The following is a 46665-nucleotide window of genomic DNA, read 5'->3' as shown; positions in this document are numbered from 1 at the left end:
CAATTCCTCCGGTGATAGAATGAAGCCCAGGGCAGTTGTAATAGGCTCCGGAATCGGCGGCCTTCTGACGGCCTCGTTCCTGGCCAAAAACGGCTACCAAGTTACCGTCATTGAAAAAGCCCCCTATACCGGCGGTCGCTTCACAAATTTAAACTACAAAGGTTTTGGTCTCTCCACTGGAGCGTTCCACATGCTCCCCCACGGCGAGGACGGGCCTTTAGCGCACCTCCTCGGGCTCCTCAACGCGAATGTCCAAATCGTCAATTCGAATCCAAAGGGTATGATTTTCTACGAAGACAAAACCTTCCACTACCGCGATGGCTGGAAGTACCTGAGCTTCACCGAGAAGGCAAGGGCTACAAAGCTCCTGCTCGACATCAAGAGGAACAAACTGCCGAAGGGAGAAGAGGCCGAGATGAGCGGGGGAGAATGGATAAGGGAAAGAATAGGCGACAACGAGTTCGTTGACCTCTTCATCAGGAGCTTCCTCGGCTGGGCCGACAGCGTGCTGGACGTTCCCGCTGGTGAGCTGGCGAGGGAGATTAAGGCTGCCTTGAGGTGGGGTGGACCTGGACTAATCAGGGGTGGCTGTAAAGCTTTGACCGGTGAACTCGCGAGGATAGTGGAGGCAAACGGCGGAAAAATCCTCACTAGGAGGAGGGTCGTTGAAGTTAACCCCGAGGCGAAGAGGGTCATCACGGCAGACGGTGAGGAGTTCGCCTACGACGTTCTCATCTCCAACATCGGAATAAAGGAAACCGTCGAGCTGATCGGCCGGGAGAGCTTCGACCGCGATTACCTCAAGCAGGTCGATTCTCTAAAGCCAAGCGAAGGAATCAAATACAACGTTGCCCTGAAGGGGAAGCCGAGGGTAGGCAACACAGTCGTCTTCACCCTCGACACCGAGAGGATAAACGGCTACAACGAGCCCTCCTCACTGAGCCCGGAGCTGGCTAAAGAGGGCTACACCCTGATAATGCTCCACCACGCCTTGCAGGGCAGGAACGTCAAGGCCGAGCAGAGGAAGGGCATCGAAGACATTTACAGAATCTTCCCGAACCTCGATAGCGAGGGAGAAATCCTGCTGGTACAGACCTACCTCGATGGGAATCCCGTTAACAGGGTCGCCAGCGGCCAGACCGTTGAGGACTTCCAGATAAGCGATGTTTACGTCGTTGGCGATGCATACAAGCCGCCGGGGGGAATCGAGGTTGAGGGCATAGCCCTGGGGGTCATGAAAACCCTTGAGAGGCTTGGACTGGGGAGTTTCTCCGAGTGGTACCCCTGAGCCTTCTTTACTTTTGTAAACTTCCGTGGGGGTCTCCCGAACCTTTTTCTGATGAACAGGCAAGGCATCTAACGAACGTTTTTATGCCCTTGCACCAAAACCTGCATCCGGAGGTGAGCGCATGAAGCGGGTTGTGATAGCACTGGGCGGAAACGCCATACTGCAGCGAGACCAGAAGGGAACCTACGAGGAGCAGATGGCGAACGTCATGAAGACCGCAAAACAGATAGTTGATATAATCCTTGAGGGGGATTATGAGGTAGTTATCACCCATGGAAACGGTCCCCAAGTCGGCGCGCTACTTCTTCATATGGACGCCGGCCATCAGACTTACGGAATCCCTGCCCAGCCGATGGACGTTGCTGGGGCGATGACCCAGGGTCAGATAGGGTACATGATAGGGCAGACTCTAATAAACGAGCTCAGGGAAAGGGGTGTCAGCAGACCGGTGGCTACGATAGTGACGCAGACGCTCGTGGATAAGAATGACCCGGCCTTCCAGAACCCAAGCAAACCCGTCGGCCCCTTCTACGACGAGGAGACCGCTAAAAAGCTCGCAGAGGAGAAGGGTTGGACCGTCATAGAGGACTCAGGCAGGGGGTGGAGGCGTGTCGTTCCGAGCCCCGATCCAAAGGGTCACGTTGAGGCCCCCATAATCCAGGAACTAGTAGAGAGGGGCTTCATTGTGATAGCTAGCGGCGGGGGAGGAGTTCCGGTTATAGAAGAAAACGGAAGACTCATGGGAGTGGAAGCGGTCATAGACAAAGACCTCGCCGGAGAGAGGCTGGCAGAGGAGGTGAAGGCGGACGTCTTCATGATCCTAACCGACGTGAACGGTGCGGCGGTAAACTTCGGGAAGCCTGATGAAAAATGGCTCGGCAGGACAACTGTCGAAGAACTCAGAAGGTACTATGAAGAGGGGCACTTCAGGAAGGGGAGTATGGGTCCGAAGGTTCTGGCAGCGATAAGGTTCGTCGAGTGGGGTGGTGAAAGGGCAGTTATAGCTTCTCTGGACAATGCAATGGCTGCCCTGGAGGGAAAGAAGGGTACCCAGGTCGTTAAGGGGTAACCTATATGCCCCCGTAGGGGAACCTCCAAAGTTCAACGGCCCCGCGCAAAGGGATATAAACTTCACCGCCCTATTCCCCGCGGTGAGGGAAGTGACGGCAGGTTCAACTATAGACTTAGGGTCCCTGATATGGTGGCTCTTCCTTATATACATGATACTGTTGCCCCTGTGGCCCCAGATGCAGTACAGGAACCTGCAGGCGGCGAGGCTCAAGGTATTGGCCCGGCTCTCAAGAAAACGCAATTCAACCGTAATCACGATGATACACAGACAGGAGAGTATCGGATTCTTCGGTATTCCGTTCTACAAGTTCATAAACATGGAGGACAGCGAAGAAGTTCTCAGAGCGATAAGAATGGCGCCAAAGGATAAGCCTATAGACCTGATAGTACACACTCCCGGAGGGCTGGTCCTGGCGGCAACCCAGATAGCAAAGGCCCTCCACGACCACCCAGCCGAGACGAGGGTCATAGTACCGCACTATGCAATGAGCGGCGGGACCCTGATAGCACTCGCCGCGGACAAGATAATAATGGACCCGCACGCCGTTCTCGGGCCAGTCGACCCCCAGCTCGGCCAGTATCCTGGCCCGAGCATAGTACGGGCCGTCGAGAAGAAGGGGGTGGACAAGGTCGACGACCAAACGCTCATACTGGCGGACGTTGCCGAGAAGGCTATAGGGCAGGTAAGGGGCCTCGTCTACGGCCTGTTGAAGGACAGGTACGGAGAGGACAAGGCCAGAGAGCTGGCCAGAGCACTCACCGAAGGACGCTGGACGCACGACTACCCCATAACATACGAGCACGCCAAGGAGCTTGGCCTCCACGTCGAAAGCGGGGTTCCAGAGGAGGTCTACGCCCTGATGGAGCTCTACAAACAGCCCATGAAACAGAGGGGTACCGTTGAGTTCATGCCATACCCTTCAAAGGGAGAAGGCTCAGAATGAACTTCGCCCCCAATGGAAGTTTTCGCCGTTACTCCTCATATTTTTGAACGGAGTGGATCTTTAGAGCCAAAAAGTTTTTATTTATTCCTGCCTTTCACCTACCAGATGTTTGGAGTAAGCTCACGGGCTGTTCTAAAAATAGGGAAGGGGAAGAGAGATGCAGACGAAAGTAGACCCAGAGGAAATTAAGAGGATCAAGAGGGAGATAGGGGCCCTTGAGAAGGAGAGAAATGAGGTAAGGGCCAAACTGGATGAACTTGAAAAGGAGATTCAAATCTGGATCCAGAAGAGGGACGAGAAGAACAACGAAGTGAAGGCACTCCGCCAGAAGGGCAGGGAATACAAGGCCAAGCGCGATGAAATCAACAAACAGATACAGGAGCTCAAGAAGAACCGCGAGGAGATAAACGCAAAACTAGACCTGCTCTATCAGGAGATACTTGAGTACAGAACCAAAAGAGACGAGTACAACCAGATGAGAAGGCTCAAAATGCCAAGCGCGAAGATTCAGGAGAGGATAGAGAAGCTCGAATGGGAGCTCCAGACCAACCCGAACCTGACGCCCGACCGTGAGAAGCAGATCGTCGATCAGATACAGGTTCTGGCGACCGAACTTGAGATAATCCAGCAGGCAGAACGCTTCCACAACAAGCTCGTCGAGTCCAGAAAGAAGGTCGATCAACTCAAGAAGGCCAGGAGGGCCATAAGCCTCGAGATACAGAAGCTCGCCAACCAGAGCCAGCAGTTCCACGAGCAGATGATAACCGCGTTCAACCAGGCGGACGAGGTTAAGAAAGAGGCGGACGAGTACCACGCGAAGGTTATCGAGCTGAGAGACAAGATCAGGGAGGTCAGAAGGGGACTCCGTGACATCGAGAAGAAGATACGTGAATACGACGAGAAGCACAAAGAGCTCATCGCATACAGAATGGTCGCAAGGATGCACGCTAAGAAGGACGCCAGCTTCGACAAGGCAGTCGCAGCCCTTGAGAAGTTCAAGAAGGGCGAGAAACTCTCACTGGACGAGTTACTGCTCCTCCAGAGATACAACCTTGTCTGAGGTCAGACCATGGAGACCCTCAGACACGAGGGGCCCGGAAGGTTGGGCCTTGTAAAAACCAGGGGAGGTCAGTTTAAAACGCCGGCCCTCGCTGGCGTGGATTTTACCCTATCCCCCTTCAATTCCTTCTTCCATCCAGAGGAGTTCGGCGGTTATGACTTCAACCTCGCTCCCGCGATACCGCTCGGCTTCTACACCTCGACTGAGGTTATTGAGAAGGCCCTCGGAAGGCTACGGAGCGTTGATTACAACGGCTTCAACACCTTCTACCTGCCGGCCCTCAGGAGAACCGAGTACCTGAACGAGTTCTTTAAGATAATCGAGAGCAACGATCTCGACGCCGTCTACCTCGGCAACTCGAAGATCCTGGTGAGGGAGTACCGCCACTTCGTGGGGATTTTGAGGGAGCTCCGCGAGAGGTTTCCCAACGTCATGATAATCGCGGATCTGGAGCCCTTCTTCTATCCCCTGGCGGTTTACCTCGGCGTTGACGCCTTTGACACACGCTCGCTAAAGCTCTACGACTTCGAGGGTAAAGGCTTCACGCCTTTCAGCCCCTTCCTCTGGAGAGACGAGCCAAACTCCCTCAGCCTCGCCAGTGAGACCATGCTCCTCGTGAGGAGGGCCCTGGAGGAAGGAAAGCTCCGCTACCTCGTCGAGAACTTCTTCAACACACAGTATCACGCCGGGATACTCCGCATAGCCGATTTGGAGCACGCCGATTACCTCGAGAAGTACACTCCAATCCAGAGGGAGACGGTTTACTTCATCAGCGACGCCTCGATAAGACGACCCGAAGTCAGGCGCTGGCATTCAAGGGTCGTCGAGCGCTTCGTCCCGCCTAAAAACACCGAGCTGGTCCTCCTCCTTCCCTGCTCGGCCAGGAAGCCATACTCATTCTCCCGTTCACATACGCTCTACAGAAGGGCAGTAAAGGACGCCCTCAGCTCCGGAATAGTCAGAGTCCACGAGCTCATCCTCACCTCTCCCTTTGGCGTGGTTCCCAGGGAGTGGGAGTGGCTGGCCAGATACGACATAGTGGTCACCGGTCACTGGAGCGAGAAGGAGATTAGACCGTCAGCGGAACTCCTCGCTAAGACCCTCGAGAAGTATCCGAAGGACGTTCCAATAATAGCTCACTTAGATGAAGCCTACGTTGAGATAGCGAAGCTTGCAAGCGAGCTTTCTGGAAGGGAAATAATCTTTACCGATGTGAAGAACGGCACCACGGGCAGGGAAAGCCTTAACTCGCTCACAGAAACGCTGAGGGAGTTCGATTTTGAGGGAACCAGGGAGGACAGAACCTACCGCTACTTCGAGGGCATAAGGAAGGTCTTTGACTTCTACTTCGGCGTTGGTGCCGGAGAGGCCGTTCTGCCGGATGGCGGGAAGGTCAAGGGCTCTAAGATACTTCGCCTCCTCGTTGATAATCAGCAGACCGGAACCTTCAGGGACGGCGTGATAAGCGTGACGCCCTTTGGGATGGGAAGGATCTATAACGCAACAAAATCCTACTGGGTGAAGATAGACTTCGACCTTCGCGGGGACCTCTTCGCGGTCGGCGTGAACGAGGCCGACTACAGGATTAGACCCGACGACATAGTCGGCGTTGTCCGCAACGATAAGATCATTGGCGTCGGAAAGGCAGTTCTGGCCGGAGACGAGATGGTCCGCTCGAGGAAGGGTATCGCGGTTAAGGTAAGGAAGAGGGCTTAAAATTTTAAAGCCCCCCTCCAACTTTTCTCATGCCCAAGCATTTCAAAAGAGGGGTCAAACGCGAGCACCATTTCCTGAAGGGCATTGAGAAACCGCTCGAAGAGATAGCCTCAATTCCCGGGGTGAAAAAGATAATCCCTGGAAGGATATACGCGAGCGATTCAAGGGGCTTTGAGATTAAGGTTACGAGAGAAACGCAGACAGGGCTGAAGTTAGTCGCCAAGAGCGATGGCTCGGTTCAGGAGGTTTTTCTGGTTGCTGACAGGTCGGACCGGGAAAGGATCAGACTTGAGATAGCACGCCTCGCCGAGGAGTGGACGAAATGATTTTAAGCGCAACTTATAACTATATCCGATGGTGAAACTCGAATTTAAAACTCAGTTATCACCTTACGACATCATCGCGGTGTTCGTTGCTTTGATATATTCACTCATTACGGTTCAACTTAGCCTCACAAAACTTAACAGTTTCCGCTACTCCAGTCTGGATCTTGGGATCTTCACTCAGTCTTTAGCTGGCTTCTTCCATGGAAAACCCCTCTTCAACACCGTTGAGTGGCAGATCCACGGCGCCCCGAACCACTTCGGCGTTCACTTCCAACCGATCCTGCTCCTTCTCGTCCCGGTTTTCAGGGTATTTCCCTCACCTAAGACCCTCCTAGTCCTTCAGAGCCTCGCCCTCGGCTCGTCGGTTTTCTTGGCCTACATCCTGGCCAAAAAGGTCCTGGACGAGAGACTCGGCGTTGTCCTGACGGTTCTCTACGCCCTCAACTCCTCCCTCATCGGCATCAACCTCTTCGAGTTTCACCCGGTTTCCCTAGCCGTCCCCCTCTTCATTCTTGCGGTGTACCTCCTCATCGACGGAAACATTTTAGCCTTCTACGCAACTTCAGTCCTGCTCCTCCCCACAAAGGAGGACGCGTTCCTCGGCGTCACTTCGCTGGCCCTCTGGTGGGCCCTGAGGGATGGCCTTACCCCCGACAGCCTCAAACGAAACCGGAATTTCCTGATCCACGCCGGCCTTATCATCGTTTACGGCATCATCGTCATCAGGATCGTAATCCCTCACTTCGGCAACGGTTACATATACGGAAGCCTGTACTCACACCCCTCTCTCGGAAGCAAAAAAGCCCTCTACTTCTTCCTGTTCAATCTGACTTTTGGTCTCATGCCCCTTTTCAGGCCGCGAAACGCGCTTCTACTGACCCTGCCATGGCTTGAGAACCTCCTAGCTTCCAGACCCAGCCAGACGGCATTCGGATTCCACTACCCCTACATGCTCGTCCCCCTGTCGTTCATAGCGACCGTTTTCACGCTGAAGGAGCTCAACCTGCGGAAGGCCATTACAGTTCTCTTGATACTCGGCATCATAGCATCATTCTCGACGATGCCCGTAGCGGAGAAACCTCCGAGAATTCACAATCCCATGATACATTATTCGATCCTTGAACCCATCCCAGGCGCTGAATCCGCACGGTCCATCATCCAGATGCTCCTGAGAAGTAACCTCTCCGTTTATACCCAGCCGGACTTCTATCCATCACTTGCCGTTAAGGAGAACGTGTACGTGTATCCAAACGGAGTCAGACCTGATGCGGTACTCGTTGATACTAGAACGTACCAGGGGAGGCTCTACCTGTGGAGGCTGATGAAGACAACCGAGGAGAGGTACAGACTGGTATACTCCCAAAAGGGTGTAAGGCTGTATGTGAGGGAAGGAATAAACCTTTACGTCCATTGAATTCCTCTACAGACCTCCTCTCCCCTCAAAGAACGCTTCCAGCTCCTCGTCGCTTATCCCATCGTCCGTTTCCGTGTAGCCCATCTCCTCCCTCTGGAGCTCTATAAGTCCTGGCGTGAGGAGAATCTTTCCGTCCAGTTTTGGCACGGCGTAGTGGAGTGTTATCTCGCTGAACTCGTCCAGCTTTATCGTTGGATTCTCCTCGTACTCGATCTCATCCAACCTTCTGCCGTCCGCTATGAGCTTCGCCACTATCGAGGCGCCGTCGATGGAGTACTGGGGTTTTCCTATGTGCCTCACAGTAACACCCTTCATCCTGGAAGTTACGAACTCCCTAGTCCGGCCCCTTGGAACGGCATCGCCGAGGATTCCCCCTAGGACTATCACCGTGTCCTCGTCAATGTCCTCCGGCTTCAGCTCCTCCCCGGCCTGGAGGTCCAGAACTATCACCTTCGAGCGGTCAAGGGGAAATCTCGTAACGCTCTCACCGATGACGCTCCCAAGCTTCACGAGTCTCTCCCTCTCGTCCTCACGGACGTTGGTGAAAACGAGCTTACCGTTCCACCACTTGGCTACGTGGCTGTACTCCAGCCATAGCCACTCGCTGATGTCTTCCAGGTGCTCGATCAAGAGGTAGGGCATGCTCTCACCGGGGGAGGTTCTGCAGGTCCCTTAAAAAGGTACCTAGGGGGGAGGCACTAAAGAAGCTCCTTCCCCGTCGTCGTCATTACGAGCTTGCCATGCTTGACGCCCTTGAGACTCAAGAGCCTGTCGGCTATCTCCTTTATTCGTTTCGCCTTGCCCTTGACTATAACGACCTCAAGGCAGTTGTGCCGGTCCATGTGAACGTGGATGCTCGAGACTATCTCGCTCAGGTAGTCGTGCTGCAGATCCAGGAGCTCCTTGACAACGTCGGCCTCGTCGTGGTTGTACACCATCGTGATGGTCCCGGCGACGTCCGCGTCTCCAGTTTCCCACTCATAGCGCACTATGAAATCCCGTATCAGATCCCTTATGGCCTCACTCCTGTTCGTGTAACCCCTCTCCTCGATGATCTTGTTGAACTTCTCAAGCAGGTTGTCCGGGATCGAAACTCCAAATCGGGTAATTCTCATGTTACCACCCATCCAGACTACAAGATCCCCCTAAAGAGTGTTTCGCTATAGGGGGAGCAGACCGAGTATCCAGAGGCCGATCAGTACTAGGAGGACCCCTGCGACAACGGACAGTTCGGCGGAGTGCCTGACCATGGCTCTGGAGAATTTTTTACTCTCCTGGAGGCCTCCCATGGCTAGCAGGATAACAGTCAGGGGAAGGACGAAGATGAGGTTGTAGAGGGCCAGGAGGAGGAACATCATCAGCCGGGAACTATGGGAGATTATGGTCGAGTAGACGATGTAGGGGCCAGCCGAACAGGGGAGCAGCGTCGTCGAGACGGTGAGGCCGAGGATGAGGGCACCGATCACGGTGGTCTCGCTGGAGAACACCCTCCTCCTCAGCTCCTTCTTGTCCCCTATCCTGGAGCGTTCCATGATGCCCGTGCCAATCGTGTACAGACCGAAGAGCACCGCGAAGTAGCCTGCCCACCTCACAGGGACCCTTCCGGCTATCACGGTTAGGCCGAGGCCGAGGGTGTAGTAGGAGACGTAGACCGCCGTTATGAACGCCACACCCACCATGTACAGCTTCCTCCGCTCAAGTCCCTTGACTGAGAGGGCCACTAGGAACATCGTGTAAACCACGAAGGTGCACGGATTTATCGAATCACTCAAGGCCAAGGCCAAGAACTGTGGAATGAAGTACCCGATGCCGAGTGCGTAGAGAACTCCCGAGCTTATGCCGAATGAGAGGAGCAGTATCAGGAGAAGGTATCTGGATTCGGTGCTGTGAACCACCTTCATTGGATCCATGGTTGAGGTTAAACCCAGGGAGGTTTTAGCCTTTTTCAAAGGGGAAAGTTTGAAACCTCAAGTTAGGAACCACGTTATATTTAAATGAAGGACCCGCAAGATTCAGTGGAGGGATTAAAATGCATGAATGGGCCCTTGCCGATGCAATAGTCAGGACCGCCCTCGATTATGCTGAGAGGGAGGGGGCAAGCAGAATCAAGAGAATAGACGTGGTTCTCGGGGAGCTGCAGGACGTTGCCGAGGACATCGTGAAGTTCGCAATGGAGCAACTCCTGGCCGGGACCATTGGAGAAGGCGCGGGGGTGGAGTTCATTGAGGAAGAGGCAGTCTTCAGGTGCAGGAACTGTGGCCACGAATGGAAGCTCAAGGAGGTCAGGGAGAGCTTCGACGACCGCATAAAGGAGGACATTCACTTCATTCCAGAGGTGGTGCACTCTTTCCTCGCCTGCCCGAAGTGCGGAAGCCACGACTTCGAGGTCGTGAAGGGCAGGGGAGTGTACATAAGCGGGATACTGATTGAGAAGGGTGATGGGGCATGACCGGCATAGACCCGCGCGTTTCTGCCATAGAAGCGAGGCTTGAGAACGTCAAGCGTATAATACCGGTCGTAAGCGGAAAGGGCGGCGTCGGCAAGTCACTCGTCTCGACGACCCTCGCCCTGACCCTCGCAGAGAAAGGCTACAGGGTCGGCCTGCTCGACCTCGACTTCCACGGGGCCAGCGACCACGTCATCCTCGGCTTCGAGCCGAAGGAGTTCCCGGAGGAGGACAGAGGGGTAGTTCCTCCGATCGTCCACGGGATAAAGTTCATGAGCATTGTTCACTACACCGAAAACAGACCCACACCGCTCCGCGGGAAGGAAATCAGCGACGCGCTCATCGAGCTCCTGACGATAACAAGATGGGACGAGCTGGACCACCTCGTCATCGATATGCCGCCCGGCTTCGGCGACCAGCTCCTCGACGTTCTGAGGTTTCTCAAGCGTGGTGAGTTCCTCGTCGTTGCAACCCCATCAAAACTCTCCCTGAACGTCGTGGAAAAGCTCATCCAGCTCCTCAAAGAAGAGAAGCACCGCGTTCTCGGTGTCGTTGAGAACATGAAGTTGCACGACGAAGAAGACGTGAAGAAGCTGGCCGGGCGCTACAACGCTGAGTACCTTGCAGGAATCCCGTTCTACCCCGACCTCGACTCGAAGGTCGGAAACGTCGAGGAGCTCATGAAGACCGAGTTCGCCGAGATGGTTAGGAGGCTCGCGGAGAGGGTTTGATTTTTCTATTTTCATTGAGACAAGTAAGACTCATCTAATGGCGCACACTTTTTAACTCCACTAAACCCGGAGTTCCCTCTTGTGGATTTAGGGGGGTATAATCTCAACCAATCAAAAACGCTTTGAACCCTAACATTCTCTGAGAAGTAGGGATGAAAATGGAAGAACTCATAAATAGCTCCCAGAACGCGAAGAGGGTCGTCATCTGCGGCATCGGAAACGACATGAGGGGGGACGATGCGTTCGGCGTCCTCGTTGCCGAGAGGCTGAAGGAACTGGTGAAGAGCTCAAACGTTCTCATTCTCAACTGCGGTGAGGTGCCCGAGAATTACACCGGCAAGATAAGGGAATTTAAGCCGGACTTGGTGGTGTTCGTTGACGCCGTTGACTTTGGTGGCGAAATCGGGGAGTACGTAATAGCTGACCCAGAGGGGACCCTTGGTGAGGCCGTCTCGACACACGGTTTGCCATTAAAATTCATCACCCGGTTCATGAAGACGATGATTAACGCGGATTTCATCCTGATAGGCTCGCAGCCGGCCTCTACCGCCCTCTTCGAGGAGCCAAGCGAGGTAATAAGAGAGCGTGCGGAGGAGCTGGCCGAGTTGCTGGTCGGAATTCTAAAGAACCCTATTGAAGGTTCCGAATCTTCTTCAAGTCCTCCCTCGTGTTCACGTTGAAGAAGCTTTCCCTCCACTCCTCCGGCAGGGACTCCACAGGAACGTAGCAGGGGTCTGCCTCGCGAACCGCCCGGTTCAGGGCATAGTCCCCCATCTTTATCAGTTCATGGAGAATACCTACGAAGCTCCGGGAATAGACCGCGTGGAGGGGCTCCAGGTAACCGTTCTCCCAGCGGGGAACGCAGGCAATTCTTCCACTTTTCCTGAATTCGGAGATAAGAAAATCGACGAAGTCCGGAACCAGCAGGGGCATATCGCCGGCAACGACGAAGGCGTCACCGAGGTGCAGGGCGGTGTAGACGCCGCTCATTGGACCTACGAGCAGGTCGTCCACGATAACGCGATGGCCAAGGGACTCAAATCTCCCCGCGTTATTTGGGGAGACCACCAGAACGACCTCATCGATGGACTCAGCCCGCTTGAGGGCCTCAAGTGTGTGCAGGATAAGCGGCTTCCCGTTGATCCGGAAGAGGAGCTTGTCCTCACCGAAGCGCCTCGCCCTCCCTCCGGCCAAAACTGCGCCAAGCATCAGAGCACCCCCTTTGCAAGTTCGAGCACTGCCCTTATATAACCGCCGTAGTTCGTGGCCTGGCGCGCGGCCGGAAGGACGAAGCGGTCCACCAGCAGGGGGGACAGCAGGCCGATGAGCACCACGGCAAGGACCAGAATCAGCATGACCAGAAGAAAGACCGGCCGCTCACGACGGGCCAGGGGCTCTTCCTTTTCGGTCCCGTGTCCGGCCCCGGTCCTCCCCCTCCAGATGGTTACCATGGCCCTGAAGTACGCCCACGCCGCCACCGCACTGGTGATCACAACCACAGAGGCTATCAGAGGACTCACCTGGAGGAGGGCGTCGAAGATGAGCATCTTGCTGAAGAAGACGTTCAGGGGGGGAACGCCAACCAGTGACAGGGTGGCCACGGCGAATGCAGCCGTCGTGAGAGGCATACTTCTCCCGACACCGGCGAGCTCATCTATATCGGCCGTTCCAGTGGCAAAGATGTAGGAACCGGCGGCGAAGAAGAGGAGGGTCTTCGCTATCGCGTGGTTTATGGTGTGATAGGTTACGGCCACCAGTGCGAGCCGGCTCATAACCCCAAGCGCCATGAAGAGGTAACCCATGTGGAGTATCGTCGAATACGCTATAAGCCGTTTGAGGTTCCGCTGGACGAGCATCATGAAAGCTCCAAGGAAAGAGCTCACGGCCCCAAGTGTGAGGAAGACCAGCGAGAGGTCCCTGTAGTAAGGAGGACCCGCGAAAACCGTAAAGAGATAGCGCGCGAGCACGTATATCCCAACAACCTCCACAAAGCCGCTCAGCAGTGCCGCGACTGGAACGGGCGCCCCCTCGTACGCGTCCGGGAGCCAGTAGTGGCCTGGAAAGACGGCGCTCTTAACGAGAACCATCGCCACGGTGAGGGCGAAGAAAATCCCCACGGCCAGTTTAGGATCCCCAAAGACCGCCACCGTCAGGGGAAAGGATACACCATGGAATTGAGCGCTGATATCGGCCATGTTAAGGGTTCCAAGGGAGGAGTATATGAAACCCAGACCTAGGAAGTAGAGGCTGGTGGCCAGGGCCCCACTTATAGCGTACTTGAAAGCACCCTCAATGGACTGGCCCCGGTAGCGATAGAAGCCGACGAGAGAATACGCGGAGGCCCCTATGACCTCCAGCATCACGAAGAGATTGAACGCGTCACCCGTCATGAATGCCCCTAGGACGCCGGCCTCAAGTCCCAGCATCCCGGTGAAGAAGTACTCGATCCCGTGCTCGCGGGAAAGGTAATCAACCGCGTAGACCGCGACCAGGAAGAACCCTACAGTGGTCGTGAGAACGAGGAGTGCCGAGAACCGGTCAACCTCAAACACTATTCCCACGGGTGCTATCCAGCCACCGAAAGAGTAGACCAGAGGCCGTTCGGAGTGGTACGCCTCAACCGCAAGAAGCGCAGCGGACAGCATCACAAGGCCCGTTGCCGCGAGGACGTAGGCGTTGATAAACCACCTCCTCCTACCCGTCAGGATCGCCGCTATGGGAAGGAAAAAAGCGAACGTCAGTGGAACAACCGGGATCACTCCAAACTGCATGCCTATCACCCCCATCAGTCAAAGATCCTCCTCGCGTAGTCCTCGAAGTATGCGACGACGTTTCTCTTGATCTCCGCCTCGTCGAGGCTGCTCACATCTATCCAATGGACGTAGAGGTACCTGCCGTCGTCGGTTATGTCAACGACTATCGTTCCAGGCGTGTTGGTTATTGAATTGGCGACCAGAACCCTCGCGTAGTCGCTCTTTACATCCAGGGGAATCCTCACTATGCCGGGTTTTGTCCGAAGGGTAAACACCCTTTTGGCAACGTCAATGTGGGTCCTCGTCTCCTCCACCACGAAGTAGCGCAGGAAGAAGGTTATCGCCGACAACCATCTGCGGGGCTGGAATACCTTTCGGTCGTCCTCAACCACCCAGCGCCCCACGAGTAGGGAAACCACAAACGCAACGAGGATTCCTGTGATAACATCGTACTCAGTGGCTGAACCGGTGTAGAAGATGTAGGTGAGAAAGACTAACAGGAACGTGCCCGCGGAGAACCTCATTCTTCCCCCCTCCGGATGTTGGCCACATCCCTAACATCGATGGTGCCGTACAAACGGTAGATTTGAATGGCGTAGGTGGAGAGGAGGATGTTCATCGCCATCCCTATGACGACCGCCGTCAGGACCAGCGCCTGTGGGACGGGATCCACTGCAGTTCTAAGGAACTCATCGAAGGGTATGTGTCCCTCGTACACGGGTGGAAAAACCGGATAAACGAGACGGTAGCCAATTATTATGAAGAGCATGTTTATCGCGTCCCCCATGATGTTGAGCATGATTATCTTCTTCACCATGTTGGACCTCGTAACCACCCCGTAGATCCCCAAGAGCATCATGCCAAAGAGGACCAAGACCGAATAGAACATCAGAAACCCCGCGCTCATCTGAGTTCCCCCCTGAGAACCCTTCTGAATATCCACTCGGAGACACCTAGGATAAGGAAGACGGATAGGAAGCCAAAGCTAACCGCCAGATATTCACCAACATCAAGATCGAAGAGACCCAGCTCCCCCGGCAGGAGGTTTATCTGGAGGAAATGTCCGCCGAGGACAAGAGGCGCATAGACCGTGAGGAGTATTATAGATATCCCGACGGCGTAGGCACCGAGGGTGTGTCTAAGGGTCAGCCCCCTCCTCTCAAGGGTGAACTTGGAGAAGACCGCGAACAGGAGAAGAGAGGCAACGGCCATCGCCGAACCGCCCTGGAATCCCCCGCCAGGGGTGAGATGGCCGTGAAGGGCTATCGAGGCAGAGATACCTACTATCATGAGGAGAACGAGCCGGGTTATCACCTGGACTATGAGATCCATGTGCCTGTGGGGCTCCACCCGCTCCATGTCCCTCACCATATCCTCCTGTCCCCCACTAAGCCTTAGAATCGAGAGGGTCCCCATTATGGCCAAGAAGAACACAAAGGTCTCAAACAGCGTATCAAAGCCGCGGTAGTTCCACACTATGGCGGTAACCACCTCGGGACTATGGGAGGTCATTTCACCCGGGGCAAAGGCATGACTCAGGTAGAACTCCCCCAGGGGGCGCAGTGGGTTCTTTGAGAGGCCCATGACGTCATTCTCGACCACCGCGTAGGACAACACGAGGAAAGCGAGCAGGAAGGAGAGTGCAACTGCGGTGTCCCTCTTCAACGTCATTCTCCCACCTCGAAACGTTCGGTTTTGCTTATGGCAAGGATCACGAGGGCGGTGTATGCCCCGACCGCTATGGCCAGGTAGGCCAGCACTATATCCGGGGCGGCGAGGATGTAGAAACCAAGGGCAAAGAAGGTTGATTGAACTGAAGACAGGGCGAGGGCCTTCAGCAGGTCATGTTCCTTCATCGCAAGGTAGCTGAAGACGAAGCCGAACGAGACCACCATGGCAAGGATCAACAGGTGCAGCTCTATCATCTCCTCACCCTCCTGAAAACAAACCTAACCTCCTCCTCACCCGGGAGATTCTCGTGCTCACGAACGAGCTCCTCAACGTCCTTCCTTACCGGAAGGTCCTCCGACAGGTGATCGACGATGAACCTTGGCGGTCTTCCAATCCTACCGAAGTAAACAGCCGAAACGAGAGAATGTGAGCCCGTTGGGGCGGTGAGGAGTATTAAAACCCCCGTGGTCAATGCTATGCCGGTAAGGAAGTACCGCAGGGCACCCAACCATGGACTCACGAGGGCAACCAGCCCGGCCCCAAAGATCGGGAGAACCGCACCGCCGATGGTTCCAACCGTTGCCGCATGGGCCCTCAAGTAGAAATCGTCAAAGCGGAGCATGCCTATTGAGGCTATGACGTCGTAGACCGCGCCGATGAAGATCATCACCATGCCCGCAATGAAGACAGCCTCACCTATCATACCTCCACCTCCCCGTACAGAACGTATTTTGTGTAGTAGACGTCCAGCATGTAAGCCCAGAGGGTGAGGATTATCGCACCGCTCGCCAGAAGAATGGACCGGAAGTAGATGCCCAGGATTACCATGAACGCCGCCATATCAAAGGAGAGGCAGTCCACGGCCATGATGATGTCCGCGGTTGTGGGACCTTTAATGGCCCGGATACCGTAAAGGACAAAGGCGAAGGTGTAGAGAACGGCCACAAAGTACAGGCTCGTGTAAAACACCGACTGGACGTTCATCTCACATCACCACCCCAAAGAGGACTATCAGGAGGGCAAACACCACCGCAAAGATCGCCATAAGGGCGTTCATGTCGTAAGTTCTTCCCGCGGTCCTCCAGCTCATCCGGGATATCAGCCGCAGAAGCGGCATGAACATCGCCTCGTCTAGGTGCCTCACGGGATAATCAAAGACGTCGTCGTAGTCCTTGACCAGTGGCAACTCGTGTCGCGGGATGAACCTTAAGAAGGGAAGAATACGGGTTATGTAGACCCTTTTTCCCCATTCAAGCAGAAGATCCTTAGTAAAGGTCAGCATTTCTCCCATGTTGTAGAATATCAGGAGAAGCTCGGAGACCATGTCCGTTGGCATCCTCCCAACCCTCAACCCAAGGTAGGCGGTTCCGATCAGTATGATGATGGCGACCAGGGAGGTCGAAACCCCCGCCGTGAAGAGGGTCGCAAGGGATGGGAACGAGAAACCAGTAACCTCGCTGAGGGCGGGCACTATGAAGGGCTTCACGAGGAGGGGAAGAACCGCCAAGAGTACGGTGAACATGGCCATGGTGCCCACAACTCCCCTGAGCAGGAGTGGAACGCTTTCGGCACCGATCTCTCGTTTGCAAAGCTCCCTGTTGAGCCTCTCCACCTGAACCACAGATGCGAAGGGAAAGAGTCCGAGGAAGATCACCGTGGAGAGCATCAGGAGAACGAGCGTATCCCCCGACAGGAGTGCCCCCCGGTACACCAGCAACTTTGAAATAAAAGCAGCCAGTGGGGGTAACCCGGCCATCGAAAAGGCCGAGATCGACATTAAAAAGGCCATCACGTGCCCCCTGAAAAGCTTCCGAAGGGAGCATACGTTCGGCTCCTCTCCGTAGTGTTCTATGGCGCCGAGGCCAAAGAAGATGGAGGATTTGTACACGACCTGGTAGAGGGTGTGAAAGAGGGCACCAGCCAGAAGGACCCTCCCGGCCAGGGAACCGTGAAGGGCCATGGCCGAGCCGAGGGCGAAATAGGAGATGCCAACGTCCATAACGCTGTGGTATGCGAACTTCCTCTTGAGCCTTATCTCCCTAAAGGAGTAGAGGGTAGAGAATACCGAGATCGTACCGAGGAGGGCAACAATGTAGCCGAGGGATGTTGAAAGGGGCAGGACAAACCAGAATAATCTGATCGCCATGTAAACCCCAACGGCCTCAAGGGATATCATGACTGGAACCACCGGGGAGGGAACCCTTCTGTAGACGTCTGGAACCCACACATGGAAGGGAAAGGCCCCGCTCCTGACAAGCGGGGGTGAGATGAGGAGGATGGAGAGAAAAGGGGTGGAAACCGGGAGGGCACTCAGGTTCGCCCTTATAACCCCGAAGGTAGGGCCCACGGTGGTTACAAGAGAAGCGGCGATCAAAAGCGGCACCACACCGAAGGCCTGGGTCAGGACGAGGTAGTTCCGGGGGATGTTTCCACCCCCCCTCCCAGCTGTTGAGAGGATCAGGGCGTAGGTGAAGAGCGCCAGAAGCTCGTACGAGAGGACCATCTTCTCAAAGCTTTCTGTTGTGAGGAACAGGAGGGCGGACAGGAGCGTTCCGTTATAGGCAACGGCAAAGGTCAGATGTTTGGGCCTCATATCATAATCCATGAGGTACACAGAAGAAAGTAAACCTATCAGTCCAAGGACGAAAGTAAAGAAGGCGGATAGGGGGTCCACGTTAACCCGAGCCTCGAAGATCCCACTGAAGATGCCTCCCCGGATTCCATCAAAGATGCCGTAGATCCCAACGGCCATCGTGAACAGGGACCCCAGGGCAGAGAAAGGCAGGGATACCCTGAAGTCCCTCCTGAAGAGGGGTGACACCGATCCCAGCAGAAAGAGGAGCACCGCGAACTCAACGAGAGCAACGTTCGTAAGATACAGCAACCTCAAACACCCCCGTAAAAGCCTATCATCTTGACCAGTGGATACGCGAGGTAGGCCGAGATCATGGCGAGGACCACCAGGGTTATGAGGGACGCCGTGATCACCGGGTGGGTTCCAGCACTCACCGCCGGAGAACCCCTCCTCCCGAAGATGTTGCTGCCTATCCACCTAGTACCCACCCAGAGGAAGACGACCGAATCCGCAAGGACCAGAAGCACCGGGAGCCAGACCAGGGGGCGCAATCCCACCATACCAGCGGCCGCGAGCAGTTCCGCCTTACTGAATGCTATCCCCATCGGGGGGAGGCCCGCCAGGCCAAGAAGTGCAACGGCCCAGGAGAACCCGCTCACGGGCATACCCTCTTGAAGACCGCTTATCTTCCTGAGGTCAAGGGTTCCGAGCGAGTAGGTAAAGCTCCCGGCGGTGAGGAATCCCAACCCCTTGACAAACGCGTGAGCTGTGAGCTGAAACATGGCCGCCTGGAGGCCGATGCGCAGACCGAGGGAGGCAAAGGTGAGACCAACGAACATTATCCCCGCCTCCGCAACGGTTGAATAGGCCAACAGCCTCTTCGCGTCGTTCTGGAGGGGATAGTTCAGCATGGGAATAAGCAATGTAAGGGAAACCATAACCGCCATGAGGTAGAAGATCCAGGCAGGCAGGGGCCCTATAAACTGGAGAACCCTCGCGACCAGATACACCCCCATCTCAACCATAGCCGCGCCGTGGAGGAAGGCACTCGCCGGTGTGGGTGCCTCCATCGCATCGGGAATCCACGAGTACGTGGGAAACTGGGCGCTCTTGGTGTAGCCCGCCGTGAGTAGGGCAATGAAGAGCCAGGGTTTGACGTCGGGGGAAACCCTGGAGAGCGAGAACAGGCTGAGGTCGTGGAGCTGGGTGAAGCCAATGTAGATTGCCGTGTAAAAGCCCACCATGGCCCCCACGTTCGGGATGATAAAGGCTTTGAAGCCGGCCCGCCTTGCCTCCCCGGTGTTGTAGTAGCTCACCACACCCCAGCATGCTAATCCCATCAGCTCGAAGAAGATGAGCAGGCCTAGGAACGTTGAGGAGTAGATGAAGCCAAGCGTCGCCCCCTCGAAGAGCGTCATCCATGCGTAGAAGAGGCCCTTACCTCCCCTCACCGGATGGCCGACGTTCCTCTCGCTCATGTACTCGACGCCGTAGAACATGAATATAAAGCCCGCAACCGCCACAACGCTACCGATTAGAACGCTCATAGGGTCGATTATTATGCCGTACACCTCCCCAAAGCTCCGGGTTTCCAGGTAAATGATATGAACGAGCCCCCCACCGGAGGTGAGGTACGCGTAATCCAGCACCAGCTGACTCACCATTGCCGTGAGGAGGGAACCCAGCATCAGAGTATCCGCCCGTCTCCCGTCGAGTTTAAAGAGAACCAAGCCCGTGAGCAGGGGAATCATAAAGGTCAGAGCTGCGAGTGCACCCACCATCCCTCTCCCTCCATTAGGACAGTCTGAATCAGTTAGAATGCCCTAAAATTCTGGTCCCCACCGTTTTTAAATCTTGCGGAGATTTGCGAAAAAATTTTATAATTTGACCATTAAGCACACTCATTTTTCATTCTCCTTGTTATCAACTGCAAGATATTCAATAGTGCTCAGATACTGGACGTGCTTCATGACCTTCTCGGGGTTCATCATCTCCTCCATGAGCCACCCAAAGTAACCGTCCCTGTCGTAGGCGATTTCGTAGTTAACCACGACGTCCAGGTAGCCGGAGTGGAAGTTCTCGGCCTCTTCCTTCGTGTACAGCTCAAACGAAACATGATAGCCGTATTTTTCCTCGATGGGATCCCTGATGTTCTCAATGAAATCCGCCATTCGGTTCATCTTGACAGGGTCGTAGGCACGTTCAATGATGACCACAACGTCTATCTCGGGGAAGCTGGGGTCCCTGAGGTGCCTGCCGTAGAACACCACCGAAATCAGGTTCTCACCGTAGAACTCCTTCAGCCTCCTGAGAATTTCACCCTTTGCCTCATCAATCTCCACCACATTTTCACCCCCAAAAAGTTTGAAAGGAACGTAAAACATCAATCAAAGCTCGGCCGATAGCGGTACTCCAGATGGAGCTTGCTCTCCGCGTCGAGCTTTCCGGCCGCTTCCAGCAGGGCCCTTCTGTCGCCTTCGGGCAGTTTCTCAAGTGGCAACTTCATGACGTCCCTCGGTGTTATCTCGAACTTCCTCGCGTCATCGGCAAGGCCAAGGAAGTCTTTAATCAGCTTCACTGCCCCGTCACTGAGTTCCCCCTCCTCCTCTATCAGCAGCAGGTCCCCCCCGTAGTGACCGGTTATCCTCGCCGAGTACTCCGGGTAGTCCTCGTACTTGAAGCGATAAAGTTTCCATGGCACCTCAGACACCCGCCGTAACGGGATACTTCTCCCTCAGCGCCTCACCCCACTCCAGGTACTCATCGACCAGACGCCAGAACTCGTTCTCAAGGAAGCGCATGGCAAAGCCAACCCTGGAATCCTTCTCCTTCAGGAAGTAGCCGGTTACCAAGTCGTGGAGCTTCTCCCTCGGTTTCTCATCTTCGAACGCCTTTCCCACGAGGGTCATGAAGTCCTCAAGGACGGCGTCACGGTCGAAGTAGCCGACGACGCGTCTGAGCTCCTCCCGGAGCGTCAGCCAGTATCGTAGCGGGATAGGTCTATCCGGGATTTTGAACTCGATCTCGCTCTCCCTCCTGGCCCTCTCCTCCGGGGGCAGTGCGTACCAGTACTCCCCCTTCATCTTCTTCTCCCTGATACCCAGAAGCTGGGATATCCCGTAGAGTATCTCCTCTGGACTCGGTGGACAGCCGGGGATGTACATGTCTATCGGCACTATCATCTCCGGTCCGCCGCTCCTAAGCCTGTCCCTGCCCCTCTGTGGGGACGTGTTGTAGAGGGCGTAGCTGTTGTAAAAAATCCCCCCGCTTGAGGCGCAGGTTCCTATCGCGACCACTATTCTCGGCTTCGGCGGCATCGCCTCGTAGGTCTTCTTGAGGGAGATCCTCGTCTGTCTCGTGAGCGGGCCGGTTATGAGCAGTGCATCGGCGTGCCTCGGGTTGGGGACGACCTTAACACCAAGTCTCTCAAGGTCGTAGTACGGGCTTATGACGTCGAGGACCTCAATGTCGCAGCCGTTGCACGAACCCGCATCAACGTGGTAGACCCAGACGGACTTCAGCCTCTGCTTCCCCATCACTCCTCACCCCCCTTCTCCTTTGTGGACTCCCCCACCAGAACAAACGCAGGATAGACGTTCCCCTCGGTCTCCCTGAGTGTGACAACAGTTTTGCGCATCTTTTCCTCCTGCGTGAGCTTCATTCTGTCCTCCAGGGAGTAGAGGTCGAAGACGTCCTTTGGCAGGATGTTTTTGACGTATTCTATCTGCCTCTCGGTGAAGTCGAGGTACTCACCGCACTCCTCGCAGTAGGCCAGTTTGTGCTCAACGACCTCGACTAGGTCTTCCTTGCTGTTGCTCGCTATCTCAAAGCGCGTTGTTGGCTCCATCGCCCCGGTCGGGCAGACCTCGATGCAGCGGGCGCAACGGATGCACCGCGCCGCGTTGTAGGTGAGTCTCTTAACCCCGTGCTCCTTGTCCCACTCCATTATGAGAGCATCCGGTGGGCAGGCGTTGACGCAGGCACCGCAACCTACGCACTTCTCGGGGTTTATGTGGGGAATTCCCCTGTACTCCGGGGGCTTTTCAACGTCAACAAACGGGTAGAGGGTGGTGACCGGGGCCTTTCCGCCGAACTTCCCGGACTCCATCCTATCCCATTTCTTCAATTTTTCACTGTATGGAACCGTCTCGGCCATCAGAACACCCCCCTGTTCTCAATGGAGAGTTCGTTGAACTCGGCCTCCGTGAGAATCCTTACCCTACCCGTCTTTACGTCAACGAACTGAACCCTCTCGGTACAGGAGTAGCATGGGTCAATGCTCGCTATGATGAGCGGCGCGTCTGCCACGTGGTAGCCCTTGAGCATCTCGGGTATCGCGGGCAGGTTGTTGTAGGTCGGGGCGCGGACCTTCCAGCGGTAGACCTTGTTCTTCTCGCCCGTCATAACGTAGTGGACGACCTCACCGCGGTGAGCCTCGGTGAAGCCCAGTGCCTCCTCGTACTCCGGTAGTTTCCCTATCGGCGTGAATATATCACCACCAGGCATCCCGTCGATGAGCTGTTCGACGATCCAGATGCTCTCAAAGAGCTCATCCATCCTCACGAGGACCCTCGCCAGAACATCGCCCTCCTTGTAAACCGGAACCTTGAAGTCAACCTCGTTGTAGGCCATGGCGGTCTTCGTGGCCTGGTCGAGCCTCGCGTCGATTCTCCTCCCGCTGGCCCTCGCGGTCGGTCCGAGGACGGAGTAGGCCTTCGCAACCTTGTATGGCAGGATTCCAACGCCTTCAGCACGCTTGATGAAGGTGTTGGTGTTGAGGGCTATATCGAGGAAGGTCTTGGTCTCCTCGCGTATCCTCTTGACCACGTTAAGAACCTCCTCCTTGCGGTAGTCCAGGAGGTCCCTCCTGACACCACCGACGATGTTCATTCCGTACTGCTTCCTGTTTCCGGTGAGTCTCTCAACGAGCCACATGACGGGCTCGCGGATGCGCCAGGCGTGCATGAAACCGGTGTCGTAGCCCACCAAGTGGGCCGCTATGCCGACCCAGAGGAGGTGGTTGTGGATCCTCTCGAGCTCGAGCATAAGCGTCCTAATGTAACGTGCCCTGTCGGGGATTTCCACGTCGGCAAGCCTCTCGACGGCCATGGCGTAGCTGACGGAGTGCTGGTATCCACAGATTCCGCAGATTCTCTCAGCTAGGAAGAGTACCTGATTGTAGGTCAGCCTGCCCTCGCCGGTCTTCTCGATGCCCCTATGGGAGTAGAACCCGCGGTAGTCAACGTCGATTATCTCCTCTCCTTTGACGAAGAGCCTGAAGTGGGCAGGTTCCTCCACGCCAGCGTGAACCGGACCCATGGGCACCAGCGACGTTCCCTCAGGCGTCTCCCGGTATTCCGTCTTCGGTTCGGTGACCGGGGAGTGCTTATAATCCATGTCCTTTCTGAGGGGATAAACTCCCTCGGGCCAGTCCTCCGGTAGGATGAGCCGCCGTGGGTCGGGGTGATCCACGGGTCTGAAGCCGAGGAGGTCCTTTACCTCCCTCTCTATCCAGAGGGCCGCTGGAAGCCTCGCGGCCACACTTGGAAAGCTCGGGTCGTCTGCAGGCATGTAAGCCTTGAGAAACATCCAGTAGTTCCTGTCCATGTTCAGTGGCTCCACCTGCACGCTGAGGAAGGGCATGTAAACGAATTTGCCGTCCAGGGGCCTCTCGTCAGTTCCCACCGCCGTGGAGAGATGGGTTTCCTTGAACTTTGGATGGTTGTGCCACCAGAGCACCGCCTCAGGAAGTACCTCCCTGTCGATGATGAACATGTACTGCCCGTAAGTCATTCTCTTGCATTCCCTTATGTGTTCCTTAAAGGCTTCGTAAAATTCCTCCAATCCTTCCCTTTCCCCCAGGATGGTTTCGAGACTCGCCTTGTTGCAGTGGCCGTTTTCACAGGCCCTGCATTCAAACCCGAAGTGAGCTTCCAAATCATTCGTCCTAACCATTTTCACCACCCCATGAACGCCATTGCGAGTACTACCAGACCTGCAAAGAACATTCTAACGTTCATCTTGACAATGTGATCCACCCGAAGCCTTGCGTTGGTGGCCTCAAGCGCTGCTATGATGGGGTAGAACGCTATTGTCAGAAGGAACTGGAGTGCCAGCACGAGTGCAGCCTTCACCGCGGTGTCTATTGGGCCGAGCCATGGAAGCGTCAGCAGGCTGACAAAGAACCACAGCAGGGCGAAGCGCTTGATGTAGATGGCGTAGTAGAAGACTCCAAGCAGCCTCCCACTGTACTCCCCAAGCGGGCCGCCTATGACCTCCTGCTCGGCTTCCGCGACGTCGAAGGGCACGAAGCCACTCTCGACGTAGAGCGCGTAGGCCAGAATCGCATAGGTCAAAAGCACCGAGGGGGTGGGGTGCAGGTTCCTCACTATCTCCGATATGCTGAGCGAACCCGCATTGTAGGCCAGGACGCCGTAGAGGATCGCTATCAGCGGCTCGACGGTGAGGACGATCTGCATCTCCCTCGACGAACCTATGTGGCTGAAGGCGTTCTGAACGCTAAGGCCGGCCAGGATCAGGAAGACGCTGACCATGACCACCACGTAGAAGAACACCACCAGGTTGAAGCCGAAGTTCACAGGGATAACGTTGCCGTAGGGGAGGAGCAGCGCCGCCGAGATGGATGAGGCGAGTGCAAGGTAGGGAGCCCAGGTGAAGAGGGTGCTGGCAGTTGGCCTTACCGACGGAAGGGCGAAGAGTTTCTGGAGGTCGTACCATGTCTGACTGAGGGGAGGACCCCTCCTGTACTGGAGCCTCGCCCTAACTCTTCTCGCTATACCGTCGAGGTAGGGCGGCAGGAACAGCAGCAGGATGATACCCACAAGGCTGAAGCCAAGTTTGACTGCGTCTATCTCCATCTCTCTCACCTCACAGCACCATCAGTATCCCAACAATGGCCCCCACCACTATAAGGGCCAGCACGACGAAGGTTCCAAGTCGGATCCCTGGAAGGACGTCCCTGACTATCCTGAGGAGCCTTACCAGCGGCTTGAACGTTTCCTCATCGATGTAGAGCAGCTGACCCTCCCTGAGGTCCGAGACGCTCTCGACCCTTGTGTAGGGGGTATCGACTATCTTGACGAAGTAGCTGGCTATCCAGGTGTAAGCCCTAACCGTGTAGTGGATTATCGCAGCTCCAAAGTCGTAACACCAGTCGGTGAAACGATAGAACGACCCTATCTTCTGCTCGTACCAGCGGTAGTAGCCCTCGGCTAGGGTTTTGTACTCGTCCTCATCGATCTTCGTTGAACCACAATCCCAGGGCCTGGCAACTTTGCCGTACTCAGGCCTGAAGGAGAAGTAGAGTCCAACGGCAAGGGCGCCGAGGAGGATAACGAACAGCACCGGCGAGAACAGCACTGAGCCAAAGCCTATCTTGTAGAGGTTCTCCGTTACGCCTGCGGTCGTGCCTCCGTTGGCCACTGAGAGCCCTTTGTTAAGGAAGCCCACAACGAATCCGGGGAACACACCGATGAACAGTGTCAGTCCCGCCAGAATCCATTCGCCTAGTTGCATCACCGCGGGAACTTCTTTGACTTCTTCGTGGCGTTTCATCTCCCCTCCAAACTGGGCGCCGTAGAACTTCATGAACGAGGCAAGGGTCACGGCACTTATGACCACCGCCAGCACGGCACCGAAGGCCAGGACGAAGTTCTCCGACTGATAGCCTGCGACGTAGATGAGCCACTTGCTTATGAATCCGTTGAAGGGCGGGATTCCCGCTATCGCCAGTGAAGAGAACAGGGTTGCGACGGCCGTCACCTTCATCTTCGGACCCAGTCCCCCCAGCTCCTCCAGGTTAACGGTACCTGTTGCGTACTCCACCGCGCCGGCTTCAAGGAAGAGGGATCCCTTGAAGACCGCATGGTTCAGTGCATGGAAGAGACCGGCGAACATGCCCAGGGCGCCTACAGCCGCCAGCGTTCCCCCTCTGGGTATCAGAACCATTCCAATGCCGAGTCCTAGCCAGATGTAACCCATCTGACCGACGCTGTGGTAGGCCAGCAGGCGTTTTGAATTGGTCTCCCTGAGAGCGTAGAGGGTGCCAACTGTTAGGGTTATCGCTCCAAGAACCGCCACGATGTATCCAATGTCAGTGTTCTGCCCTGATATCTGCCAGTCGAACCTTAAAAGACCGTAAACGGCGGTTTTTATCATGATGCCGCTGAGCAGGGCCGAGACGTTGCTGGGTGCTGCCGGGTGTGCATCCGGGAGCCAGAAGTGGAGCGGAACCACTCCGGCCTTGGCTATGAACACGACCAGGGAAAGAGCGTAGAAGACGGCCTTCGTCCCAGGAGATGCCGTCAGCAGGGCGCTATGAATGGCGGAGTAGCTGAGGTTGTGAATGCTTCCAGTCAGGACTGAGGCGAGGCCCAGGAGCAAGAACAGGGGTATCGTGTCCGCGAAGTGCATCGTTATGTAGTACTTCAGACTGGCGTCCAAGTCCTTTCTCTCTTCCTTCCAGAAGATCAGGATGAACGAGCTGAGCGTCATGAGCTCCCAGGAGACGACGAAGTACTCAAGGCTGTCAACCGTCACAACGAGGGCCATTGAGGCTATGAACGTGTTGTAGGCTATCGCGTAAACCCAGCCCTTGCCCTTCTTCTCATGGTGATCCATGTACGCCAGGGAGAACACCGCAGAGCCCAGACTAACTATCCCCACTATGAAGAGGAACACTTCGGATAGGCCGTCCACGTGCACGGGGATACCGAAGATGCTCCCCTTTATCGGGCCCGTTGTGTAGGCCTCGTAGACCTGGCCAAGGAGGAGGAGTGAACCTATTAATGCCATGAAACTTGAGGCCTTTGTGGAGGCTTTGTAGTCTATGACGAACCCCAGGAGCCCCCCAAGGATAAACGCTCCGAGTGCATATTCCAAGAACATCTCACATCACCCCATGAATCCTATCTTCGTGACAACGTCAAAGGTGACCCACGGAGCTACTATGCTGATAAAAATGAGCACCAGCATCGCCACGTCCATGAGCCTTGACGAGTGGATTCCCGTGCTTGGATGAGGTTCTCCGAAGAACATCTCCCTGAACCAGAGGATTATCACTATGAGGAACACCGCGCCGTCGAAGAGGACAACTCCGGGGAACAGCCATGAGGCGACGCCCAGAGCGTGGTGCGTGGCCATCACCGTGAGCACTTTGCTGAAGAACAGTCCCAGTGGAAGAACACCCGCGAGGCCAAAGAAGCTCAGGAACCAGGCAACGCTCGACCACGGGAGGCTGTGCCGGATTCCTTTGATGTCCTCAAAGTCCGTGGTTCCAAGGGAGTAAGCAAAGGCCCCCACGCTCATGAAAGCCAGCGCCTTGACGAAGGCGTGGTTGACGACCTGGTAAACCGCGATCTGGAGACCAACCTGATGGCCCGCGAGGGCGTAAGCCAGGGTTAGGTAGGCGACTCCTGTCTGTGCGATGGTTGAGTAGGCTATGAGCTTCTTACCGTCCCTCTGGAGCGGGTAGTAGACCATCATCAGGAGGATGAGGACAACCGTGAGCGCTCCCAGGAGCCAGAACTCGTTTCTCCCGGGTTCCATGTACTGGATGACCCTGAACAGCATGAAGCTCCCCAGCGGAACTATGGAGGCCGTGTGAATGTACGCCGAGGCTGGGATCGGGCCAGCTGTTGCATCTGGGAGCCAGGAGTAGAAGAAAAACTGCGAGCTCATGGCAAAGGCGGCGAACGTCAGGATGGCAAAAGCCAGGTCTTTGGTGGACTGCGAGAGGGCGCCCATCTTGGCGAGCTCCTGGTTGCCTCCGAGGATGGCGACTGCGACAAGGAGCAGAAAGACCCCCAGGTTGAGTACCAAGAATCCTTTGAGGGCCTTGTTCCTCGCGTCTCCGTAAAAATCCACCAGGTACAGGAGGGAGATCGCCATCAGCTCAAGGAACACGAGGAACTGGACCAGGTTGGTGCCGTAAATGAAGACCATGCTTGATCCCATAAGCAGGCCCAGAAGGGCATAGAACCTTCCCTTTCCGGCCTCAAGCGGGAAACCCCTGTTGGACGGACCCATGTAGTCAACCGCGTAGAGCACCAGAAGGAATCCAGTGAGGATTGAGACGAAGCCTATCAGTACGGATGCAACGTCAACGCTGAAACCGAAGACCTCCCCGAGGTTCCCCCCAGCGATGTAGACGTAGTGATAGACCTTGTTAAGGCCCCCCTGAGAGAACAGATAGAGACCGTAGCCGTTCAGGAGAAGGGAAATGCCGGTTATCACTACAGCCGCGGAGTCGGCAACCCTACCCTCCGTTCTATAGAGGAGCAGCATGAGGAAGGGCAGCAACGCCGATGCAAGGAATATTTCGCCGTTCAAGCTTCATCACCCCTTGTTTTCAACCATTGGTTTTCGATGCAAAAAAATAAATGTCAGAGGATGAGGTAGGCTTCCTCGCCCTCCCCCCTCTCTGCTGAGCTCTTCAGATTGGCCACTATCTTCCCTTCCCTGTTCCAGAGGACCTCGTTTATATCGCCATACTTGAGGGCCTCGGTTGGACAGGCGGATACACAGGCGGGGAGAAGTCCATCCGCCCTTCTGTCGGCGCAGAGGTCGCACTTGTCCATGATCTTGTTCTCCTCGTCGAGCTTGGGAATGCCGAAGGGACAGGCGACGGCGCACATGAGACAGCCGATACACTTGAGAGGGTCAAAGGCGACGGCTCCATCCTCGTCCCTGAAGAGCGCACCGCTCGGGCAGACGTTGAGACACGGTGCCTTCTCACAGTGGCGGCAGTTGAAGGGAACCGTGAAGAGGTCGGGGAACTCGAAGACCTTGATACGGGCCTCGCCGTGGGTCATTTCACAGGCAACTTCACAGGCCTTACAGCCTATGCAGCGATTATAATCGAGGAATATCTTCTTCGCCATTTTGACCACCTCACTCCTCCACCCTGCTTATACGGGCCGCTACGGCCTTCAGCTCGGCCATCTTGGTAACCGGATGCGTTTCTTCCAGCGTCAGGAAGTTGACATTCCAGTGCCAGGGCATGGCTATAACCCCCTCCCTTATGTGGTCGGTAACCGCCGCCCTGGTGATGACCTCCCCCCTCCGGGTTTCGATCTTGACGAGGTCCCCGTCCCTTACGTTGAACCTCCTGGCGTCGGCGGGGTTTATCATAACGTACTCCTCAGGCCAGCGCTTCTGGAGGCTTGGGCTCTCCTCCGTCATGGTTACGGTGTGCCAGTGACCAACCAGCCGGAAGTTTGTGAGCCAGAGCGGATACTCCCCGTCAGGGGTCTCGGGTGGCTCCATCCACTCAACGGCAGTCAGGTGGGCCCTTCCATCGGAGGTCTTGAAGCCGTTTTTGAACAGAATCTTGGTTCCTTCACCTGGTTCGGTGCACGGGAAGAAGCATCCCTCAGGGTGCTCTGCGAGGTACTCGGGCGTTGCGCCCTTGAAGAGCGGGATGACGTTGTTTATCTCCCTGAGGACCTCGTCCGGGTGCTCGTATTTGAAGTACTCACCGAGACCGAGCTCCTTGGCGAGCTCAACCAGAATGAGCCAGTCCGGTTTCGCCTCTCCCGGAGCCTCAGCGGCTTTGTAGGTTCTCTGGACGCGCCTCTCGGCACTTATTGCGGTTCCGGTCTTCTCGAACCAGGCCGCCGCCGGGAGGACTATATCCGCGTACTTGGCAGTTTCGGTTAGGAATATATCCTGCACGACGAGGAAGTCGAGCTTCTTGAGCTGCTCCCTGACCCAGGCGCTGTTCGGTGCGGACTTCGTTATGTTACCACCGATGATGTACATCATTCTGATCTTGTTGCCCATCTCGCGTATCATCGAAGTCAGGTCAAGACCTAGCCAATCGGGGATCGGGAAGCCCCAGAGCCTCTCAACTTCTGCCCTCGCGGCCTCGTCCGTTACAAGCTTTCCGGTTGGGAGCTTGTTGGGGGCTATGCCTGTCATGGCGGCGCAGAAACCGCACTGGGCTCCAGGGAATACACCGCTCCAGACGCCTTCCTTACCGATGTTGCCTGTTATGGCTATGATATCAGCTATCGCGAGCGCAAGGTTGAAACCGTTAACGTGCTGGTTCATCCCCTCGTTTACCAGGAAAGCCGTCTTCTTACCCGCAATGAGCCTTGCAACCTTCCTGATGTCCTCCGCTGGAACACCGCTTACCTTCTCAGCCCACTCCGGGCTGTAGTCCTTCACGGCTTCCTTCAGCTCCTCAAAACCGACCGTCCTCTCCTGAACGAACTCCTTATCGTAGAGATCCTCACCGATTATCACGTTGAGCATCGCCAGTGCAACGGCCAGGTCGGTTCCAGGGTAGGGCTTCAGGTGAAGGGAGGCGTATTTATGGCCCCTTGTTGAGCGCGGGTCTATAACGACCATTTCAACGCCGTTGTCGATAACGGCCTTCTCAATGTACTGTCCGAACATCACGGGGGCCGTTTCTGCGGGGTTGTGGCCCCAGATAAGCACAAGTTCGGCCTTGGCTATGTCCTCAAAGGGGTTGGTCGCGGCACCGCTTCCAAAGACCTTCGTTCTCGCGGGCGAGTTGGAGTACTGACAGTATCGTCCAGGAAAGTCAAGGTTGTTCGTCCCAACTGCCTTGGAGAATTTGTGGACGAGGTAGTTCTCCTCAAAGGTTATCTTCTCACTTCCCAGGAAGGCGAGCGCCTCCGGACCGTAGGTTTCTTTGATTTCCTCGATCTTCTTGGCGATTATCCTGTAGGCCTCCTCCCAGCTTATCTCCTCGAACTTTCCTTCACCTCTGTCACCAACCCTCTTAAGGGGTCTCTTGAGCCTGTCGGGACTGTTGATGAACTGGTACGATGCAACCCCTTTGGGGCAGAGCTTGCCCATGTTTGGAATCTTTGGATGGTCGTAGTCAAACTCCACCCGCCGTATGTAGCCATTGACACTGACCGCGTAGAATCTACAGCCCACGGAGCACCATGGGCATACAACAGGTACTAGCTTCTCAGCCACGTTCATCACCTCTAACTTCACTGACTGACTGGTCATTTTAAGGCTTTTGCACTTGTACCTTATATAGCTTTCGTGTACAGGGTAACACTTCTATGAACAATAATGGTACCACAGGACATAGGGCGAGTTACGGGGGGAGACTGAGAAGGATCATATTTCGGCTGATAGTTTGAGGTAGGAGGTGACAACGTCTACCACATGGTTCAGGTACTCCTCATCGCTAAAACCAACACATTCCCTCGCGTGCAGGTAGTGAAGTAGGGAACCGAGGAATACCTGAAAGGCGATGAGGGCCTGGGCAAACCCAACCTTCGTGTAGACCATTATCCTGCGCGCCCCTGTCCTGAGGAGCTCGGAACAGGATTCATGGTAGAGCAAATTGAGGGATTCACTACGTTTTCTCAGGGTCAGGAGGCTGAAGAATATCTCCCGACGGTAGTTCCTGTCGTAGAACTCCATGAACTCCCTGCCCAGTGCCAGAAGGAATTCCCTGAGGGTGGGATAGGAAACCGTGATGTACGGGTCCTGAAGTGAGGGAAACGCTACGATTGGCATCGCATCAACGGCGACCTCCTTGACGAGGTCATCCTTGCTCTTGAAGTAGAGGTAGAAGGTGCCCTTGGCAACCCCTGCACGGTTGACTATCTCGTCTACCGTGGTCTTGTCAAAGCCCTTATTCGCGAAGAGCTCGAGAGCGGCGCTTACTATTTTATCCCGTGTTCTGCCGGGGGTTTTCATACGACCACCGTTACGGATGTGACCAGTTAGTCATATCGGCTATACAGTTTTGTAACCCATACCTTTTAAGGATTTCTAACATGAGATTCATTTATTAAGGGCCGTGACGGTGCGAAAAGATAGAAGAGGTTCAACCGAGAGCGTCCGAGAGAATATTATGGTCGTCCTCAGCTATTCTTCTGAAAACATCTGAAAGTTCACCTTCTACCGCCTTGGCGAAGAGCTCCATGTTCATTGTGTAAACGTATACCCCATCAGGGTTCTCGGCAACGGCGAATCTGCACGGCATCATCGCCCCCACCCATCTAGTCTCGGGTTTTTTGAGGGCACCTCCCGCGTACTCAGCGTTGCAGATTTCGATGATGCAGACGTTGACCCCAAGGCTCTCCCTTAAATCCAAGATTCCGGTGACTTTCCAGCCGTTCTTTTCGGCGGCGTTTTTGATTCTCTCAACAGTCGCCTCAAAGCCGTGACCGCTTTTCTCAACCCTGACCATCTGCGAAAAAATCTCCTGCATGGGAAACACCTGACTGACTAGTCAGCACAATATATATAAACTTTTCTTCAGACCTGGATGGTAGGTGGAACGTGTGGCCCTGATGCTGGCCGGCAGGGTTCTGGAGGTGGATGGAGGCACCGCTGTAGTCGAGGTTGCGGGCAGGGAAAGGAGGGTGAGACTGGACTTTATCAGGAACGTTGAACCGGGTGACTACGTTAGGATATATTACGGCATAGTTCTTGAGAAGGTGAGCCGGGAGGAGGCCGAGGAGACCCTCGCCCACTGCTCCTACAGCGGTGGGGAGAGCATCGAAATGAAGTTTTCACTGGACGGGTTGGAAACCATGGGTTTTAGAAAGCCTAAATAGGGCGGTTGATTCACTTACGGACGGTGAAGAGGATGTGTCTCGCCACGGTTGCGAAGGTGCTTGAGGTTGATAACGGAAAGGGGACAGCTTGGGTTGATTTCGGCGGGGTAAAGCGCGAGGTCAGGATCGACCTGCTCCCAGACGTTAGGGTTGGGGAGTACGTTCTGATCCACACGGGGTTTGCAATCGAACGGGTTGACGAGAAGACCGCAATGGAGATACTGTCGGCGTGGGATGAGGTCTTCAAGGTGGAAGAGGACGCCCTCGGAGGCTACTACTACCCAGGTGATTGAGATGGAAGATGCAGAATCCGTAGTTGCTCCGTACAGGGACAGGGGAGTGGCAGGGAAGCTCGTTGAGAAAATCCGCGAGGAAGCAAAGGGCCTCGACGGTGAAATAAGGATAATGCACGTCTGCGGAACCCATGAGGACACGATAACCCGCTCAGGAATCCGCTCGCTTCTGCCGGATAACGTCAGGGTCGTCAGCGGTCCGGGCTGTCCTGTGTGCATAACGCCCGTTGAGGATATCGTGGCCATGGAGCTCATCATGGAGAAGGCCTACGAGGAAGGGGACCGGATGATAGTGACGACGTTCGGAGACATGTACAGGATACCAACACCACGGGGAAGCTTCGCCGATATGAAGGGGGAAGGCTACGACGTCCGCATCGTGTACTCCATCTTTGACACGTACAGGATAGCGAGGGAGAACCCCGACAGGACGGTCGTCCACTTCAGCCCGGGCTTCGAAACAACGACCGCACCAACCGCGGGCATGCTCAACGTCGTCGTCGATGAGGGACTTGAGAACTTCAAGATCTACTCGGTTCACAGGCTCACGCCGCAGGGGGTTGAGGTCCTGATAAAACAGAAGAGCAGAATAGACGCGCTGATAGACGCGGGCCACGTCTCGACGATAATAGGCGTAAAGGGCTGGGAGTTCCTGAGTGAGAAGTACGGAATCCCTCAGGCGGTCGCAGGCTTCGAACCGAACGACGTCCTCCTCGCGATTCTTTTACTCATACGGATGTATAAAGAGGGCGACGCGAGGGTGGTGAACGAGTACAGGAGGGCAGTGAAGTACGAGGGCAACCTCGTGGCGCAGGAGCTCATAGAGAAGTACTTCAAGGTGGTCGATGCGAAGTGGAGGGCTTTGGGTATTCTCCCGGGCACGGGGCTTGAAGTGAGGATGGAGTGGAAAGATCTAGAAATTAGGAACTTCTACAGGGTGGAGGTGCCTGAAAACCTTCCGGACCTTGAGAAAGGCTGTCTCTGCGGTGCCGTGCTGAGGGGTCTGGCCATGCCTACGGACTGTCCGCACTTCGGAAAGACCTGTACGCCGAGGCACCCGATAGGGCCCTGCATGGTATCGTACGAGGGAACGTGCCAGATATTCTACAAGTACGGGGTCCTGTTTTAGGCGAGAGGGGCAGGAATTGAAAATGTGCACATTTCATGACACCAATGGTTTAAAACTCCCCTTATGTTTTTAACTTTTGGTTTTAGAAACCTATAAAGCCCCGGATCGTAAGAAAAACTTGAGGGAAGACCATGAGGGCGTACATAATTCACGTTAACGGCATCGTCCAGGCGGTCGGGTTCCGCCCTTTCGTCTACCGAATAGCCCACGAGAACGATCTGAAGGGTTACGTCAAGAACCTTGGGGACGCCGGCGTTGAGATAGTGGTTGAAGGAAGAAACGAGGACATTGAGGCCTTCATCAGGGACATCTACAGGAAAAAGCCACCGCTCGCAAGGATCGACAAACTTGAGAAAAAGGAAATTCCACCCCAGGGTTTTGCGGAGTTCTACATCGAGAAGAGCTCCAGAGGAGGAGGGGCTGGAGACTCTATAATCCCGCCGGACATAGCGATATGCGAGGATTGCCTGAGGGAGCTCTTCGACCCAACGAACAAGCGCTACATGTACCCCTTCATAGTCTGCACCAACTGCGGGCCGAGATTCACGATAATCGAGGATTTGCCCTACGACCGCGAGAACACCACGATGCGCGAGTTCCCAATGTGCGACTTCTGCGAGGGTGAATATAAAGACCCCCTCAACAGGCGCTACCACGCCGAACCCGTCTGCTGTCCGGTCTGCGGACCGAGCTACCGCCTCTACACGAAGGAGGGCGAAGAAATCACCGGCGACCCGCTGAGGAAGGCGGCGGAGCTGATAGACAAAGGCTACATAGTGGCCATCAAAGGAATCGGGGGGATTCATTTAGCATGCGACGCAACGAGGGAAGACGTCGTTGCGGAGCTTAGGAGGAGAACCTTCAGAAAAGCCAAGCCCTTCGCAATAATGGCCGAGTCCCTTGAGACGGTGAAGAGCTTCGCCTACGTGAGCAGGGAGGAGGAAGAGGAGCTGACCTCCTACAGGAGGCCAATAGTGACGCTACGCAAGAGGGAGCCCTTCCCACTCCCCGAAAACCTCGCGCCGGGGCTTCACACCATCGGCGTTATGCTCCCCTACGCCGGGACGCACTACATACTCTTCCACTGGAGCAAGACCAAGGTCTACGTGATGACATCGGCCAACTACCCGGGAATGCCAATGGTCAAGGACAACGACAAAGCCTTCGAGGAGCTGAAGGATATAGCTGACTACCTCCTGCTCCACAACAGGAAGATACTGAACCGCGCTGATGACAGCGTTGTGAAGTTCGTTGATGGGAGGAGGGCAGTTATAAGGCGTTCCCGTGGTTTCGTGCCTTTACCGATAGAGATTCCCTTCAGCTACCGTGGCTTAGCAGTGGGAGCCGAGCTGATGAACGCCTTCGGCGTTGCTAAGAACGGGAAGGTTTACCCGAGCCAGTACATAGGCAACACGGGAAAGGTCGAGGTTCTCGAATTCATGAGGGAAGCGATAGGGCACTTCATGAGGATTCTCCGCGTTAATGAGTTCGACCTTATTATAGCTGACCTCCACCCGGGCTATAACACGACAAAACTTGCCATGGAGCTGGCAAACGAGCTCAACGTTGAACTTCTCCAGGTTCAGCACCACTACACCCACATAGCGAGTGTTTTAGCCGAGAAGAACCTCGAAGGCGCCATAGGGATAGCGGTTGACGGGGTCGGCTACGGAACGGATGGCAATGTCTGGGGCGGTGAGGTTCTCTACCTGAGCTACGAGGACGTTGAAAGATTGGCCCACATAGATTACTACCCGCTCCCCGGCGGAGACCTGGCTAGCTACTATCCGCTCAGGGCCTTGATGGGAATCCTCAGCAAGGTCTACAGCGTTGAAGAGCTCGAGGGAATAATCGAGAAGTGCTGTCCAAAAGCGATAGACAGCCTCAAGTACGGAAAGGTCGAGTTCTCCGTTGTGTTGAACCAGCTCGCCAAGGGGATAAACCTCGCCTACGCCTCCTCCACTGGAAGGGTCCTCGATTCGCTCGCCGTCCTGCTCAACATAGCCTCCAGGAGGCACTACGAAGGCGAACCCGCGATGAAGCTGGAGAGCTTCGCGATGAAGGGCAAGAACGACCTGAAGTTCGAGGTACCGGTTGAAGGCGAGCTGATGAAGATTGAAGAGCTCTTCGTCCAGGCGCTTGAAGTCCTTGAGGGGGCTTCGCCGGCGGACATAGCTTACTCCGTTCACTTAGCTCTGGCGAGGGCGTTCTCCGAGGTGGCGCTCGAAAAGGCGAGGGAGTTTGGCGTAAAGGACGTCGTCATGAGCGGCGGCGTTGCCTACAACGAGTTGATTGTCAAAACCGTCAGGAAGGCCGTCGAGAGCAACGGCCTGAACTTCCACGTCACAGAGGAGGTTCCGAGGGGGGACAACGGTATAAACGTCGGTCAGGCCTTCCTCGGGGGGCTTTACCTTGAGGGCTACCTCACGAGGGAGGACTTGATGCTGTGAGGATACGTACTCATCTCAAAACAAAATTTGGAGGGTTGAAGATGGGGGAAAAGATAAAGCTCGAGCACGGAGCCGGTGGAGAAATAATGGAGGAGCTTTTAAGGGACGTTATCCTGAAGACCCTGACCTTGAAGAGCGCCGGGGGAATAGGGCTTGACGCACTCGACGATGGAGCCACAATACCCTTTGGGGATAAGCACATCGTCTTCACCATAGACGGCCACACGGTTAAGCCACTCTTCTTCCCCGGTGGGGACATCGGAAGGCTCGCTGTAAGCGGGACGGTTAACGATCTGGCCGTGATGGGGGCGAGGCCGTTAGCGTTGGCAAACTCGATGATCCTCGGCGAAGGCCTTGAGATGGAAGTCCTAGAGAGGGTTCTCCGCTCGATGGACGAAACCTCAAGGGAAGTTCCGGTTCCAGTCGTTACCGGCGACACGAAGGTCGTCGAAGAGCCGATAGAGATGTTCGTCATAACGGCCGGAGTTGGAATAGCCGAAAAACCTGTAAGCGACGCCGGGGCGAAGGTCGGCGACCTAGTTTTAATCAGCGGAACGGTAGGAGACCATGGAATCGCCCTGATGAGCCACAGGGAAGGCATCTCCTTTGAAACCGAGCTGAAGAGCGACGTAGCTCCGATCTGGGAGGTGGTTGAAGCCGTCGCAAAGGCCATCGGCTGGGAGAACCTCCACGCCATGAAAGACCCCACGAGGGCCGGACTGAGTAACGCGCTCAACGAGATAGCGAGGAAGAGCAACGTGGGGATGCTCATCCGGGAAGCAGATATTCCAATAAGACCTGAGGTCAGGGCCGCGGGCGAGATGCTCGGCATTAGCCCCTACGACGTTGCCAACGAGGGCAAGGTCGTCGTGGTGGTTGCCAAAGAATACGCTGAGGAAGCTCTAGAGGCCATGAGAAAAACGAAGAGGGGCCGGGATGCCGCCATCATTGGTGAGGTTAGGGAGGACTACAGGGGTAAGGTTATCCTGGAAACGGGGATAGGTGGGAAGCGCTTCCTTGAACCACCGGCGGGGGACCCGGTGCCGAGGATATGCTAACGCATCTCGAAGCCCTCAAGGGCCCTTTTTATTTCCTCCACGCTCGCCTCGTCTTCCAGCGTTGAGAGGTCGCCGAGACCCTTTCCGCTCGCCAGTGACTTCAGAACGCGACGCATTATCTTACCGCTCCTTGTTTTCGGCAGTTTATTGACAAAGAAGACCTCGGCCGGAGAAGCTATCGGCCCGAGGGTCTCCCTCACGTAGTCTATGAGTTCCTTCTTGAGGATTTCCTTTGGGATACAGTTCTCCTTGAGTATCACAAATGCCACAGGCACTTCTCCCTTAATCTCGTCGGGCCTTCCTATTACCGCTGCTTCGGCCACGGCCGGATGGAGAACCAGCGCGTGCTCTATCTCTGCCGTTCCAATTCTGTGGCCGGAGACGTTGAGCACCTCGTCAGCCCTTCCGAATATCCAGAAGTAGCCCTCGTCGTCTTTCATCGCGTAGTCGGCCGGGTAGTAAATCCAGAGACCTTCGTCCGGTTTACTGAAGCGCTTCCAGTAGGTTCTGATGTATCTCTCATCGTCGCCCCAGATTCCGAGGAGCATTCCCGGCCAGGGCTTTTTGATTACCAGGTAACCGCGCTCGTTTGGCTTCGCTGGCGTTCCGTCAGCCCTGAAAACGTCCGCGTCAACACCGAGACCCAAAAAAGTAGCCGAGCCGGGCTTAAGCGGTGGCAACTGTATCCCCGCTGACGGATAAATCATGTAGTCACCTGTTTCTGTCTGCCACTAGGTGTCTATTATCGGGCAGCGCTTACCGCCAACGACCTCGTAGTACCATTTCCAGGCAGTGGGGTTTATCGGCTCTCCGACAGAACCGAGGAGTCTCAGACTGGAGAGGCCGTGCTTCTTCACCCATTCATCTCCATAGCGCATGAGCATCCTTATTGCCGTTGGCGCTGTGTAGAAGATGGTAACCCCGTGCTTCTCTATGAGCTCCCAGGGCCTGTCCGGCTTCGGGTAGTTGAGCGCACCCTCGTACATCATAACAGTTAAACCGAGCGTGAGTGGGCCGTACACCAGATAGCTGTGGCCCGTAATCCAGCCGACGTCGGCGGTATTCCAGAAGAGGTCGCTCTCGGTTATTCCCCATGCCCACTGCATTGTTTTGGCCACGTGGACGAGGTAGCCGCCCGTGGAGTGGACTATGCCCTTCGGCCTTCCGGTGGTTCCGCTCGTGTAGAGTATGAAGAGGGGGTGGTTGCTCTCAACAGGAACTGGTTCAACATATCGCTCCGCCCCGTCAAGGAGCTCGCTCCAGTCGTAATCCCTGCCCTCGACCATGTTGACGTTGCCCTCCCTCCTGAGAACGACAACGCTCTCAACGCTCGGTGTTTCAAGGAGGGCTTTGTCCACTATCCCCTTCAGGTTGAGCTTTTTGCCCCGCCTGTAGAGGTAGTCGGCGGTTATCACGACCTTTGCCTTGGCGTCGTTTATCCTCGTTGCCAAGGCCTCAGCTGAGAATCCAGAAAAGACGACGCTGTGGATTGCACCTATCCTCGCGCTCGCGAGCATCGCCATGACTACCTCTGGAACGAGCGGCATGTAGGTTACGACCCTGTCACCCTTGCCGACGCCGAGGTTTTTTAGGGCGGAAGCGAAGCGGTTGACCTCCATGTAAAGTTCGTAGTATGTTAGGGTTCTGGTTTCGCCCTTCTCGCTCTCCCAGATTATAGCCGCCCTGTTTCTCCTGCCGGATTTAATGTGCCTGTCGAGGGCGTTGTAGCTCGCGTTTAAGGTACCGCCAACGAACCAGCGGAAGAAGGGAGCCTTTGAATCGTCGAGCACTTCCTCCCAGGTTTTGAACCAGTCGAGAACCTTTGCTCCCTCTGCCCAGAACTCCCCCAGGTTCTCTATGGACCTCCCCCGCTCCTCCCTGAAGGCCTGCATGGGGACGTACCTTTCCTTCAGAAATCCTTCCCCGATCTGCATGGAACCACCCGTTTTTTCTGGATAGGGATTAGGTCTCCTTAAAATTCTTTCGTTTATTGTCAAAATGATAATCGCCAAATGACGAAAAAAAGTTAGGGAAGCTGAATTAACTGAAAGCCGAAAGGTAAGTAGTAGTTCGCCGAAACAGAGGGCGAGGAACCACTGAATGGCAACAAAAAGCCGATAACTTAGAAAAGATATTCAGGATATTTGCCAAAAATTTGTAAAAATTTTGGAAAGGAGCGTCAAAACGTCAATAATTTTTCGAACCCTCTCATCCATTAATTATCTTCCATAGCTCCCCAATTTGCCCTATAGGTTCGACTTCCCTGCCCCTCAAGCTGTCCAGTATGAAGTTCTGGTCGAAGGGAACCACCACATCGGGCTTGACCGGGAGCTCCTCCTCAACGCCGGGGAGGGCCTTGTTGAGAACAAGAACGTGCTTCAGACCGAGGCTCTCGCTGAGCGAGGCTATCTTCCTCGATAGCTCGATTGATTCGGTGGAGGGCTCCGCAACGTCGATTACAACGTCAACGTACCTGTCAACTCCCCTTCCGAAGTGCTCTATCCCCGCTTCAGTATCGACGAGGACGACCTCATTCTCCCCAAGCTTTATGCCCTCTAGGAGCTTTCTGGCCAGAAATCCGTAGGGGCAGGCGCAACCTTCTTCGGCCTCCTCGATCTTACCGATCGTCAGGACGGCGAGGTTGCCTTTTTTCGCTAATATTTCCTCGGGGATATCGTGGAGCGTCCAGTTGAAGAGTTCCTCATCGAGCTCCCCTTCACCCTCTGCAGCCATGAGTATCTTCGCCCTCTTCTTCCCTCCAAGGTGCTCTGCCAGAGTTTTAACCTTCGGGAGGCCGAGCATCCGGTAGAGGCCAGGATTTGATTCATCGGCGTCTATGATGAGGACACGGTAACCCTTCCTGGCCAGGTACTTTCCCAGCATTGCACTTATGGTGCTCTTTCCACAGCCACCTTTACCGCTCACGAGAACCTTCATTCGTATCACCATCTAACAAAAAAGTAGCACGACTTATAAGGAATTTGGTCTGCTCTGACCTCCTCTCGCCTTAAAAGGCGAGGCTTTCAAAAGAAAAATGTAACCGGCAGACTGACCGAACCATAGGGAGGGATTGAACGTTTAGAAGAGCTTTCTGGTGGTCCCGCGGCCCGGATTTGAACCGGGGACCTGCGGATCTACAGTCCGCCGCCGCTCCCAGGCTAGGCTACCGCGGGACCCGTGCCCGTTCCTTAGTGGCCGGGGTAGGTTTATAAATTTTTCTCCCGAACTGGCCGTGGTGAGATCATGTACCTTGGTGAACCCGTTAACCTCGCGATGCCCCTCGCCAAACGCATTGGAGATTGGATTGTGGAAAGGGGGAGGATCCCCGGGGGGAACGAAGTCAAGGGGATCATGGAAACCTTCGGGCTCACTGAGACGTGTGCCGGGAGAAGGCCCAGGGTCTATGAAGGGGAAAGCCTCGTGGCGCTGGTCTTTCAGGGGGACGGGCATCTGGTCGTGGACGTCCTTTCTTCCACGGGGGACCTGGGTGATGCCCTTGAGGTTGTGACGTACCACGACGGGAAGCTTGAGGCGTTCGTTGTCGAGATAGTTCCCGCAGATGATATGGTCTACGAGGGCAACGTTGGAATCGAACCCGTGATAGTTGACGATGGGAACCTTGAGCTGGAGAGCAGTCCCGTCTTAGGCCGCTTTGAGGAGGGAAGCGATGGGGTGTTCCTGCTCATCGATATGGAAACTTACGAGAGGTGGAAGAGCACGGGGGACGTTCATATCTGCCCGGTCTGCGGTGGTGAACTCGCGTGGAGGGACGAGAAAGCCATCTGTCGGGACTGCGGCTACGGTGTGAGGGTGGTGAGATGATGATAGAGCGGAGGCTGCTGGTAAAGTACTCCCGGCTGGCCCACGAGCGCGGCCTCACGGCGGCATTCGGTGGGAATCTAAGTGTAAGGCGGGGAAATCTGATTTTTATAAAGGGCACTGGCGCCGTTATGGATGAAATGACGGGCGGACAGGTGGCAGTGATTACGATGGACGGCCGTCAGGTTTCGGGTGTCAGGCCCTCGTCGGAGTACCGCCTCCACCTGATGATCTACAGGGAGAGGCCCGACGTTAGGGCGGTAGTCCACCTTCACCCACCCTACTCAATAGTGGCTTCAAACCTCATCGAGGATGAACTGCCGATAATGACACCGGAGGCAGAGGTGTACCTCAGGAGGATACCCGTGGCACCGTTCAGGCCCGCAGGCACGGAGGAGCTGGCGGAAACGACCGTGACCGAGATGGGGGGTTTCGATGCGGTCTTGATGGCGAGGCACGGACTGGTCACCGTGGGGAGGAGCCTGCGTGAGGCGTTCTACAAGGCGGAGCTTGTGGAAGAAAGCGCAAAGCTCTGGTACCTCAGCATGGGGCGCGGGTTATGAGCGGAAAAAGCAAAAACGCTCATTTAACCTGCTCAAGGGCCCCAAGGACCTCCCAGATGATGGTCCTCGTGTGCATGGGCATGTTGGGGTCCTCGCTTATCTCCTCAAGAATGGCTATGGCGTCTGCCGCCCTGACGGCGGGCTCCTTGCCCTCGTCGAGAAGAACGTCTATTGCGCCCTCGGCGGCCCGCCTGATGTTCCTGGGGACGACCGTGTCCTGTACGACCTGATCCTTGAGAACCTGAACAATCTGCTCTATCAGCCCGCTCATTCTACCACCCCCTTTTTCTAAAGAATGGTTACTAAAATCTCCACGACTATCATAAGTTTTTCCAGCTAAAAAGCTTTTCGGTTAATGTCGAAACCTGTGGAAAGTAAGGAAGAAACTCCTCAGGTTGTCATGAAAGCAGTGTATGAACCGAAAATGATATTAGAGCGAATGTCCAAGTTACGGTTCGGTGATGTGCACGAAGGGTAACCTAGTTCTTGCGGGTTTTGTGGCTTCGGTGTTGATATTAGCCGTTGCCGCCAGCGGCTGCATAACGACCGGCACCTCCAAGGAGAAGGTCCTCGTTGTGGGGACCAGCGCCGATTTCCCTCCCTTCGAGTATAAGGACCCAAGCACCGGCAACATAACCGGCTTTGACATGGATCTGATAAAGATGGTGGCCCAGAAGGCCGGCTACGACCGGGTTGAGATAAAGGACATGGACTTCGACTCCCTGATCCCGGCCCTCCAGACGGGCAAGGTCGACGTCGTTATAGCGGGGATGACCATAACGCCCAAACGCGAGCAGGTCGTCGACTTCAGCGCCCCGTACTGGAAGGCCGACCAAGCGGTAGTTGTACGGAAGAACTCGGATATACGGGTCAGTTCCCCCGACGACCTCAAGGGAAAGGTAATAGGCGTCGAGAAGGGCACTACAGGGGCGCTCTACGTCAAGAACAAGCTGGGAAACAGCGTCACCATGAAGGAGTACAACGGCTACGTGGCCGCGCTCCAGGCCCTCCTGAACGGCCAGGTTGACGTGCTCGTGCTTGATTCACCCGTGGCCAACATGTTCACCAGCAGGTACAACGTCAAGGTCATCTACACCATACAGACGAATGAGCACTATGGTATAGCCGTCAGGAAGGGCAACAAGGAGCTCCTGAACAAGATAAACAAAGCCCTCAACGAGATAATGAACTCCCCCGACTGGAACAAGCTCGTGGCCAAGTACTTCGGCGGGTGATCCTCTTCTAATTTTTTAAAATCGGGAGGTGCAGGTTTTGATATCCGTGGAAAGCGTCCCGTGGGGCGTTGCAGTGAACATGTTGGTGGAAGGCGCCAGGATGACCATTGTGCTCTCGGTGCTTTCCATAATCCTGGGTCTAATCATAGGGCTCCCGGTTGCGCTCATGGAGACGTACGGGAACAAAACATTGAGGTACGTCGCTATGGTCTACGAGGGCACGTTGAGGGGCATTCCCCTGCTGGCCATCTACTTCATTATATTCTTCTCCATGCCCCTCCTCATCGGGGTGGGACTCCCCGCGTTCTGGGCCGCCGTTGTGGGGCTCGGGATACGCTCATCGGCGTACCAGTCGCAGATCTTCAGGAGCGGCATCCAGGCGGTCGACGAGGGGCAGATAGAGGCCGCCTTATCGCTGGGAATGTCCCGGATGCAGATGATAAGGCACGTCGTGCTCCCCCAAGCCCTCAGGATGGCGATACCCGCCTGGATGAACGAGTACATAATAGTCCTCAAGGACACCTCCATAGCGCTGGCCATAGGCATAGTCGAGCTCACCAGGCAGGCCACTTACCTTGTATCGATAACCGCCGAGCCCTTCAAGTACTACGGGATAGCGGCGCTCTTTTACCTCGCGATGGTCCTGCCACTGACCTACCTGGCGGGACGTGTCGGGCGTAAATATGGAATAAAGGGCACTGGGGGTGGCGCAAATGTCAGGATCTAACGACGTCCTGGTGATTCGAAACCTCACGAAGAAGTTCGGGGAGAAGCCCGTCCTCCGGGGCATTTCCTTCAACGTGGAGAGGGGGGAGACCAAGGTGATAATCGGACCCAGCGGTGCCGGTAAAAGCACCCTTCTCCGGTGCATCAACAGGCTCGTGGAACCCGACTCGGGGGAGATAATTTTCAACGGGGCAAACATCCTGTCAAGGGACGTGAACATACAAGAGATCCGCGCCAAGATAGGCTTCGTCTTCCAGCATTTCAACCTCTTCAAGCACCTGACGGCCCTCGGGAACGTCAAAATAGGCCTCAAAGTCATCCGGGGCATGGATGATGCGGAGGCAGATGAGAAGGCCAGGGAGGCCCTCAAAACAGTTCACCTTGAGGAGGACGCCTACGACAAGTACCCCGCGGAGCTGAGCGGCGGCCAGCAGCAGCGCGTGGCGATAGCCAGAGCCCTCGCAATGGAGCCGGAGATAATCCTGTTTGATGAACCAACTTCCGCCCTCGATCCCCAACTGGCGGGGGAGGTTCTGGACGTCATGAAGGATCTGGCAAAGAAGAAGGTCACCATGCTCGTCGTGACCCACGAGATAGGCTTCGCCCTCAATGCAGCAGATGAAGTGCTCTTCTTCTACGACGGGATCATATGGGAGAAAGGCAAACCAAAGGATCTGCTGTACCACCCGCAGAGGGAGGAGACAAGGGAATTCCTCCGGAGGATAGCCGACCTCTCTATGTTCGGGGGCGAGTGAGATGGGCTATGCGGGATTGATAGCGGGCTATCTCCTTGGGGGACTGGTGGTAACCCTGGAGCTCACCATCATCGGATTCATAGGCGGGTTCGCCCTCGGGTTCCTCCTGGCCGTCAGTCGAACCTACGGGGGAAGGTTCTCGAAACTGCTCTCCACCGCCTACATAGAACTGATACGTGGCACCCCGATGCTCCTGCAGCTCTACATAATCGGCTTTGGTTTTCCACTGTTCGTGAGGAGGTACTACCCGAGCTTCGTCATGAGCCCGGTGCTCGCGGCCTCACTGGGAATGGTGCTCAACAGCGCCGCCTACCAGGCCGAATACATACGCGGGGCATTCAACTCAATAGACTACGGCCAGATCGAGGCGGCCCTCTCCCTCGGAATGTCGAAATGGAAGATAATCCGCCACGTAACCTTCCCCCAGGCACTCAGAATAATGCTGCCGAGCTGGACGAACGAGATGGTCTATCTGCTAAAGTACTCCTCACTGGCGATGCTACTGGCGGTTCCAGAGCTCATGTACAAGGCCAGCGTGGCCGCCTCAGAGACGTTCCTCTACGCCCAGATATACCTCATAGTGGCCGGCATCTACCTGATCTTCGCGACCCTAATAATCCAGGCCATGAGGCGGGTGGAGGTGAGGCTTCACATACCGGGCGTCACCACGATAAAACGCTGAGCACCTCAGAATTCCACGCCCCTCCTCGCGAGGATTCCCCTCTGATAGGGGTGCTTTACCTCCCCCATCTCCGTCACGTAGTCGGCCAGCTCAAAGAGCTCCTCGGGGCAGTAGCGGCCGGTCAGGACGAGCTCCGTGTGCGGGGCTTTGCTCCCGATGAGCTCCCTGACTTCCCCAACGTCGAGCATTTTGAAACCGAGGGCGACGCAGAGCTCGTCGAGGATTACCATATCCCATTCGCCGCTTGAGACGAGCTCTTTAGCGCGCTTCAGGGCTTTCTTGGCGGCCTCTATGTCGTCCGGTTCGGGTTTCCCGTGGACGAACTTGGGCAGGCCGAAGGACTCTATGACCGCGCCACATTCGGCTATCTTCTTCTGCTCGCCGTAAACGTCTCCGGCCTTCATGAACTGGAGGATTATGACCTTTCCGCCGGAGCCGAGCATCCTGACGGCCAGGCCGAAGGCCGCCGTCGTCTTCCCCTTCCCGTTGCCGGTGTAGATGTGCACCAGTCCGAGCTTGTCTTTCCACGTCATGTGGGTTCACCGGATGGATATAATTGCCAGGGATTTTAAGGGTGTTGGATGAATAGATTTTGTAACTCATACTGAGCATTTGAGAACTCATTAAATCGTTAGAATGGGTCTTCAGTAGGTTGCCAAAATTTTTAATGTTATATGTGAATAAACTGGTTGATGATTGAGGTAGATATCGAGGTAAATGACTTCAAGATTAGAGCAAGTGGAAAAGGCAGTAAATCCCCGGAAGACTTCATCCTTAGAGCGAAGTTTAGGGGAAAACGGGAGTTTACACCTAAGCATGCTCACTTTATAATTGATTTCTATGGCAAACTGTGCTACTCAACAGAGGTCAGGCAGAGTTTATTCAAGCTAATAACCCGTATATATCTCGGAGAAACCCCTGAGGAGGTCCTGAGAAAACTGGATCCAGTTACCCTTAAACTGTTAAATACCTCTCCAGGTTATCCTATTGAATACATCCTTTATGCACTATGGTTATTGTTTGAGATAGAGGACATTAATTATCCTCAATCGCAGGGTAAAAATGGAAGACGTCAACCTTACCAGATGTTCGTTGATGTAATGAACGGTATGCACCCAGTAAATGCTATGAAAAAAGCAGGTCTTAGGATATAACATACTTGGTGAGCGCCCATGAGAGAAGTTCCGTTCGAGGAATATCTGGAATTCATAAAAAAGCACGATCACGTCATTATAGAGAATCAAAGAATAGACATTGGAGAACCCATCCCAATCAAAATATTTCAGCCTCAGAACTTCAAGCTTGAAACAACGACCGTATGGAGCTTTCCAGATCGAGGGAAATGGGCGACTCATCATGCAAATGCAAAATACAGGGGAAATGG

At 55.2% G+C, this 46665-nt stretch carries 53 protein-coding genes and 1 tRNA gene; 23 read left to right on the top strand and 31 right to left on the bottom strand.

Annotated features, from left to right (window positions below; genetic code table 11):
• The first annotated feature begins 19 nt into the window (after window positions 1-19).
• From MVK60_RS07370 to MVK60_RS07340, 7 genes are all read left to right on the top strand, one after another.
• Window positions 20-1288, top strand: a complete 1269-nt coding sequence (locus MVK60_RS07370; RefSeq protein WP_297437998.1) for an NAD(P)/FAD-dependent oxidoreductase — start codon at window positions 20-22, stop codon at window positions 1286-1288.
• A gap of 121 nt (window positions 1289-1409) precedes the next feature.
• Entirely contained in the window at window positions 1410-2357 is a 948-nt protein-coding gene (gene arcC, locus MVK60_RS07365; protein WP_297437984.1) for a carbamate kinase, read from the top strand.
• A 91-nt stretch (window positions 2358-2448) separates the two neighbouring features.
• Window positions 2449-3303, top strand: coding sequence for an ATP-dependent Clp protease proteolytic subunit (locus MVK60_RS07360; protein ID WP_297437996.1), 855 nt, complete (start codon window positions 2449-2451; stop codon window positions 3301-3303).
• Between the two features lie 157 nt (window positions 3304-3460).
• On the top strand, window positions 3461-4363 hold the full coding sequence (locus MVK60_RS07355) for a coiled-coil protein (RefSeq protein WP_297437982.1): 903 nt from the start codon (window positions 3461-3463) through the stop codon (window positions 4361-4363).
• A gap of 9 nt (window positions 4364-4372) precedes the next feature.
• Entirely contained in the window at window positions 4373-6079 is a 1707-nt protein-coding gene (gene arcS, locus MVK60_RS07350; protein WP_297437980.1) for an archaeosine synthase subunit alpha, read from the top strand.
• 29 nt (window positions 6080-6108) lie between these two features.
• Entirely contained in the window at window positions 6109-6405 is a 297-nt protein-coding gene (locus MVK60_RS07345; RefSeq protein ID WP_297437978.1) for a DUF2103 domain-containing protein, read from the top strand.
• A 28-nt stretch (window positions 6406-6433) separates the two neighbouring features.
• The gene (locus tag MVK60_RS07340; protein WP_297437976.1) at window positions 6434-7819 is read left to right on the top strand and encodes a DUF2079 domain-containing protein; all 1386 of its coding nucleotides are present in this window, start codon (window positions 6434-6436) and stop codon (window positions 7817-7819) included.
• A gap of 6 nt (window positions 7820-7825) precedes the next feature.
• Here the strand turns inward: MVK60_RS07340 and MVK60_RS07335 are convergent, their stop codons facing one another.
• From MVK60_RS07335 to MVK60_RS07325, 3 genes are read right to left on the bottom strand one after another with little or no spacing between them, the layout of a single operon-like run.
• Window positions 7826-8461, bottom strand: a complete 636-nt coding sequence (locus tag MVK60_RS07335; RefSeq protein WP_297437974.1) for a hypothetical protein — start codon at window positions 8459-8461, stop codon at window positions 7826-7828.
• A gap of 56 nt (window positions 8462-8517) precedes the next feature.
• On the bottom strand, window positions 8518-8934 hold the full coding sequence (gene nikR, locus MVK60_RS07330) for a nickel-responsive transcriptional regulator NikR (RefSeq protein ID WP_297437972.1): 417 nt from the start codon (window positions 8932-8934) through the stop codon (window positions 8518-8520).
• 45 nt (window positions 8935-8979) lie between these two features.
• Window positions 8980-9729, bottom strand: a complete 750-nt coding sequence (locus tag MVK60_RS07325) for a cytochrome c biogenesis CcdA family protein (protein WP_297437970.1) — start codon at window positions 9727-9729, stop codon at window positions 8980-8982.
• 119 nt (window positions 9730-9848) lie between these two features.
• On the opposite strand from MVK60_RS07325, the gene hypA reads away from it, so the two are divergent.
• The 3 genes from hypA (at window position 9849) to MVK60_RS07310 (ending at window position 11676) form a co-directional block, all read left to right on the top strand.
• Window positions 9849-10268 carry a hydrogenase nickel incorporation protein HypA gene (gene hypA / locus MVK60_RS07320; RefSeq protein WP_297437968.1) on the top strand — a complete coding sequence of 140 codons (420 nt, stop codon included), beginning with the start codon at window positions 9849-9851 and terminating at the stop codon, window positions 10266-10268.
• Complete coding sequence (locus tag MVK60_RS07315; RefSeq protein WP_297437966.1) at window positions 10265-10996, top strand: Mrp/NBP35 family ATP-binding protein; 732 nt, start codon at window positions 10265-10267, stop codon at window positions 10994-10996. Before hypA ends, MVK60_RS07315 begins: the two co-directional genes overlap by 4 nt.
• Window positions 10997-11148: 152 nt before the next feature.
• A complete protein-coding gene (locus MVK60_RS07310) occupies window positions 11149-11676 on the top strand; it encodes a hydrogenase 3 maturation endopeptidase HyCI (RefSeq protein WP_297437964.1) in 528 nt (175 codons plus the stop codon).
• On the opposite strand, the gene mobA is transcribed toward MVK60_RS07310, so the two are convergent.
• The 22 genes from mobA to MVK60_RS07200 all read right to left on the bottom strand — a co-directional run bounded on the left by mobA (window position 11627) and on the right by MVK60_RS07200 (window position 32222).
• A complete protein-coding gene (gene mobA / locus MVK60_RS07305) occupies window positions 11627-12205 on the bottom strand; it encodes a molybdenum cofactor guanylyltransferase MobA (protein WP_297437962.1) in 579 nt (192 codons plus the stop codon). The genes MVK60_RS07310 and mobA overlap by 50 nt on opposite strands.
• The gene (locus MVK60_RS07300) at window positions 12205-13767 is read right to left on the bottom strand and encodes a proton-conducting transporter membrane subunit (RefSeq protein WP_297437960.1); all 1563 of its coding nucleotides are present in this window, start codon (window positions 13765-13767) and stop codon (window positions 12205-12207) included. Before MVK60_RS07300 ends, mobA begins: the two co-directional genes overlap by 1 nt.
• Window positions 13768-13781: 14 nt before the next feature.
• Entirely contained in the window at window positions 13782-14273 is a 492-nt protein-coding gene (locus MVK60_RS07295) for a Na+/H+ antiporter subunit E (RefSeq protein ID WP_297437958.1), read from the bottom strand.
• Complete coding sequence (locus MVK60_RS07290; RefSeq protein WP_297437956.1) at window positions 14270-14656, bottom strand: sodium:proton antiporter; 387 nt, start codon at window positions 14654-14656, stop codon at window positions 14270-14272. Before MVK60_RS07290 ends, MVK60_RS07295 begins: the two co-directional genes overlap by 4 nt.
• The gene (locus MVK60_RS07285; RefSeq protein ID WP_297437954.1) at window positions 14653-15420 is read right to left on the bottom strand and encodes an MnhB domain-containing protein; all 768 of its coding nucleotides are present in this window, start codon (window positions 15418-15420) and stop codon (window positions 14653-14655) included. Before MVK60_RS07285 ends, MVK60_RS07290 begins: the two co-directional genes overlap by 4 nt.
• Complete coding sequence (locus MVK60_RS07280) at window positions 15417-15674, bottom strand: hydrogenase subunit MbhD domain-containing protein (RefSeq protein ID WP_297437952.1); 258 nt, start codon at window positions 15672-15674, stop codon at window positions 15417-15419. Before MVK60_RS07280 ends, MVK60_RS07285 begins: the two co-directional genes overlap by 4 nt.
• Complete coding sequence (locus MVK60_RS07275) at window positions 15671-16123, bottom strand: monovalent cation/H(+) antiporter subunit G (RefSeq protein WP_297437950.1); 453 nt, start codon at window positions 16121-16123, stop codon at window positions 15671-15673. The genes MVK60_RS07280 and MVK60_RS07275 overlap by 4 nt, the downstream gene beginning before the upstream one ends.
• A complete protein-coding gene (locus tag MVK60_RS07270; protein WP_297437948.1) occupies window positions 16120-16404 on the bottom strand; it encodes a monovalent cation/H+ antiporter complex subunit F in 285 nt (94 codons plus the stop codon). Before MVK60_RS07270 ends, MVK60_RS07275 begins: the two co-directional genes overlap by 4 nt.
• Before the next feature lies 1 nt (window position 16405).
• Window positions 16406-18304, bottom strand: coding sequence for a complex I subunit 5 family protein (locus MVK60_RS07265; RefSeq protein WP_297437946.1), 1899 nt, complete (start codon window positions 18302-18304; stop codon window positions 16406-16408).
• A 2-nt stretch (window positions 18305-18306) separates the two neighbouring features.
• A complete protein-coding gene (locus MVK60_RS07260; RefSeq protein ID WP_297437945.1) occupies window positions 18307-19776 on the bottom strand; it encodes a hydrogenase 4 subunit D in 1470 nt (489 codons plus the stop codon).
• Between the two features lie 120 nt (window positions 19777-19896).
• Window positions 19897-20340, bottom strand: coding sequence for a nucleotidyltransferase (locus MVK60_RS07255; protein WP_297437943.1), 444 nt, complete (start codon window positions 20338-20340; stop codon window positions 19897-19899).
• A gap of 38 nt (window positions 20341-20378) precedes the next feature.
• Window positions 20379-20696, bottom strand: a complete 318-nt coding sequence (locus MVK60_RS07250; protein WP_297437941.1) for a hypothetical protein — start codon at window positions 20694-20696, stop codon at window positions 20379-20381.
• A 1-nt stretch (window position 20697) separates the two neighbouring features.
• The gene (locus tag MVK60_RS07245) at window positions 20698-21531 is read right to left on the bottom strand and encodes an NADH-quinone oxidoreductase subunit B family protein (protein ID WP_297437939.1); all 834 of its coding nucleotides are present in this window, start codon (window positions 21529-21531) and stop codon (window positions 20698-20700) included.
• Complete coding sequence (locus MVK60_RS07240) at window positions 21531-22151, bottom strand: 4Fe-4S dicluster domain-containing protein (RefSeq protein ID WP_297437937.1); 621 nt, start codon at window positions 22149-22151, stop codon at window positions 21531-21533. Before MVK60_RS07240 ends, MVK60_RS07245 begins: the two co-directional genes overlap by 1 nt.
• Entirely contained in the window at window positions 22151-23950 is a 1800-nt protein-coding gene (locus MVK60_RS07235; protein WP_297437935.1) for a hydrogenase large subunit, read from the bottom strand. Before MVK60_RS07235 ends, MVK60_RS07240 begins: the two co-directional genes overlap by 1 nt.
• A 2-nt stretch (window positions 23951-23952) precedes the next feature.
• Window positions 23953-24873: an NADH-quinone oxidoreductase subunit H gene (locus MVK60_RS07230; protein ID WP_297437933.1), complete on the bottom strand. Its 921-nt coding sequence runs from the start codon at window positions 24871-24873 to the stop codon at window positions 23953-23955.
• Window positions 24874-24883: 10 nt separating this feature from the next.
• Window positions 24884-26902, bottom strand: a complete 2019-nt coding sequence (locus MVK60_RS07225) for a proton-conducting transporter membrane subunit (protein ID WP_297437931.1) — start codon at window positions 26900-26902, stop codon at window positions 24884-24886.
• 6 nt (window positions 26903-26908) lie between these two features.
• Entirely contained in the window at window positions 26909-28345 is a 1437-nt protein-coding gene (locus tag MVK60_RS07220) for a hydrogenase 4 subunit D (RefSeq protein WP_297437929.1), read from the bottom strand.
• A gap of 53 nt (window positions 28346-28398) precedes the next feature.
• Window positions 28399-28896, bottom strand: a complete 498-nt coding sequence (locus MVK60_RS07215; protein ID WP_297437927.1) for a 4Fe-4S dicluster domain-containing protein — start codon at window positions 28894-28896, stop codon at window positions 28399-28401.
• A gap of 10 nt (window positions 28897-28906) precedes the next feature.
• A complete protein-coding gene (locus MVK60_RS07210) occupies window positions 28907-30973 on the bottom strand; it encodes a molybdopterin-dependent oxidoreductase (protein ID WP_297437925.1) in 2067 nt (688 codons plus the stop codon).
• A gap of 144 nt (window positions 30974-31117) precedes the next feature.
• On the bottom strand, window positions 31118-31705 hold the full coding sequence (locus tag MVK60_RS07205; RefSeq protein WP_297437923.1) for a TetR/AcrR family transcriptional regulator: 588 nt from the start codon (window positions 31703-31705) through the stop codon (window positions 31118-31120).
• Between the two features lie 130 nt (window positions 31706-31835).
• Window positions 31836-32222 (bottom strand): DUF302 domain-containing protein, encoded by a 387-nt coding sequence (locus MVK60_RS07200; protein WP_297437994.1) that lies wholly within the window; start codon window positions 32220-32222, stop codon window positions 31836-31838.
• An 82-nt stretch (window positions 32223-32304) separates the two neighbouring features.
• Here MVK60_RS07200 and MVK60_RS07195 point away from each other — a divergent pair, with 82 nt between their 5' ends.
• The 5 genes from MVK60_RS07195 to hypE all read left to right on the top strand — a co-directional run bounded on the left by MVK60_RS07195 (window position 32305) and on the right by hypE (window position 37501).
• Window positions 32305-32571 carry a HypC/HybG/HupF family hydrogenase formation chaperone gene (locus MVK60_RS07195; RefSeq protein WP_297437992.1) on the top strand — a complete coding sequence of 89 codons (267 nt, stop codon included), beginning with the start codon at window positions 32305-32307 and terminating at the stop codon, window positions 32569-32571.
• A gap of 32 nt (window positions 32572-32603) precedes the next feature.
• On the top strand, window positions 32604-32864 hold the full coding sequence (locus tag MVK60_RS07190) for a HypC/HybG/HupF family hydrogenase formation chaperone (protein WP_297437990.1): 261 nt from the start codon (window positions 32604-32606) through the stop codon (window positions 32862-32864).
• A 1-nt stretch (window position 32865) separates the two neighbouring features.
• Window positions 32866-33993, top strand: a complete 1128-nt coding sequence (gene hypD / locus MVK60_RS07185) for a hydrogenase formation protein HypD (RefSeq protein WP_297437922.1) — start codon at window positions 32866-32868, stop codon at window positions 33991-33993.
• 131 nt (window positions 33994-34124) lie between these two features.
• Window positions 34125-36443 (top strand): carbamoyltransferase HypF, encoded by a 2319-nt coding sequence (hypF, locus tag MVK60_RS07180; protein WP_297437920.1) that lies wholly within the window; start codon window positions 34125-34127, stop codon window positions 36441-36443.
• Between the two features lie 41 nt (window positions 36444-36484).
• Entirely contained in the window at window positions 36485-37501 is a 1017-nt protein-coding gene (gene hypE, locus MVK60_RS07175; protein ID WP_297437918.1) for a hydrogenase expression/formation protein HypE, read from the top strand.
• On the opposite strand, the gene MVK60_RS11240 is transcribed toward hypE, so the two are convergent.
• The 4 genes from MVK60_RS11240 to MVK60_RS07155 form a co-directional block, all read right to left on the bottom strand.
• The gene (locus MVK60_RS11240) at window positions 37498-38208 is read right to left on the bottom strand and encodes a hypothetical protein (protein WP_367270873.1); all 711 of its coding nucleotides are present in this window, start codon (window positions 38206-38208) and stop codon (window positions 37498-37500) included. The two genes, hypE and MVK60_RS11240, sit on opposite strands and share 4 nt — an antisense overlap.
• Window positions 38209-38232: 24 nt before the next feature.
• Entirely contained in the window at window positions 38233-39435 is a 1203-nt protein-coding gene (locus tag MVK60_RS07165; RefSeq protein ID WP_367270872.1) for an AMP-binding protein, read from the bottom strand.
• A gap of 274 nt (window positions 39436-39709) precedes the next feature.
• Window positions 39710-40450, bottom strand: coding sequence for a P-loop NTPase (locus MVK60_RS07160; RefSeq protein ID WP_297437916.1), 741 nt, complete (start codon window positions 40448-40450; stop codon window positions 39710-39712).
• A 146-nt stretch (window positions 40451-40596) separates the two neighbouring features.
• Window positions 40597-40674, bottom strand: a tRNA-Tyr gene (locus tag MVK60_RS07155).
• Between the two features lie 70 nt (window positions 40675-40744).
• On the opposite strand from MVK60_RS07155, the gene MVK60_RS07150 reads away from it, so the two are divergent.
• Together MVK60_RS07150 and MVK60_RS07145 are read left to right on the top strand one after the other, a co-directional pair.
• A complete protein-coding gene (locus MVK60_RS07150; RefSeq protein ID WP_297437914.1) occupies window positions 40745-41323 on the top strand; it encodes a hypothetical protein in 579 nt (192 codons plus the stop codon).
• Window positions 41320-41883: an aldolase gene (locus tag MVK60_RS07145; RefSeq protein ID WP_297437912.1), complete on the top strand. Its 564-nt coding sequence runs from the start codon at window positions 41320-41322 to the stop codon at window positions 41881-41883. Before MVK60_RS07150 ends, MVK60_RS07145 begins: the two co-directional genes overlap by 4 nt.
• Before the next feature lie 19 nt (window positions 41884-41902).
• Here MVK60_RS07145 and MVK60_RS07140 read toward each other — a convergent pair whose 3' ends face one another.
• On the bottom strand, window positions 41903-42154 hold the full coding sequence (locus MVK60_RS07140; RefSeq protein ID WP_297437910.1) for a UPF0147 family protein: 252 nt from the start codon (window positions 42152-42154) through the stop codon (window positions 41903-41905).
• Between the two features lie 190 nt (window positions 42155-42344).
• Here MVK60_RS07140 and MVK60_RS07135 point away from each other — a divergent pair, with 190 nt between their 5' ends.
• Genes MVK60_RS07135 through MVK60_RS07120 form a run of 4 tightly spaced genes read left to right on the top strand, consistent with a single transcriptional unit; the run spans window position 42345 to window position 45281 of the window.
• Window positions 42345-43118, top strand: coding sequence for a basic amino acid ABC transporter substrate-binding protein (locus tag MVK60_RS07135; RefSeq protein ID WP_297437908.1), 774 nt, complete (start codon window positions 42345-42347; stop codon window positions 43116-43118).
• A 46-nt stretch (window positions 43119-43164) separates the two neighbouring features.
• Window positions 43165-43845: an amino acid ABC transporter permease gene (locus MVK60_RS07130; protein WP_297437986.1), complete on the top strand. Its 681-nt coding sequence runs from the start codon at window positions 43165-43167 to the stop codon at window positions 43843-43845.
• Window positions 43832-44599, top strand: a complete 768-nt coding sequence (locus tag MVK60_RS07125) for an amino acid ABC transporter ATP-binding protein (RefSeq protein WP_297437906.1) — start codon at window positions 43832-43834, stop codon at window positions 44597-44599. The genes MVK60_RS07130 and MVK60_RS07125 overlap by 14 nt, the downstream gene beginning before the upstream one ends.
• A 1-nt stretch (window position 44600) precedes the next feature.
• A complete protein-coding gene (locus MVK60_RS07120; protein ID WP_297437904.1) occupies window positions 44601-45281 on the top strand; it encodes an amino acid ABC transporter permease in 681 nt (226 codons plus the stop codon).
• A 5-nt stretch (window positions 45282-45286) separates the two neighbouring features.
• Here the strand turns inward: MVK60_RS07120 and cobO are convergent, their stop codons facing one another.
• On the bottom strand, window positions 45287-45814 hold the full coding sequence (cobO, locus tag MVK60_RS07115; protein WP_297437902.1) for a cob(I)yrinic acid a,c-diamide adenosyltransferase: 528 nt from the start codon (window positions 45812-45814) through the stop codon (window positions 45287-45289).
• Between the two features lie 159 nt (window positions 45815-45973).
• Between cobO and MVK60_RS07110 the strand changes: the two genes are divergently transcribed.
• Window positions 45974-46435 (top strand): hypothetical protein, encoded by a 462-nt coding sequence (locus MVK60_RS07110; RefSeq protein ID WP_297437900.1) that lies wholly within the window; start codon window positions 45974-45976, stop codon window positions 46433-46435.
• A gap of 18 nt (window positions 46436-46453) precedes the next feature.
• The coding region (locus MVK60_RS07105; RefSeq protein ID WP_297437898.1) for a hypothetical protein at window positions 46454-46665 on the top strand (212 nt) is incomplete at its 3' end.

It is taken from the genome of Thermococcus sp. (assembly GCF_026988555.1).
Taxonomy (GTDB): Archaea; Methanobacteriota_B; Thermococci; order Thermococcales; family Thermococcaceae; genus Thermococcus.
The sequence above is the reverse complement of the archived record's forward strand: the minus strand, read 5'-3'. Positions and strand labels throughout refer to the sequence as shown.

Excerpts from the sequence above, each read along its gene's own strand:
- hypA (WP_297437968.1), top strand. The coding sequence starts at position 9,849 with ATGCATGAATGGGCCCTTGCCGATGCAATAGTCAGGACCGCCCTCGAT.
- MVK60_RS07195 (WP_297437992.1), top strand. The coding sequence starts at position 32,305 with ATGCTGGCCGGCAGGGTTCTGGAGGTGGATGGAGGCACCGCTGTAGTC.
- MVK60_RS07135 (WP_297437908.1), top strand. The coding sequence starts at position 42,345 with ATGTGCACGAAGGGTAACCTAGTTCTTGCGGGTTTTGTGGCTTCGGTG.
- MVK60_RS07335 (WP_297437974.1), bottom strand. The coding sequence starts at position 8,461 with ATGCCCTACCTCTTGATCGAGCACCTGGAAGACATCAGCGAGTGGCTA.
- MVK60_RS07345 (WP_297437978.1), top strand. The coding sequence starts at position 6,109 with ATGCCCAAGCATTTCAAAAGAGGGGTCAAACGCGAGCACCATTTCCTG.
- MVK60_RS07215 (WP_297437927.1), bottom strand. The coding sequence starts at position 28,896 with ATGGCGAAGAAGATATTCCTCGATTATAATCGCTGCATAGGCTGTAAG.
- MVK60_RS07300 (WP_297437960.1), bottom strand. The coding sequence starts at position 13,767 with ATGCAGTTTGGAGTGATCCCGGTTGTTCCACTGACGTTCGCTTTTTTC.
- hypF (WP_297437920.1), top strand. The coding sequence starts at position 34,125 with ATGAGGGCGTACATAATTCACGTTAACGGCATCGTCCAGGCGGTCGGG.
- cobO (WP_297437902.1), bottom strand. The coding sequence starts at position 45,814 with ATGACGTGGAAAGACAAGCTCGGACTGGTGCACATCTACACCGGCAAC.
- mobA (WP_297437962.1), bottom strand. The coding sequence starts at position 12,205 with ATGCTTGGCGCAGTTTTGGCCGGAGGGAGGGCGAGGCGCTTCGGTGAG.
- MVK60_RS07125 (WP_297437906.1), top strand. The coding sequence starts at position 43,832 with ATGTCAGGATCTAACGACGTCCTGGTGATTCGAAACCTCACGAAGAAG.
- MVK60_RS07140 (WP_297437910.1), bottom strand. The coding sequence starts at position 42,154 with ATGAGCGGGCTGATAGAGCAGATTGTTCAGGTTCTCAAGGATCAGGTC.
- MVK60_RS07280 (WP_297437952.1), bottom strand. The coding sequence starts at position 15,674 with ATGATAGAGCTGCACCTGTTGATCCTTGCCATGGTGGTCTCGTTCGGC.
- MVK60_RS07230 (WP_297437933.1), bottom strand. The coding sequence starts at position 24,873 with ATGGAGATAGACGCAGTCAAACTTGGCTTCAGCCTTGTGGGTATCATC.
- MVK60_RS07210 (WP_297437925.1), bottom strand. The coding sequence starts at position 30,973 with ATGAACGTGGCTGAGAAGCTAGTACCTGTTGTATGCCCATGGTGCTCC.
- MVK60_RS07370 (WP_297437998.1), top strand. The coding sequence starts at position 20 with ATGAAGCCCAGGGCAGTTGTAATAGGCTCCGGAATCGGCGGCCTTCTG.
- MVK60_RS11240 (WP_367270873.1), bottom strand. The coding sequence starts at position 38,208 with ATGATTTATCCGTCAGCGGGGATACAGTTGCCACCGCTTAAGCCCGGC.
- MVK60_RS07200 (WP_297437994.1), bottom strand. The coding sequence starts at position 32,222 with ATGCAGGAGATTTTTTCGCAGATGGTCAGGGTTGAGAAAAGCGGTCAC.
- MVK60_RS07275 (WP_297437950.1), bottom strand. The coding sequence starts at position 16,123 with ATGATAGGTGAGGCTGTCTTCATTGCGGGCATGGTGATGATCTTCATC.
- MVK60_RS07145 (WP_297437912.1), top strand. The coding sequence starts at position 41,320 with ATGATGATAGAGCGGAGGCTGCTGGTAAAGTACTCCCGGCTGGCCCAC.
- hypE (WP_297437918.1), top strand. The coding sequence starts at position 36,485 with ATGGGGGAAAAGATAAAGCTCGAGCACGGAGCCGGTGGAGAAATAATG.
- MVK60_RS07325 (WP_297437970.1), bottom strand. The coding sequence starts at position 9,729 with ATGGATCCAATGAAGGTGGTTCACAGCACCGAATCCAGATACCTTCTC.
- MVK60_RS07295 (WP_297437958.1), bottom strand. The coding sequence starts at position 14,273 with ATGAGGTTCTCCGCGGGCACGTTCCTGTTAGTCTTTCTCACCTACATC.
- MVK60_RS07285 (WP_297437954.1), bottom strand. The coding sequence starts at position 15,420 with ATGACGTTGAAGAGGGACACCGCAGTTGCACTCTCCTTCCTGCTCGCT.
- MVK60_RS07190 (WP_297437990.1), top strand. The coding sequence starts at position 32,604 with ATGTGTCTCGCCACGGTTGCGAAGGTGCTTGAGGTTGATAACGGAAAG.
- MVK60_RS07150 (WP_297437914.1), top strand. The coding sequence starts at position 40,745 with ATGTACCTTGGTGAACCCGTTAACCTCGCGATGCCCCTCGCCAAACGC.
- MVK60_RS07205 (WP_297437923.1), bottom strand. The coding sequence starts at position 31,705 with ATGAAAACCCCCGGCAGAACACGGGATAAAATAGTAAGCGCCGCTCTC.
- MVK60_RS07240 (WP_297437937.1), bottom strand. The coding sequence starts at position 22,151 with ATGGCCGAGACGGTTCCATACAGTGAAAAATTGAAGAAATGGGATAGG.
- MVK60_RS07235 (WP_297437935.1), bottom strand. The coding sequence starts at position 23,950 with ATGGTTAGGACGAATGATTTGGAAGCTCACTTCGGGTTTGAATGCAGG.
- MVK60_RS07270 (WP_297437948.1), bottom strand. The coding sequence starts at position 16,404 with ATGAACGTCCAGTCGGTGTTTTACACGAGCCTGTACTTTGTGGCCGTT.
- MVK60_RS07160 (WP_297437916.1), bottom strand. The coding sequence starts at position 40,450 with ATGGTGATACGAATGAAGGTTCTCGTGAGCGGTAAAGGTGGCTGTGGA.
- MVK60_RS07315 (WP_297437966.1), top strand. The coding sequence starts at position 10,265 with ATGACCGGCATAGACCCGCGCGTTTCTGCCATAGAAGCGAGGCTTGAG.
- arcS (WP_297437980.1), top strand. The coding sequence starts at position 4,373 with ATGGAGACCCTCAGACACGAGGGGCCCGGAAGGTTGGGCCTTGTAAAA.
- nikR (WP_297437972.1), bottom strand. The coding sequence starts at position 8,934 with ATGAGAATTACCCGATTTGGAGTTTCGATCCCGGACAACCTGCTTGAG.
- MVK60_RS07355 (WP_297437982.1), top strand. The coding sequence starts at position 3,461 with ATGCAGACGAAAGTAGACCCAGAGGAAATTAAGAGGATCAAGAGGGAG.
- MVK60_RS07120 (WP_297437904.1), top strand. The coding sequence starts at position 44,601 with ATGGGCTATGCGGGATTGATAGCGGGCTATCTCCTTGGGGGACTGGTG.
- MVK60_RS07340 (WP_297437976.1), top strand. The coding sequence starts at position 6,434 with ATGGTGAAACTCGAATTTAAAACTCAGTTATCACCTTACGACATCATC.
- arcC (WP_297437984.1), top strand. The coding sequence starts at position 1,410 with ATGAAGCGGGTTGTGATAGCACTGGGCGGAAACGCCATACTGCAGCGA.
- MVK60_RS07245 (WP_297437939.1), bottom strand. The coding sequence starts at position 21,531 with ATGGGGAAGCAGAGGCTGAAGTCCGTCTGGGTCTACCACGTTGATGCG.
- MVK60_RS07165 (WP_367270872.1), bottom strand. The coding sequence starts at position 39,435 with ATGCAGATCGGGGAAGGATTTCTGAAGGAAAGGTACGTCCCCATGCAG.
- hypD (WP_297437922.1), top strand. The coding sequence starts at position 32,866 with ATGGAAGATGCAGAATCCGTAGTTGCTCCGTACAGGGACAGGGGAGTG.
- MVK60_RS07260 (WP_297437945.1), bottom strand. The coding sequence starts at position 19,776 with ATGGTGGGTGCACTCGCAGCTCTGACCTTTATGATTCCCCTGCTCACG.
- MVK60_RS07225 (WP_297437931.1), bottom strand. The coding sequence starts at position 26,902 with ATGTTCTTGGAATATGCACTCGGAGCGTTTATCCTTGGGGGGCTCCTG.
- MVK60_RS07310 (WP_297437964.1), top strand. The coding sequence starts at position 11,149 with ATGAAAATGGAAGAACTCATAAATAGCTCCCAGAACGCGAAGAGGGTC.
- MVK60_RS07290 (WP_297437956.1), bottom strand. The coding sequence starts at position 14,656 with ATGAGCGCGGGGTTTCTGATGTTCTATTCGGTCTTGGTCCTCTTTGGC.
- MVK60_RS07110 (WP_297437900.1), top strand. The coding sequence starts at position 45,974 with ATGATTGAGGTAGATATCGAGGTAAATGACTTCAAGATTAGAGCAAGT.